The sequence below is a fragment of the Mesobacillus sp. AQ2 genome, from assembly GCF_030122805.1.
GTDB lineage: Bacteria > Bacillota > Bacilli > Bacillales > Cytobacillaceae > Mesobacillus > Mesobacillus oceanisediminis_A.
The window spans coordinates 4,247,212-4,304,882 of the sequence record NZ_CP126080.1 but is presented as its reverse complement, the minus strand read 5'-3'; the positions used below and the strand labels follow the sequence as shown (position 1 = coordinate 4,304,882).

Genomic DNA, 57,671 nt, shown 5'->3' with positions numbered 1-57,671 from the left:
CATTACAGATTTAAAAACGCAGGAAAGTGTACACCGAGCAGCTTTGGGAGTTGGTGCCCGAATTCTTCAGCCAACACTTTTAGACTTTTTAAGATAAGCTATTCTCACTGGGAATAGCTTTTTTTACTAGGAGGAAGGTAGAGAAAATGCAAGTCCCGCAAATTCGTATCCAGTCAACACCTGGGAAAATTGAAATCAACACGATTAAGGCCAATTTAAAGATGGAGCAGCCAAAGGCGGAATTGAGCATTGAGCAGCCAAAAGCAGAACTTACAATCAACAGTACTCCCTCCAGGCTAACAATCGACCAATCAAAAGCCCGCGAGGACATGGATTTAAAGAGTATATCAAAAAGAATTGAAGATGCAGCGGCACAGGGCTATCAGGATTTATTGGCGGGTATTGGCCGCGTCTCCCAGGATGGCGATGAGCTCATGATGATTGAGAACGGGGGGAATGCAATCGCTGCACAGGCTAAGCGGAACAGCGAGTCTCCAATGCTTGACTTTAATATTGGCTGGATACCATCAGCTGGCTCAGTGAAAATTAATTATGACCCCGGGAAAGTAGATATTAACTGGAAGGTAAATAAGCCTGTTATCAATAGCCAGACGAATAAACCAATCATCAACTATACCCCTGGGAAAGCGGAAATTACAATGAAACAATATCCTTCGTTAAAAATCGACTTTGAAGGGTAAAGGATTCTAGCTAAAGGAATGGTGAGATATGAAAATTGGAACAAAATATCATGGCGATGTAGAAATAAATAATAATGAAGTGCTTGCCTTTGACAAGGGAATACCGGGCTTTTTGGATGAAAAGCAGTTTGTGCTGCTTCCTTTATCCGAAGACAATATTTTTTATGTGTTGCAGTCGGTTGCTACTCCTGCGCTTGCGTTTATTTTATCCAATCCTTTTAATTTCTTTAAAGACTATGATTTTAAATTAGAAGATACTGTAGTAGAGGAACTCGGTATAGAAACAGAACAGGACGTTCAGGTGTACTCTATCTTAACTGTCCACGATCCTTTTGAGAAAACAACATCGAACCTTCAGGCTCCAATCATTCTTAATGTTAAAAATTATAAAGCGAAACAAGTAATCCTGCATGAAGAGCAGTATTCTACAAAGCACCCAATTTTCGAAAAAACAAAAGCGAGAGGGTGATGAGAAATGTTAGTACTGACAAGGAAAAATGGAGAGACGATAAAAATTGGCGATGACATAGAAATCACAGTGATCTCCTCGAAGAATGATCAAGTCAAAATTGGTATAAATGCACCAAAGAATATTGAAATATTCCGGAAAGAAGTACTGGATCAAATCCAGAGTGAAAATGAAGAAGCAGCAAAGGATATTTCCTCTGTACTCGACTTTATGAAAAAGAAATAAAAAAGAAAAAATTATAAAAAACTATTAAACAATTTTTCCTCCAGACGATAAAACTATTGTAAGAGAAATAAGGGCGGCCGACCTTATCACTCGGACAAAATAAAATCTTGTTCACATGGATGTGAACACCAAATTCAAGGAGGAAAAAACACAATGAGAATCAATCACAATATCGCGGCTCTTAACACTTACCGCCAATTGAACACTGCAAACGGTGCTCAAGGAAAATCAATGGAAAAATTATCTTCAGGTCTTCGCATCAACCGTGCTGGAGATGACGCAGCTGGTCTTGCTATTTCTGAAAAAATGCGTGGACAAATTCGCGGTTTGGATCAAGGTTCAAGAAATGCCCAAGACGGTATCTCAATGCTACAAACAGCTGAAGGAGCACTTAACGAGACTCACTCTATCCTTCAACGTATGCGTGAACTTTCAGTTCAAGCTTCAAGTGACACTAACGTTGTGGAAGACAGAGCTGCAATTGATGAAGAATACCAGGCATTAGTTACAGAAATCGACCGTATTTCTGATGAAACTGAGTTTAATACTCAAAAACTTTGGGATGGATCTACTGGACAAGTTGACTTTCAGGTAGGAGCTAATGTTGGTCAGATTATCTCTTATACTTTCTCTAATGCTGATTCAACAACGCTAATGGTTGCCGTTGGAGATTTAACAACTAAAGCTAATGCCCAAACTGAACTTGCTGCAATCGATACTGCAATTGAAACAGTATCAACTGAGCGAGCAAAATTAGGTGCGACTCAAAACCGTTTAGAACATACAATCAACAACCTGAACACTTCTTCTGAAAACTTAACTGCTGCAGAATCACGTGTACGTGACGTTGATTATGCTTTAGCTGCTTAAGAGCAGTGACAAGCACAGTCGTCCTGGCTGGTAACGGCCAGAGATCATGATCGGGTGAATTGCTGGAAACCCCTTATAGCTTTTCTTGCCACAACGTAGCCGGAAACGGCAGGCGTGATGGCTTGAAAAAAGAAAAGATTGGGCAATCAGCAGCCAAGCTCCTGGCTCGAAAGAGTGGAGAAGGTTCAACGACTAGGATAAACCATCTAAGGCGGTAGCTATGATGATGAAATCCATAGGTGAAGCAATGACCATCAGCATTGCGAATCCGAAGTGCCCGACCCCTACTAGTTTATTAGAGGGTGAAGATATAGTCTGGTCATTTGTGAAAGCAAATGTTCGCACGATGGCGAAAGAAATGATGGAACAAACTAAGAATTCAATTCTTTCTCAAGCAGCACAAGCTATGTTGGCTCAAGCAAACCAACAGCCACAAGGAGTTCTTCAACTTCTTCGTTAATTTTTACCTTAAGAGGTTTGTCCACTGGACAGGCCTTTTTTTCTTGCTTCAATGATTGAAATAGACAAAATCTCACTCATTGTAATTCCTGTTTCTCTTTGAATGGAAGAGATTTTTAATAGTTCTTCATTAGTTAAAGTTACTTGATGTGCAAATTGCCATTCTAAATGATTAGGGGTAATAAGCTGATAATCTTCGAACCATATTTTGATGAATATTTCTGGTGTTATAGAGTGGATCAGCTCTTTAATTTCCTTTGTGGGTTTCTGAAGTTTAATGGGAAGATATACTGATGTCCGTTTTTTATGTGGAAAAATTAAACCTGTTTCTGAACAAGTAGGTATCTGCTTTCTCATCATTGAAGGATGTAAGTAATCCTTTACAAGGTGAAAAAAATACATGATTTGCCGTTTGTCGTATATGCATAATCGATTTTGGCCATCAAGCGAGAATTGTAATTTGAATTTATCCTTCATCATTTCAATTAACAAATTATTTTCAGTAGGGGAAAAGTTATCTGTTGAGAGGATGATTTTTTTAACAATACCTCCCTTTTTCAAAAGGTAGCCGTCATCCTGAAACCACCATGCTAACGCTTCAGGAGTCAAGGTTAATTGGAGTATGTCTATCGGAATGACTTTAACCCGTCCTTTATACCATTTCTCTTTCAAATAATTAAAAACAACTGATGTTTTCGATTGAACATACACTGATTCCGAGAATCCTATGCTGACTCTTGAATCTTTATCTCTTTTATATTTTGGCTGCGTAAGGGGAACAAAATCTTTAAGGCTTCTGTAGCAATAGAAACACCAGTCTTTATCTTTGTATCGATGCTGGAACCGAAGACGAGGGCTTTTATTTATTTCGATTGTTAAGCTCCCATCTCCAAGTAACTTGCCATTAATCAATCCTAGCTGATAAACAGGGATGTATTTTAAAATATCGTGAAATTCATTCATTGTACACCTCTAATCAGGAACAGGTGTTCCGCTATATTTATATTATAATCTATTAACTTAAAAATTAATAGGTAAATGTACCTATTAATTAACAGGGTCTTTTGTATTAAAATTAAAGGTAAATATAAGTGAAAAAGGCAAATCATAGGAAACTATGAGACGCAAAGCCAAGGGCCTGTTCTACATTTCTAGTTATTTAGGTAGATGGCAGCCGGCTACCACGAGGATACATAGACTTTTTTACTATGGGCCTTGGGTAAGGTCTTTTTGTTTGCTCTTTTTTCGGAAAAGGAGAGAAAGATGATAGGGAAATTATTTAAAATCCAGACTTTAGTCGTAGTCATGGTTATGGTTGCTCAATTGATTTTACCTATAGGGACAGCCATGGCAAATGATGTTGGGAGTATGCTGCCTCCAAGCAATCTCGCCTATTCAAAACCATCCCCGGAGGACGTGAAGCTCAGTTGGGATGCTGTTTATGGAGCAACAGGATACAACGTTTATGAAATCCAGGAAGGGCAGATGACACTGATTGGTACTGCAAAGACAGTGAACTACAGCCTGAATGACCTTCGTGAAGGAAACTACAAATATACCGTTTCTACTTTGAACGGTGATGCTGAATCGGGTCCTTCAGCACCGATAACTGTCGACATTGTCTATCCTTCAATGGAAGCCCCAACGAATCTAAGCTATAAAATCCAAAATGGAAACGATTTGGTCCTTAGTTGGACAGCTTCAAAATATGCTGAAGAGTACTTTATTTATGAAGTGCTGGTGGATGGAAAGAAACAATTAATTACAAAGACAACCTCCAATAGCTATACGAAAACGAATGCTGAAGCGGGCAGCTATACATATGTTGTTTCTGCATCGAATAAGTTCTTTGGCGAATCTGCTGCATCGGAACCGATCACTGCAGAATTGATCCAGCCTGTTATGGAGAAGCCGGGGGATCTGTCATTTACTATCACTAACGGCACGGATGTCACATTGAAATGGAAGTCTTCGTATCTGGCAAATGGATATAAAATCTATCAAATGGTGAATGGGGAAAAGGTTCTTAAGGAAAGCGTTACTGGAACAAGTGTTAAATTTACTAACCAGCCAGAAGGAGACTATGAATATGTTGTCCATTCATTTAGTGACCGTTTTGGAGAATCTGCAGAGGGCAGTCGGATCTCTTTGACGGTCAGCACAGTTGTCATGCAGGCACCTGATGCTTCGGCAAGAGTCATTAATTTTAATGATATTATCCTGAGCTGGGGGCGCGTCGATTATGCGAACAGCTACAAGATCTATCAGGTTATTAATGGGGAAAAGGTTCTGAAAAATACTGTGACAGGAACTTCAGTGACTTTTTCAGGACAGCCTGCCGGTGAATATCAATTCGAAATCTATTCATACAGCGATCGCTTTGGCGAGTCTGAAAACGGGTCTAAACTGACTGTTACAGTGGACAGCTATGAACTTGCGGCACCGGAAAATGGCAGTCATAAGATTTTAAACGGAAACGACTTGAACATATCCTGGGATGCTGTCGAAAATGCGAGTGAATATAAGATTTATCAGATCGTGGATGGCCAGCGTGTGTTGAAGGATACTTTGACAGGCACTAGTAAGACCTATTCAAACCTTGCTGAAGGAACATATGATTTTGAAATCTTTTCGTCGAATCCAAGAATTGGGGAATCTAAAGACGGATTGAAAATCAGTGTTGACATTGTTCATCCGAAAATGGGGGCACCGGGCAATGTAGAATATTCTACTAGCTCCCCGACAAGCTTCTCTTTAAGCTGGGATAAGGCTGAATACGCAACGAATTATAATATTTATCAAATACTTGATGGCGAAAAGGTACTTAAGAGGACGGTAACTGGTACGAGCATATCCTACAGCAATATGGAAGCTGGTGAATATGAATATGAAGTGTATTCCTATTCTTCAAGGTTTGGCGAATCAGCAACAGGCAGCCGCGTGAAAGTCACTCTTGATGGCTATGTCATGCAGGCTCCTGGAAACCTGAAATACTCAATCCTTAATGGCAATGATATTAAACTTGAATGGGAGCCAGTTGAGTACGCTGCCAGTTATAAGGTCTATCAGGTTATTGATGGGGAAAAGGTCCTTAAGACAACCGTAAGAGGGACGTATGCTACGCTGACCAACCAGCCGGCTGGGGATTATGAGTTTGTCGTCCATTCCTTCTCTTACTTTTCAAGCCAGTCACCTGAGGGGACAGCTATTAAACTATCGCTTGTTCATCCTGTAATGGAAAAGCCGGAAAATGTAACAGCATCTATCCTAAATGGAAATGATGTAGCACTTGCATGGACCTCAGTTCCTTATGCTAATAGTTATAATGTTTATGAGTTAATAGATAATGAGGAGCTGCTGATCGGCTCCGTTTCGTCAACATCTTCTCCTAAAAAGACGTTTACAAATACATCAGAAGGTGAGCATCAATACATCATCCGTTCCGTCAGCAGCCGCTTCGGAGAATCAGCCCAAGGCGGGAAAGTAGATGTTTCGGTTGTATTCCCTGAAATGCAAAAGCCGGAAAACCTGACATACAGCATTGCAAATGGAAATGACATTGTTTTAAAGTGGAATTCATCCTCTTTTGCAAAATCATACAATGTTTATAAAGTCGTGGACGAAGAAAGAGAGTTATTAAGAACTGTTACCAGCACATCAACTACGTTAGTGAATATGCCGGAAGGGGATTATATCCTGCAAGTAACTTCAGTAAGCGATCGTTTTGGTGAATCAGCTGAGTCAACTTTAGTAGAATTCAAGCTTGTTTTTCCAATCATGCAGTTACCAGCGAATTTTAAGTACAGCATTGCTAACGGAAATGACATCGCCCTGAGATGGAATGCCTCTGTCTATGCAAACTCTTATAACATTTATCAGGTTACTGATGGAAAAAAAGAGCTGGTGAGGACGGTTAAATCCACGTCTTCGACTTTCACCAACATGCCGGAAGGGGACTACTCCTATGAGGTTCATTCATTTAGCGACCGCTTTGGTGAATCCCCTGAGTCAGCAAAAATTGAATTACAGTTGAAATGGCCTGAAATGCAGCCTGCAGTATTAACAGGATCAGTATTTAATGCCAATAATATTACCCTATCCTGGCCAAAAGTAACCTGGGCAAATGGCTACCAGGTCTATAAAGTGAATGGTGAGAACCGTGAATTGCTTTATAAGGGTACTGCTTTGTCTTACAAAGTTTACAACCTGAAAGAGGAAGAGCATTCGTTTGAAGTTGTAGCTTACAGCGATCGATTCGGGGTGTCGCCAGCTTCTAATAGATATACTGAAACAATTGTCTACCCTGAAATGGGAGTGCCGAAAGCGACTCTGAAGCTACTCAGCGAAACAAGTGCCAGAATCTCGTGGGATTTCGTCACATTTGCCAACGGCTATAACATTTATGAACTGATTAATGGCAAACCGGTTCTCGTAGCGGAAAAGGTGAATAACTTATCCTATACACTCTCAAATCTGACTTACGCAAACCATCTTTATTACGTAACATCATACAGCAACTCCTTCGGGGAATCTAATCCTTCTGAAACCGTGCTGGCCAAACTGATCATCGATGAAGAAGCTCCGGTAACAACATCTGATGCTAAGACGGATTGGACAAATAAAACGGCAAAGGTGAATTTGTCCGCCACTGACAATGAAACAGGTGTGGCAGCGACATACTATTCACTGAACGGCAATGATTATACAGAAGGTACTTCTTTTACGGTCGAGAATGAAGGCGTTCATGAAATATCCTTCTATTCAATCGATAAAGTTGGAAATAAGGAAGAAGTCCAAACAGTAGAAGTGAAGATCGATCAGACAAAGCCTCAAACTGAATCAGATTTAACAGGCGAGTGGACCAATGAAAATGTTGCTGTAAAACTAACAGCAGAAGACAATCTGAGCGGTATTGCTAAAACCTTCTATTCAGTGGATGGCTCTGAATACGCAGAAGGCACAGAATTCATTGTTATTGGCGATGGAATTCACGAGATCAAGTATTACAGTATCGACCATGCCGGCAATGAGGAAGAAGCCCGGGCCGAGACAGTGAAAATTGATACTAAGCCTCCGGAAACAGATTCGAACATTGAAGATAAATGGTACCAGGATGCTTTTAAAGTCGAATTGTCTGCAAACGACAATCTTAGCGGTGTGACAGCGACGTTCTATTCCCTGGATGGCATCCGCTTTTTTGAAGGCACAGAGTTGCTGCTTGAGAAGGATGGAATATACACAGTTGCGTACTACAGTGTGGATGCGGCCGGCAACATCGAAGCAGCCAAAACAAAAACAGTGAAAATTGACCGCGAGGCTCCAGAGACTTCCGCCAATTACCCTGAAGAATGGTACAAGGAAAACGCTGAGATTGTTCTGGCAGCGGAGGATAACCTCAGCGGAATTGCAAAAACATTTTATTCAGTTAACGGTTCAGAATTCACAGAGGGTAAAAGCTTTACAGTTTCTGAAGAAGGATTGAATGAAGTTTCATACTACAGCGTTGATAATGCAGGAAATATTGAATCACAAAAAACAATCATAGTTAAGGTTGATAAAACAGCTCCAGCAGTCTATGCAGAAGTGAACGAAGAATACGAGCTTGGTTCTGAATTTATGGTTTCATATACTGCTGAAGACCAGCACTCTGGAGTAGCGGTTGAAACAGCAGTAATCAATGGAGTTAGGTACAATAATGGCGATTCAATTGTTCTTGACCAGCCAGGTGGATACACACTTGAAATAACAGTGGAGGATCATGCAGGATGGACAACGACGTTCGAAAAGGAATTCGTCGTCTACATCCCGGTCAGTCTTGAAGTACTTCCGAAAGTAATTAAAGGAAACAAAGGCATTTTTACCGTTAAGGCCATTCTGCCTGAGGGATTCGGGGAATCTTCGTTTAAGATTTCAACGGTTACTTTAAATGGAGTTGCTCCAGTCCTGTCCAACAACGGCCTGAAAAAGCAGGCTGAGAAAGGACACTTTAAATTCGAACGTGAAGATTTCGACTGGCAACAGGGGAAGGAAAATCTTGAATTGCGCGCTTACCTTGAAAATGGATATTTAGTGAAAGGATCAGAAATCGTTAATGTAAAGTAAGAAAAGGCTCCTCAAAGAGGGGCCTTTTTCTGCTTTTATTTTTATAAAAGAGTAAAGAGTTAACAATGCATAGCCGATATAATCAATATAATATGCGCTCTAGAGGAGGCAATAGCATGATTAACCGTCTCTCTTCAGATACACCAAGTACATTCATCTATGAAACGATTAAGACGAAAATTGACACCATTGAAGGTGGTACGGCGGGTGAAAAGGAAAAGAGCCCGGCTGCCACTTCAGCACAGAATGGGATTGAAAGGGTTCCGAAAGAAAAGCTGCAGAGCACGATGGAGGAACTGAATAAATTTTTAAGCCCGAGCCATACAGCACTGAAATTCCAATATCACGAGAAGCTGCAGGAATATTATGTCACTCTCATTGATGAAAAAACAAAGGAAGTTGTCAGGGAAATCCCACCAAAGAAAATGTTGGATTTTTATGCGGCTATGACTGAATTTCTAGGCTTGATTGTAGACAAAAAAATTTAGCAGGCAGGTGAAGAAAAGTGGTAAGAATAGGCGGGTTGGCAAGCGGAATGGACATCGATTCACTTGTCGGAGATTTAATGAAAGCGGAAAGGATTCCTTTGAACAAGCTCCACCAAAAAAAACAGCTGTTCGAATGGCAGCGTGATGATTACAGGTCAATGAACAAATTGCTTGCTGACCTTGATAAGTTTGTGTTTGATGGCATCTTCCGCCAGTCAACTTTCACAAAAAAGACGGTGACAACGTCAAATGAGAGTGCGGTTTCTGTCCGGAACATTAATGCGACTTCAAATTTAAATTCAAACATCCAGGTACATAGTCTCGCAGAAGCGGCTAATATGAAGAGTTCTATTGAAATTGCCGCAGCAGATTTTGATCCGAATGCAACTCTTGAATCTCAAAATGGAAAATTGGCTAGTCCTGTACCAATTGCCCAAACAACTATTTCCGTTGAAGCGATTCAAAAAGATGGCAGCATGCCAACAGCACCAGTAGATATCACCTTTGATCCGACGAAGGATTCGTTAAATGATGTACTTAACAGAATTAATAATTCAGACGCTGGTGTAGTAGCGTTTTATGATTCCGTTACTAGGAAAGTGTCAATTACAGCAAAAAATACTGGCGATGCCACTGGGGCTGAAATTAAGCTGTCTCCTGGCTTTTTTACCGATACTTTGAAATTGGATGCCGACAGTGATTTGGCAGTTTCAGGGTCAAGGGGGAAAGCTGGTGCTAATGCCGATTTCACAATCAATGGCCTCCGTACACAACGTTCAACAAATACCTTTGTCATAAACGGGTTTGAATACACATTAAAGCAACCGACAGGAACTGCAACGGTTACAGTTAACTCTGCAACGGATGAAGAGGCAATATTCAAATCTGTTAAAGACTTTGTAGATAAATACAATGAAACAATAGATGGTATTTCGTCTAAGATAAATGAGGAGAGATACCGCAAGTATCAGCCCCTTTCCGACGAGGAGAGGGAAGCAATGACTGAGAAGCAAGCGGAAATGTGGGACGAAAAAGCAAAAAGCGGCATGCTTCGTAACGATTCTATTCTTTCCGGAGCATTAAATAAAATGAGAATAGACCTATACAGTAGTGTAGGGAATAGTACCGATAGTATAAATGATAATTATGACCAGCTTTCCGAAATTGGGATTAAAACATCAAGTAACTATCGGGAAGGTGGCAAACTTGTCATCGATGAAGCTAAGTTACGGGAAGCAATCAAGAATGACCCGAATGCAATTTATAAGCTTTTTACGCATGACAGTGCCATTGATGGTGAAGATGGGTTAGCGAGGAAGCTAAGGTCAACAATAAAGGATACAATAACCGTCATTGAAGGCCGTGCCGGAAACGCACTTAAAACGAGTGCGCAGTTCACTCTAGGAAGGAACCTGACATCAATTGACAGTCAGATCAACCGCTTTGAAGACCGTCTGATTAAAGTCGAAGACCGTTACTGGAGACAATTTACGGCAATGGAAAAAGCAATCCAAAAAGCAAATAGTCAGTCAGCATATTTAATGCAACAGTTTAGCTATTAAAAGCCCTTTTACAAAAAGGAGAGTAAACCATGGCACTAACTAATCCATATCAGTCTTACCAGCAAAACTCAGTCAATACGGCTTCACCAGGCGAGTTGACGTTGATGCTATATAACGGATGCCTCAAGTTTATCAATCTGGCAAAGCATGCGATTGAGAAGAAGGATATCCAGGAGAAAAATATAAACATTCAAAAGGCACAGAAGATCGTACAAGAATTAATGGTTACACTTAATATGGAACTTGAAATATCGAAAAATATGATGTCTTTGTATGATTATATTAATCGTCGATTAATCGATGCCAATATTAAGAATGACAAGGTGATTTTGGAGGAAGTGGAAGCACTTGTCACAGACTTCCGCGATACGTGGAAGCAGGTCATCCAGTTGAATCGCCAAAAGCAGCACAATCAAGGTGGCATGGCGTAGTGAGTTCTATAAAACAATTTTACAAGTTAACAACTGAACTTATTCAGTTTCTCGAAAAGTCGGAGGAGGAACGAGATGAAAAAATCACGCATGTTGAGGATCTTTTGAATCAGCGTGAGTACATTATGAAGGATATTAATCCTCCTTATACGACTGAAGAGACGGAGCTTGGCAAGGAAATCGTGAAATTAAACACTAAGCTTGCCAGGCTGCTCCAAGATGAAAAAGCTTCAGTTCAAAAGGACATCAAAGATCTGCAGATTAAGAAAAACTCAAACACAAGATATGTCAACCCATACCAAAGCCTTTCAACAGACGGCATGTTTTACGATAAGAGAAAATAAGTTAATGGGTTTAACGTGTTAAGTGAAGAGAATATATTGTAGCTAAGCAATGCATGGCCTAATTGAAAACTGAGGAAGAAGCGATGTCGTAGAGAGTTTTAATAACTTCTCGTTCACTGAAGGTGACAGGCTTTTAAACGTAAAATTCCATGCCTTTTCTCAAATCATTAATATGAATTTTGTCTTGGCAGAACACTTTTATGAACAACCTGCCGTTTTAAAAAGTGCAGCTTTATACTGTCGTTGAAAAGGCGAATGCTCGATGGGAAGTTTACTGACCAGAACGCAAAGCAAAAAATCATTCTAGAGGATATATATCCTGCATACTCTTCCTGGAAGCTGATTGTGGAACAACAATTAAACCCATTTTTACAAGTATAACCGCCTTTAATCGGGCGGTTTTTTCATATTAGGACAACCCTCAACAAACTATCCACTATTCCGACAGTAAAAACAGACATAAAAATGTCAAATCTTCTGACTGTTTTTGCAGGAGTTCTTTGGGGTAAAATAGAATTAGTAATACATAGTCATATCCCAAAGGAGGAGTCCACTATGAACTACAACATTCGTGGAGAAAACATTGAGGTAACGCCAGCAATCAGAGAGTATGTTGAGAAGAAGATTGCGAAGCTTGACCGGTATTTCACCGAGTCACCCAATGCCAATGTGAACGTGAACCTGAAAGTTTATCAAGATAAGAAATCAAAAGTTGAAATTACGATTCCGATGAAGGATCTTGTGCTTCGCGCAGAGGAAATCCATGAAGATATGTATGCTGCCATCGATCTGATCACTGATAAGCTTGAGCGCCAGATCCGCAAGCATAAAACGAAGGTCAACCGCAAGTTCCGTGAAAAGGAAAGCCTGAAGGATTACGCTCCGATTTTCACAGATGTTGAGCAGGTTGAGGAAGACGAAGACCTTGAAGTTGTCCGCACAAAGAGCTTCGATCTGAAGCCAATGGACAGCGAAGAGGCGATCCTGCAAATGAACATGCTTGGCCACAGCTTCTACGTGTTCACAAACGCAGAAACAAATCAAACAAACGTTGTTTACAAGCGTAACGACGGCCGTTATGGTTTGATTGAAGCTCAATAATCATCTAACAATCAACCCACAGTCAGAAATTGGCTGTGGGTTTTAATTTGTTCTTTTGAAGGGAAAATTATGCCGAGTGCCGAAATAATTTTACAGGAGGCGATCCATATGACATTTTCAATTGTAGGTTATGACCCCCAGGAAAAAGAATGGGGAATTGCGGTACAATCTAAATTTCTTGGCGTCGGGGCTGTTGTTCCGTTTGCGAAAGCGGGAGTGGGCGCTGTGGCGACTCAGTCATACGCTAATACGGCGTATGGGCCACAGGCGCTTGAATTGATGGCACATGGAAAATCGGCTGAAGAGGCCATGGAATTAATTACAAAGGACGACCCTGACAAGGAAATGCGCCAGGTCGGCTTGCTTGATGCCGAGGGCAATCCAGCAACTTTTACGGGTACATACTGTTATGACTGGGCAGGCGGGATAACAGGCAAGCACTTTGCAGCACAGGGAAATATTTTAGTGGACGAAAATACTGTAAAAGCAATGGCCGAAACGTTTGAAACAACAGAAGGCTCGCTTGCACAGCGGTTGCTTCAGGCGCTCAATGCCGGCCAGCAAGCTGGTGGCGACAGCAGGGGCCAGCAGTCGGCGGCATTATTAGTTGTTAAAGAGAAGGGTGGATACGGCGGATACAATGACCGCTATATCGATCTTAGAGTAGATGACCATCCGGACCCAATCACGGAGTTGATCCGCATCTATGGTCTGCAGCAGCTTTATTTTGCCAAAGCAAAACCTGAGAACGTTGTAGCAGTCGAGGGAGAGGTCAGGGAAACAGTCGTGCACCATCTAAAGCGTCTTGATTACCTAAAGTCAGACCCTGCAGATGATGCTGAACTCCACAAAGCGCTTACAGCCTACATCCACACCGAAAACTTCGAAGAACGGGAGCAGGAGAAAGGCAAGATCGATCTGGAAGTTTTGGAGTATATGAAAAATCAATAATCCTTGAGTGCCCCTGTCAGCTGGCAGGGGACTTTTCACATTTCCCCTTTGGTTGTCACTCCTTGTCCTAAGTGGTAAAATAGTAAGAAGCAATAAATCGAATTTTTCTAAAAGGGATTCGGTGCATTCAGGGCGAATCTTTTTTCTTTGGGATTATTTTTTACGATTCGAATTCAACGAGATTCAATAGATAAAAGGAGCGTCTGTATGGGGATTTTAACGAAAATTTTCGACCAGAATAAACGCGATATTAAAAAATTGACAAAAATGGCGGATCAAATCGATGCGCTTGCAGTTGATATGGAAAAGCTGTCTGATGACCAGCTGAGGGAGAAAACGGAAGAGTTCAAGAATCGCTACCAGAACGGTGAATCTACAGATGATCTGCTTGTTGAAGCATTCGCGGTTGTCCGTGAAGGCGCCAAGCGTGTTCTTGGCCTGTACCCTTATAAAGTCCAACTGATGGGTGGTATCGCTCTTCATGAGGGGAATATCTCTGAGATGAAGACTGGTGAAGGTAAAACCCTTACAGCGACAATGCCGGTTTATCTGAACGCAATCACAGGCCGCGGGGTGCACGTTATCACGGTCAACGAATACCTCGCAAGCCGTGACGCCGTCGAAATGGGCCAGCTGTATGAATTCCTTGGCCTTACTGTCGGACTCAACCTGAACAGCATGACGAAGGAAGAGAAGCAAGAAGCCTACCGTGCCGATATCACTTATGGTACGAACAACGAGTTTGGCTTCGACTATCTTCGCGATAACATGGTGCTTTATTCAGACCAGAAGGTTCAGCGCCCGCTGCACTTCTGCGTCATCGATGAAGTTGACTCCATCTTGATCGATGAAGCGCGTACGCCGTTGATCATTTCCGGTTCTGCACAAAAATCGGCTGCGCTTTACATCCAGGCGAATGCATTCGTTCGCACATTGAAGCGTGAAGAAGATTACACATACGATGAAAAAACGAAGGGTGTCCAGCTGACAGAGGAAGGGATTACGAAGTCAGAGAAGGCTTTCGGAATCGATAACCTTTTTGACATTAAGCATGTGACATTGCTTCACCATATCAACCAGGCGATGAAAGCACAGGCGAGTATGCACAAGGATGTCGATTACGTCGTCCAGGATGGCGAGATTGTCATCGTTGACCAGTTTACTGGCCGTCTGATGAAGGGCCGCCGCTACAGCGAAGGTTTGCACCAGGCAATCGAGGCGAAGGAAGGCCTTGATATCCAGAATGAGAGCATGACGCTTGCGACGATCACATTCCAGAACTACTTCCGTATGTATGAAAAGCTGTCCGGTATGACCGGTACAGCGAAGACAGAGGAAGAGGAATTCCGCAATATCTATAACATGAACGTTGTCGTCATCCCGACGAACCGTCCGATCGCCCGTGACGACCGTCCGGATTTGATTTACGCATCGATGCAGGGCAAATTCAAGGCAGTTGCCGATGACATCGCAGAGCGCCATCAGGCAGGACAACCAGTCCTTGTTGGTACGGTTGCGATTGAAACGTCTGAAATCATTTCTGCGTTTTTATCGAAAAAAGGAATCAAGCATAATGTCCTGAACGCGAAAAACCATGAGCGTGAAGCGGAAATCATCGCTGAAGCCGGTCATCAGGGCTCGGTTACAATTGCTACAAACATGGCGGGCCGTGGTACGGACATCAAGCTTGGCGAGGGCGTAAAAGAGCTTGGCGGTCTTGCGGTCATCGGTACCGAGCGACATGAGAGCCGTCGTATCGATAACCAGCTCCGCGGACGTTCCGGACGTCAGGGAGACCCTGGTGTGACGCAGTTCTATCTTTCAATGGAAGATGAACTGATGCGCCGTTTCGGTTCTGACAATATGAAAACAATGATGGAACGACTTGGCATGGATGATACCCAGCCAATTCAGAGCAAGATGGTATCCAGAGCCGTTGAATCTGCGCAAAAACGTGTTGAGGGCAACAACTTCGATGCCCGTAAGCAACTGCTTCAATACGACGATGTTCTGCGCCAGCAGCGTGAGATCATCTACAAGCAGCGTGATGAGGTTCTTGAATCTGAAAACCTTCGCAGCATCGTTGAAAATATGATCAGATCTTCATTGGAGCGCAATGTTTCCGCCCATACGCCAGCAGGCGAAGATATGGAAAGATGGGATCTGAACAGCATCATCGATTACGTGAACGGCAGCCTGCTTCATGAAGGTGACATCACTGTTGAAGACCTTCGCGGCAAAGAGCAGGATGAAATCATTGAAGCGATCATGGCGAAGGTGAAAGAGCGCTATGATGAAAAAGAAGAAATGTTGACTGACGAACAGATGCGTGAGTTTGAAAAAGTCATCGTGCTTCGTTCGGTTGACTCGAAGTGGATGGACCATATCGACCAGATGGACCAGCTGCGCCAGGGCATCCACCTTCGTGCGTACGGTCAGATCGATCCACTGCGTGAATACCAGCATGAAGGTTTCGCAATGTTCGAGAGCATGGTTCTTTCCATCGAAGACGATGTTGCGAAATACATCATGAAGGCTGAAATCCGCAGCAACCTTGAGCGCCAGGAAGTAGCAAAAGGCCAGGCGGTGAATCCAAAGGAAGACGAAGGCGGAAAAGTGAAGAAGAAGCCAGTTGTCAAAACAATGGATGTAGGCCGTAATGATCCATGTATTTGCGGCAGTGGCAAGAAATACAAGAACTGCTGCGGGAAAGCTGAATAAACTGATACAAGAAGCCGGCGGGCAACCCGCTGGTTTCTTTTTGTAGATCAGATGTGAAATTCATTTAGCAAGACGCTATAATATACTATGAGGTGAATGATATGGAATTAGCAGATATCAGGAATGAGCTTGAGAAAACAGCTAAGAAATTAGCGGACTTCAGGGGGTCTCTTTGACCTCGAAAATAAAGAAGCGCGGATCGCTGAACTAGAAGACGGCATGCTTGCGCCCGACTTCTGGGATGACCAGCAGAAGGCACAGGTCGTGATCAATGAGTCAAATGCGCTTAAAGAACAGGTAAATGTTTTTAATGAGCTTAGCGAGACATACGAAAATCTCGATTTGACTTATGAGCTTGTAAAAGAAGAAAACGATGCAGATCTCCGTGAAGAACTGGAGAAGGAGCTTGTCGAGTTCAAAGAGCGCATGAGTGAGTTCGAGCTTCAATTGTTGTTGAGTGAAGAGTACGATAAAAATAATGCAATCCTTGAGTTGCATCCAGGTGCCGGCGGAACGGAGTCGCAGGACTGGGGTTCGATGCTGTTGCGTATGTACACACGCTGGGCGGAGAAGCGCGGCTTCAAGGTTGAGACTTTGGATTACCTTCCTGGTGACGAAGCGGGCATCAAGAGTGTCACTTTAGCGATCAAAGGTCATAATGCTTATGGATATTTAAAGGCGGAAAAAGGCGTACATCGATTGGTTCGTATTTCGCCGTTTGACTCTTCAGGGCGACGCCATACTTCATTTGTTTCCTGCGAAGTTATGCCGGAATTCAACAATGAGATCGAGATCGATATCCGTACTGAAGACCTGAAGATTGATACGTACCGTGCAAGCGGCGCCGGCGGTCAGCATATCAACACAACTGACTCAGCCGTCCGGATTACGCACTTGCCGACTGGTGTCGTTGTATCATCCCAGGCAGAACGTTCACAGATCAAGAACCGCGAAACATCGATGAAAATGCTGAAAGCAAAGCTTTACCAGCGCGAAATCGAACAGCAGCAAGCCGAACTCGACGAAATCCGCGGCGAGCAAAAAGAAATCGGCTGGGGCAGCCAGATCCGATCTTATGTTTTCCATCCATACTCCATGGTTAAAGACCACCGCACCAGCGCCGAATCCGGCAACGTGCAGGCCGTCATGGACGGGGATATTGATATGTTTATTGATGCTTATTTGAGGTCTAAGTTGAGTTTGGGTGAGTAAAAACCTATTTTGGTGTCCCCCGCCAGGTTGGCGGGGGATTTTTGTGTTAATTGGGCTGCAGTTTTTATTAATTGCACGGTCAAACGTCATAATTGCACCCTATTTGAAGCTAATTGCACCATCAACTAGAATAATTGCACGTTCATTCAAGATTATTGCACTGTAAGCTGCTAGAATTGCACCGTCATCCTAATAATGGAAAAACCTCCTCGGCCACATGGAAGAGGAGGTTATAATCATGCTTGAAAATACACTCTATTTTTTGTACTACCTGTATGCTGTAAACTCATATTCCTCAATAAGTTGGTAGAAGTACTTCGTGACGGCAAGCAGAGGAAATTCCTCAATTGCTTATTTGTCATCGTTGGCCCAATTAGCAAAAAGTAATCAAGAATAGCTTGTTCATGCGCATGAGATGAAGTAATTCCGCAATGGGAGCAGTACCATTTCCTTGAGATTCTTTCCATGTGGAAGTGCTCACAGGTTGGACATTGAATACCAGGAATGATGTCAGAAGGAGCTAAATTATACTTGTTAATGTCGGCTTTCTCTGGTTCATGGCTTTTAATCAAAAGTTTCGTTAATTTTTTTATATCTTTGAGCGAAAGGACTTCTCTTTGGTGACGATTTTGAAATTCGTCAACTTTAAAGACCAAATGTCCTCCTTTACAAACTCGATGATAAATTTCTTGATTTTTACTGGGATTTTGAAGGATGGAGCCGTGATTACTATAGGTGACGAGGAATTCTAAAGGAGGTGGGGTGATGTTGTGTTTCTTCAGCCAACTTCTGAATTGATTCACTTGTCTTTTTACCTGGTCAACCGGGCAGTCGTATACTTCCGTTGTGTCATTATATCTTCGGAAAACTTGTTTGAAGGCAGGGTCAAATTCGATGCTTCCAGGCATATTCTTATTTTCGATCAGCAATGCGAATTTGGTTGATAAAAGTAGGAAATCAATTTGGAAGTAATTAGTGCCATGTGGAATACGGAGATCCTGGAGGATATGAAAATCGTTTTCGTTCAAAAGGCTGAGATAATAATCCATCTCCTGTTCGCCTTTAAATCCTGCTCTTTTAATCAGTAAATCTTTCAAGATATCTTGCCTCTTTGGGTGGGTTGGAGAAGTTCTTCTAAGCAGCGCTTCATTAACGAGGATTCTGCGGGGGACCGTTCTGTGTTTCGCTATCAAACATTGTCACTCCTTTAGGTTGATGAGTGTATTATTCGACATTAATCGGTAAAAACCCTGTTAAAGAGGGAGAATTATTTACTCGGTTGTTGTTATTTAAAAAAGGACATTTTACTGCCCCAACCCTCAATTACCTATTTACAACAACCACAGGCTCGAGGTGAGGAGAATATTCCAGATGAGGAGCTTAATTCAGTAAGCAAGCACGAAACAAGTAAGAAGTAAAAAAGGTAACTTTCAATTAAACATCGGAAAACCCCTCAATTACCTATTTACAACAACCCCAGGCGCGAGGTGAGAGAATAATCCAGGTGAGGAGTATTCCAGTAAGCAAGCACGAAGCAAGTAAGCAGTTAAAAAAGGTAACTTTCAATTAACCATCGGAAAACCCCTCAATTACCTATTTACAACAACCCCAGGCGCGAGGTGAGGAGAATATTCCGGATGAGGAGCTTAATTCAGTAAGCAAGCACAAAACAAGTAAACAGTTAAAAAAGGTAACTTTCAATTAAACATCGGAAAACCCCTCAATTACCTATTTACAACAACCCCAAGCTCGAGGTTTGGAGAATATTCCAGATGAGGAGCTTAATTCAGTAAGCAAGCACGAAACAAGTAAGGAGTAAAAAAGGTAACTTGCAATTAAAATCTAGATTTACGCTAATATATTGCGCAAATCTGCTTAGCACAGTACGCAAGTCGTTTTTGTGGAGGGGCGAAGGTAGAAAAAGGTCAAAAAGTAGACTTTTTATCGAATATAGCTGTTCACTTTTGCTACTGGAAAAATTATTCTGTTAGTAAAAAGAGATAATTGCACCGTTGTTTAAGGTTATTGCACCATGTTTTGCAATAATTGCACGGTCCTCCTAATTAATTGCGCCAATAATCGAGATAATTGCACCGTCTTCCTAAATAAGGAAAAAATCAGAAAAAAGCAGCCCTCCTAAGAAGGCCGCTCCCAATACTATATAAACAAATTCAATCCAGAATCCTCAGCATCTCCAAGATATGCTGCAACTCCGCCGATTTCGACTCCGTCGATTAACTCTTCTTTGGAAATCCCCATGAGGTCCATGCTCATGCCGCAGGCGACAAGCTTAACACCGGCGTCCATAGCGTTTTTCATTAAGGTTTCGAGGCTGTCGACATTTTTGTTGGCCATGACGGTCTTGATCATCTTGGCGCCCATGCCGCCCATGTTCATCTTGGATAATGGCAGGTCGTTCGCGCCTTTCGGCATCATCATGCTGAACATTTTTGCCATCATATCCTTCTCGGTGGCCGGTGCGTCGTTGCGCTTCAAGATGTTCAGTCCCCAGAAGGTGAAGAACAAAGTTACCTCTTTACCCATCGCCGCGGCTCCGGATGCGATGATGAAGGTTGCGATGGCCTTGTCGAGGTCACCGCTGAATACGACCATGGTCGCACCGTTTTTAGCAGGGGCAGCAGCTGGTACGCCAGTAGGAACTTCCACCGGTGCAGCCATCGTATTCAAAGTCACCACAACGTTTCCTTTCATGATTTGCGCCTTGAATTTCTTATCTTCAAACTTGTTGCTGACCAGCTTGTTGCCGGTCTTTTCGCACCATGCCTTGATGTCCTTCGCGAAGCCTGGGTCAGTTGCATGGACTTCCATCACCTCGCCGTCCTTCATGTCACCGATTGTTTTGTACACCTTCATGATTGGGCCAGGACAGGATAAGCCGCAGGCATCAAGGGTGGTTTTTACAGTCGGTGGAGCAACTGGAGCTGCCGGTGCAACTGGAGCCGCCTCAACGGCCAATCCAACACTGCTCTGGGCCGCACCCGCAGCAATCTCTTCCATCGCAAGATTGCGCTGAGCCACACCATTATCGCTAATTGGTGTACCACAGTTTTCACTCGCATCTGGCTCGAACACGCAAGAGTAAGTCTTGTATCCGCCATCCAGGTTGCGAACATTGAACCTAGCCTGCTTCAGGATACGAGAAGCAAGGTACCCGCGCAGGCCGACCTGGCAGTATACATACACTTCTTTCGTCGGAATCTCGTCTAGGCGGTCGCGCAGCTCGCCAAGCGGGATGTTGACAGAACCCTCAATCAGGCCCATGTCGCGCTCGATTGGCTCGCGGACGTCAATCAGGTAGCCGCCGTTTGCAAGGATGTCATTGATTTCATGCCATTGAACGGTTTCCACAAGACCTTCAGCGATATTCTTCGCTGCATAGCCCGCCATGTTGACCGGATCTTTTGCAGAAGAGTATGGCGGCGCGTATGCCAGCTCAAGATCCGGAAGGTCAAAAATCGTCATGCCGCCTTTGATGGCAGTTGCTAAAACATCGATTCGTTTGTCGGCGCCATCATAAGACACCGCCTGAGCTCCAAAGATTTTTCCTGTCTCGCGGTCAAAGATCAATTTAAGTGCGATAGGGAAGGCGCCTGGATAGTAGCCAGCGTGAGAGCTTGGGTGAACGTGAACGACATCGTAAGAAATGCCAAGGCGCTTCAATGTCTTTTCGTTATTGCCTGTTGCGGCAACTGTCATGTTAAACACCTTCGCAATGGATGTTCCGAGTGTTCCCTGGTACTTGGAGTCGATGCCGTTGATATGGTCAGCGACGATGCGTCCCTGGCGGTTGGCCGGCCATGCGAGCGGAATGTGAGTCGCCTGGCCGTTGATATAATCTTTTACTTCAATCGCATCACCGATAGCGTAGATGCTTTCATCGGCTGTCTGCAATCTTTCATTAACACGGATTGCACCGCGAAGTCCAAGCTCCAGGCCTGCTTCCTTAGCCAATTTATTTTCAGGAGTAACGCCAATCGCAAGTATTACCAGATCAGTATCGATTTGTTTGCCGCTATTCAGGTTGATCAGTTTACCGTTGTTTTCAAAAGATTTCACACCATCTTCTAGGATCAGGTTCACGCCTTTTTCCCGTAGATGTTGGTGTAAAATAGAAGCCATCTCAAAGTCGATCGGCGCCATGATCTGGTCAGCCATCTCGACAAGTGTCACTTCGACGCCGCGTTCCCAAAGGTTTTCGGCCATTTCGACACCGATGAAACCGCCGCCGATGACTGTTGCTTTCATCGGCTTCCGCTCATCGACATATGCCTTGATTTTATCAGTGTCCGGAATATTGCGAAGTGTGAACAATGCTTCAGCTTCATCGATACCCGGAATCGGAGGTTTAATAGGACTCGCTCCAGGTGATAGAACCAGTACATCATAATTTTCTTCATATGTTTTACCTGTTTTTAAATCATGGATTTCCACTACCTTGCGTTCACGGTCAATTCGCGTCACTTCGCTTAGGTTGCGGATGTCCATATTGAACTTTTTAGACATGCCTTCAACTGTCTGCACAAGCAATGCATCGCGCTCCTGGATGGCACCGCCGATATAATAAGGAAGGCCGCAGTTGGCAAAAGAAATGTATTCACCGCGTTCGATCATCACGATTTCTGTTTGTTCATCCAATCTTCTCAACCGGGCAGCTGTTGTAGCTCCGCCAGCAACTCCACCTACGATTACCACTTTTTTAGCCATCTATATTACCCTCTTTCTGGAGAATTTTATTGTGTAGCGTTGAGCAATCCTTGTTAAAAAAATAATTTCATCTTATTACAGGAAAGACTAATCAATATGACCGCCTCCTTATACGTGAAATATATCACAAAGTACGACTAGGGGTAAGGGTATTTAAAGAAACGTCAAAAATTGTTCATAATTTCACAAACTCACCCAGAGAAGTCAAAAAAATTAGCTTTAAAATCTTTCTTTTCCTAATTGACCCGGGGCAGCCTATTAAAAGACGGCGTACCTCTTCATATATAATCGAAGTCTTTCTTTCATCCTTTAATACGGCGCACTGCTAGCGTTTACAGAAAATTCGACACATGCTATACTCACTGACGGCATTAATGGGAAAAGGGGATAGGACAGTGAAAAAACGGCGGAATCAAAAGATGAATCCAGCTTTGGACAAGCTGATTGAATATGTATATGTGTTGATAGGTTCAGGGATTGTGGCTATATCGTTTAATGTGTTCCTGCTGCCAAACCGTGTTGCTTCAGGAGGAGTGAGCGGGATCAGTACAATTTTGGATGCGACGCTTGGCTGGGAGCCAGCGTATGTGCAGTGGGCATTTAATATTCCGTTGTTTATTGCCGGGGTTGTTTTACTTGGAAGGCAATATGGGTATAAAACTCTTGCAGGGACCATTTTTCTTCCATTTGTTGTGTTCCTGACGAATGATGTGAAGCCTTGGACTCTCGATCCTTTGCTTGGGTCATTGTTCGGCGGTATTGGTGTCGGTCTGGGCCTTGGGATTGTATTCAGAGGAAATGCATCAACTGGCGGTACGGATTTGGCCGCGCAAATCATCCATAAGTACACGGGACTTTCACTTGGAACCTGCGTGGCGTTGATTGATGGGCTGATTGTATTGTCTGCAGCGATTGTCTTTGATATTGAACGAGGTCTTTATGCTTTGATCGGGCTTTATGTGACTAGTAAAACCATCGACCTTGTGCAGGTTGGTATCGGTCGCTCGAAGATGGCGATGGTCATCACGAACCGCCAGGATGAAGTTCGTGAAGCGATTTTGAATAAAATTGACCGTGGAGTGACAAAACTATCAGCATACGGCGGCTATACCGATCAAGAACGGCCAATCATCATGTGTGTAGTGGACCAGACGGAGTTCACAAAATTGAAACAATTGGTTCAATCCATTGACCCTGCTGCATTTGTGATTGTAATGGATGCTTCAGAGGTATTGGGTGAGGGTTTTAAAAGGGCTTAGTATTGGTATAAAATAGTCATGTATGCAAAATTTTCTTAGGGGGAGTTAAGTTTGAAGAAGAAATTATTAGCTCTATTAATGGGAACCTCCTTGGCACTGGCAGCCTGCGGCGGTGGCGGCGATGAAGCTGGCGGCGACAAAGCTGGTGCAGATCCGGAAAAGCTTTTTAACCAAAAATGTTCAAGCTGCCATGGCGGAAATCTTGAAGGCGGCGTAGGGCCAAAATTAAGTGATGTAGGTTCACGTCTATCCCAGGATGAGATTGAAAGTACAATCGCCAATGGTAAAGGGTCAATGCCTCCAAAATTACTTGAAGGTGACGATGCATCTGCAGTTGCTGAATGGCTGGCAAACAAAAAATAACATTTAAAAGGAAACGTTCTGATCATCATCAGGGCGTTTTTTTTTGCGCTTATTTTTCCAGTCTGCTGTCAGGTAAAATGCTGTCCTTATGCATTTTAGAAAAATCGCCAAATTATTTAGCAATTCAGCAAGCTTCACAATTTGTACATACAAGTTTTGACAAAATCTCGTAACACACGTGTAATAAAACTAAAAATTCGACAAATACACACTTGCTGCAAATAGTGCATTTTACTTGGTAAATAGCTAGATTGGCAAGTGAAATGCTTTGTGAATTAGTAGATATATTACCCTTCAGAGGAATATAATGGGACTTTTTGTTCAATTTGAAAAGAAACTGTAATATATAAAAGGGTTTATTTGATAGAGCTAGATGCTATAATAGGTTTGTTACAAATTGTCGAAGAAAAGCCGAGTGATAAGACTAACTATCTAAGGTGATACAAAAAATGATTGATATGCAGGATGTTTACAAGACTTATTCCAACGGTATCATGGCCGCAAACGGAATTAATGTTCATATAGATGCTGGTGAATTTTTATACGTGGTAGGACCCAGCGGTGCTGGGAAATCTACTTTTATAAAAATGATGTATCGTGAAGTGAAGCCTTCCAAGGGTTCCATCATTATAAATGGTGTTAATCTCGCAAAGCTTAAGGACAGCAAAGTACCATTGCTGCGCCGAAATATTGGCGTCGTATTCCAGGACTTCAAATTGCTCAATACTCTTTCAGTCTATGAAAATGTCGCGTTCGCGATGGAGGTTATTGAGGAATCGCCGCAATATATCAAAAAGCGAGTAATGGAAACTTTGGATCTAGTCGGGTTGAAGCATAAAGCTAGATCGCTTCCGACTGAGCTTTCAGGCGGGGAGCAGCAGCGTGTTGCCATCGCTCGTTCAATAGTGAACGCACCAAAAGTGGTAATCGCCGATGAGCCAACTGGTAACCTTGACCCGGACACTTCATGGGAAATTATGAACATATTCGAAGAAATTAATATGAGGGGAACCACGATTGTCATGGCCACCCACAACAAAGAAATCGTCAACACAATCAAGCATCGCGTCATCGCGATAGAGAACGGCCGGATTGCGCGTGATGAAATGAAAGGTGATTACGGATATGAAAGCTAGAACATTCCGCCGCCACATTCGTGAAAGCTTTAAAAGCTTAGGCCGGAATGGCTGGATGACGTTCGCATCCGTAAGTGCCGTAACGGTTACCTTGCTTTTGGTCGGTGTCTTTTTCGTCATTATGATGAACTTAAATAAAGTCGCAACCACAATCGAGGAGGATGTAGAAATCCGAGTCCATGTGGATGTAGCTGCGAACGACAAAGATAAAAAGGTATTGGAACAGCGGATCAACCAGGTATCTGGAATTAAAAAAGTGACCTATTCTCCGAAGGAAAAAGAACTCGAAAGCCTGATTAACAGTCTCGGAGATGAAGGGGAAGCCTTCCAGTTATTTGAGCAGGACAATCCTTTAAACGATGTGTTCGTCGTAAAGACGAAAAATCCTACTGACACAATGAAAGTCGCGAAGCAAATAGAGAAGCTGGAGTATGTAGCAACTGTAAAATATGGTCAGGGCAAGGTGGAGAAACTTTTCGGTTTTATAAAAGTAAGCCGTAATGTCGGACTCGTCTTGATTGTCGGACTTCTTTTTACTGCAATGTTCCTGATTTCTAATACGATTAAGATTACAATCATGGCGCGTAAACGAGAGATTGAGATTATGAGACTCGTTGGGGCCACAAATGGTTTTATCAGATGGCCGTTCTTCCTTGAAGGCCTATGGCTGGGTATCCTTGGAGCAGTGGTGCCGATTGCCGTCGTATCAGCAGCGTATTATTACGCTTACGACTTCTTGAACGAAAAGCTAAAAGATCATTTCATAAGATTGCTAGAATTCAACCCGTTTGTGTACCAGCTGTCTGCGATCCTGATTATCATGGGTGCGGCAATTGGAATCTGGGGAAGTCTCATGTCCGTCCGCAAGTTCTTGAAGGTGTAAAGGATCAAATTTCCGGTATCGCCGGAAATTTCTCCTAAACACTACATAACCAATAGACGATAGATAGAAAGACAAAGTTACGAAACTATCATGAGTAAGAGAGGGGAAAAGATCTAGTGAAAAAGCAGATACTCTCACTAGCAGTAGTCAGTACTTTAAGCCTGGGTTCTTTAGTAAGCCCATTATCAGTAAATGAAGCAAAAGCAGCAAGCATCTCGGAAATGCAAAAAGAAAAGAATGCATTGCAAAATAAACGTTCAGGCATCAATTCTGAAATCAATAAAAATAAATCTAAGATCGGTGAGCTGCAAACTGAACAGCAAAGTCTGAATGACCAGATCAAAAAACTTGATTTAGGTGTTGAAGACGCAGAAAAGAAAATTGAAGTAAAAAATGCGGAAATCGCACAGACTACCGCTGAAATCGAGCAATTAAAAGTAGAAATCGCTGAATTGATCAAGCGTATCGAAAAACGCAATGAATTGCTTAAGGACAAGGCACGTTCTTTCCAGGAAAATGGCGGTACTGTAAACTATATCGATGTCCTTCTTGGAGCACAAAGTTTCAGTGATTTCGTTGACCGTGTAAGTGCGGTAACAACAATCGTACAGGCTGATAAAGATATCCTTGAACAGCACAGATTGGATAAGGAAGAGCTTGAAAAGAAGCAGAATGAAGTAGAAACAAAGCTTAATAACCTTCAGGGAATGAAGAAGGAACTAGAAGCATTAAAAGTGAAGCTGAACGCTCAAATTAAAGAAAAGAACAAGCTTATGAGCACTCTTAAGCATGAAGAAGAGCAGATGCATGCGGAGAATCTAGAAATGTCAGAAGCCGCGGATGTTTTGGCGGCACAGGAAGCTGCAATGGCTCAGGCAATTCAACTAGAAAAGAAACGCCAGGCTGAGATCGCAGCCGAAAGAGCGAGACAAGCTGAGCTTGCAAGACAAAGGGCTGCGGCTGCTGCAAAAGCGAAAAGCAGCGGTGGCGGAAGCACTTCAACTCCAGCTCCAGACCCAGAACCAGTAGCGGCAGCACCATCATCAGGCGGCATGATCATCATGCCGGCAAGCGGACGCATCTCATCTGGACTTGGCAGCCGTTGGGGTTCATACCATGCAGGAATTGATATTGCCAACCGTGGATCGAACGTACCAATTCATGCTGCGGCAGATGGTGTTGTCATTCGCTCTTATTATTCCTCAAGCTATGGGAATGTTATTTTTGTAGCACACTCAATTAATGGACAAACATGGACAACTGTTTATGCACATATGAGTGCGCGTATGGCCAGCAATGGTCAAGTGGTTTCCAGAGGACAAAGAATTGGCACAATGGGCAATACTGGACAATCTTATGGACAGCACTTGCACTTTGAACTGCACAGAGGATCGTGGAACGCTTCTAAATCAAACGCTGTAAACCCAGCTGCATATTGGTAATAAATTCAGGAAGAGACCTCAAATCTCTTCCTTTTTTATTTTCCCGTTTAATAGTCTTAGAAACTTGTAAAATAAATCCAAACGGGACCTTCCTGCAAAATTAAACCTTCATACCCTGTCCCTCTTCGTCATATAATGGGAATCATATAAATTTTTACGGCAGAGGAGCAGTTGATGCGGTAAACAGGGAGGAGTTTGGCAATGGAGCGTAAGTGGATTGCCATTTTGATGGCGGGCTCGCTGCTGACTGGGGCGGGGAGTACATACGCCGGGATGCAATGGTACGAGAGTAAGGCTGGGGTGCTGGACCGTCAGATTGTCCCTTTTAAGGATAGTGCGAGGGCAGAATCAGGCGAGCAGGGCAGTATTGAAAAAGTTGAGCAGGCCTACAGTTTGATTTTTAATAGTTATGTGGAAAAAGTAGAGGGAAAAAAGCTGGTTGAGGGTGCCATCAAGGGCATGCTGTCGACTTTGGAGGATCCTTATTCGGTCTATATGGACAAGGAAACTGCTAAGCAATTCAATCAGACACTGGAGTCATCATTTGAGGGGATTGGCGCTGAAGTCAGTTCAGTTGATGGAAAGATCGTGATTGTTTCGCCTTTTAAAAATTCGCCTGCAGAAAAAGCGGGTTTGAAGCCGAACGACCAGATTCTGAAGGTTGATGGTGAAAGTATCGATGGGCTGGACTTGTTTGAAGCGACAACGAAAATCCGCGGGAAAAAGGGGACCCCTGTGGTACTCGAGATTGGGCGGAAAGGCTTGAAGGATCCGCTTCAGGTAAAAGTGATCCGTGATGAAATCCCACAGATTACGGTTTATAGTGATATGAAAAAGGTAAATGGCGAAAAAATCGGATACCTGGAGATAACCTCATTTTCTGAGGAAACATCCAAGGAATTCAATAAAGAACTGAAGATACTGGAAAAAGAGGGATTGGATGCGCTGCTGATTGATGTTCGCGGAAATCCTGGCGGGCTGCTATCGAGTGTCGAAGAGGTTTTGCGAGAGCTGATTCCTAAAGATAAGCCGCTTTATCAGATAGAGGAACGCAGCGGAGATAAGACACGTTATTTTTCAAATTTGGCTAAAGCGAAAGACTACCCGATTGGCGTGCTGACAAATGACGGAAGTGCATCCGCAGCGGAAATCCTGGCCGGGGCATTGAAGGAAGCGGGCGGCTATCCTGTTATCGGCGAAAAGACCTTCGGAAAGGGAACAGTCCAGCAGGCTGTGCCGATGGGCGATGGCAGCAATATCAAGCTGACGCTGTTCAAATGGCTGACGCCGGATGGCAAATGGATCCATAAGAAAGGTATCGAGCCAACCGTCGAAGTCAACCAGCCGGCTTTGTATCACACCCATCCGATTCAGGCTGAAAAACCGCTGAAGCTGGATATGAATAACGAGCAGGTCAAGAACGCCCAAGAGATTCTTGCAGGCCTTGGATTCGAGCCGGGGCGCACGGACGGCTACTTTAGCGATAAGACCGAAATCGCTGTCAAGGCATTCCAGCGTAACAAGAGTATGAACGTAACAGGTGTAATCAACGCCAAAACGGCCAGTGCTCTTGAGGAAGCTGCCAGGGAAGCGATGAAGCAGGAAGAGAACGATTTGCAGCTGCAGACTGCGTTGAGGCTGCTGGCAAGGTAATCAACTACAACTCCATTTTTAGAAGACGCTGTACCTTAGTCAGGGGTGCAGCGTTTTTTTGTTAGTTTATGGTAAACGTAGAGAATATGCTTCATTTCGTAGAGATTATAGCCTCTTCCGTAGAGAATAAGCAGCATTCCGTAGAGATTCCAGACCAAACCGTAGAGAATAACCCGGATTCCATAGAGATTAGTTGCTATCGACAGAAATAAACCTCCACAAGAAAAAAATCCCATCCCATTTCCGCAAGTATTAATAGGTTTTACCCCCTAGATTTGATAGAATAAGCTTAATAATAAGTAATTTTACGGGGATGGTGACATAGGGGTGGCACAGGATTGGTTCATTGAGCTTTTGAAGGGGACGGGCAGGCTTCTGCTTCACCCTGTGTTCTATTATTCTTTTATTATAGCTGCGGTCCTTGGGGTTGCGCGCGTGAAGCGGGAGCGGAAAAACTTCACGGTCCGGTCGGAAGATGCTTATTTTGAGCTAAGGCAGCTGTTTCCGCTTGGGCTGCTTGTCGGTCTGCTGATTTCCGCAATCACTATTGGAGCAGGGCTTACGATACCATTCGCGGCGATTGTTTTAATTGCGGCGGCGACATTGCTATTGAGCTTTACCGCGAGAGTGAGGCTGCTGGCTCCTGCCTATACGGTTGGCGCTGCTTTTTTTGCTCTAGCTTTTCTGTCGGGCAAAAACATCGAGCTTCCGCTGGCCGGCGATTTATTTTCAAATTTGGATGAAAAAATATATCCTTCCATCGCGATTTTGCTGGCACTGCTGACAATCGGTGAAGGATTCCTTATTTTAAAGAATGGCAAAAAGGGAACTTCTCCAAAATTAGTTAAAAGCAAGCGCGGCCAGACGGTCGGTGTTCATGAGGTGAAACGGCTGTGGCTGGTTCCGGCATTCATGCTCATTCCAGGAAACATCCTGACCATGCCGTTCGAGTGGTGGCCGGTGTTCACGCTTGGCGACAATACATATTCATTGCTTCTCGTTCCATTCGCGATCGGCATGCATCAGCAAATCCAGGGCATGCTGCCGAGGGAGGCCATTCAGCAGCAGGGCAGCCGGGTGATTGGACTTGGCATCCTGGCCGCACTGATTGCTGCAGCCGGGTACTGGTACCCAATCGCGTCCATCGCAGCAGTGTCAATCGCCATCATCGGCCGCGAAGCTTTGACTTATACCCAGCGGATGCAGGAAGAAAGCCGTCCGTTCTATTTTTCCAAAAAGAATCATGGCGTAATGATTCTCGGCATCCTGCCAGGATCGCCAGCCGATAAAATGGCCCTGGAAGTAGGGGAGCTTGTCACAAAAGTCAATGGCACGAACGTCAATGACGAAAAAACATTTTACGAGGCTCTTTCGCGAAATAGGGCACATTGCAAGCTGGAAGTGCTTGATACGAATGCGCAAATCCGTTTTGTGCAACGGGCGTTATATGAAGGCGATCATCACGAACTTGGTATCCTTTTTGTTCAGGATGAGAAAAAGTGGGACAGTGAAGTTGGATAAGAAACCAAAGCGGGAGCCATCACACGAGGCTCCCGCTTTTTTCGTATTATTCCACAACCCCTGTCCGCAGAATCTCGAAGTCCACCTTTACATTAACCTTGCTATCCGGATACATTTTGTGCCATTTCGATGCAGTCAGGTTTGTGCCTCTGACGCTTTTACGGTAAATTTCGCCAAACCCGAATGGATCTGCTCCGGCCACGCGCGCCTTTTCAACCAGGTTCTCAATTTCGGAGGTGATTTTTTCACTAAGTCTGTCTTCCAGTTTTTTTAGTAGTACTGGGTTCTTAATGTCCATTACTTGATTGACCTCAAGCAATCTTGTTGTTAATTTGATTTTCATTTCGAACTGGAGGTTGTCTTTGTTGAGCAGGTTGATATCACTTTTGCTTGTGATCGTATCCAGGACCACGGACATTTGGTCAGGAGCTTCAATTGACTCCGGAATACCAAAACCGCCTTTTGGGATGGTTATTTCTATTGCTCCTGTTTTATATCGGTCATTGACCAATTTCAGAAAAAATGCTTCATCGGGATTGGCCTTGCTGACCATTTTATCATTCTTGAACAACGCCATGCCGGTAATGATAATTTCTCCGTTTTCCCCCCTTATAGTGGGCAAAACCGGGTCAGTTCCTGCAGCATAATAATCTTGCATGACTTCCTGCAGAGTTGACGAGGGGATTTTTTCCCCTTTTATATTTTGATCTAGTTCCTTATAAATGAGCTGGCTGATATCGGAAAACCCCGCGTTTTTCTGTTTGAGCAGTTTATGTGTACTGCCTTCAACGACTGCAAGATAGGTGAGATTGCTGATAGCCGGATCCCGTGCCAGGGTGTCTACGAGATTGATGATACCTAGCTGTGCGAACTCTTCGCTGACTAGTGCTACCCGGAGTTGACCTGATTGCAGCTTTTTAGGGCTTTTTAAATCAGCTTTGTTTTTCGCCCCTTTGCTAGTCTCTGATTTTGCGGAAAGGATAATGGAATTCTGAGCTGCCTCTGGATCAATTTGCAACAGTACCATTGTTACAAGAACATTTTTATCTTCTGTCGTATCATATCCGATTGTTGTGACCAAACCCATTCGCTCCAATGTTTTCGGATCAGCACAGCCGGAAATGATGATGGCAAGGATCGCAATGATGATTTTATTCATTTTTCTGTACATTGGCCTCATCCTTTTTTCGGAAAAATTTCTTTTTGACTAGAACTGCACCGAATAGCAGGAATGGATAGATAAACACGATATAGAAGGCACCTTTTGCGAAATAATCGTTCATCATATTGATTTGTACCCTGGTGAGTGGATAAAGCAGGGTCAAGAATAAAAATATCAGCAACTTCCAACTGACTTTCTGTTCCTTTTTACCAAAAACCCTTGAAATACCTCGGGTAGCCGCCCACATATAGAGCATCAAGTTCGGCATGATCAGCAACACCCAGAAGGTAATAGCCACGTATTCAAATCTTTCTATGAAAGGAAAGCGGACGATTGTTAAGAGAGAGAGAGTTCCCCAAATCGTCCGTTCCAACTGTCCTCCGCTAAAATAGGCCAGGGAGACCACCATAATCGTGAGGTAAAGGATGGTGGTAAAAAAAAGGCCTACTTGCATATATTTGTGGACCTTGTCTTTTTCTTTTAAAAAAGGATAGATTACATAGATGATCTCAAAGCCGACGACAGTGAATGTCATTTGTTTTGTACCCCTTAAAATTTCCGGAATGCTCGCTTCGAACATCGGAAATAAGTAATCCAAATTGGCGAACTGGAAGGGATAGGCAAGCAGGAGAATTAGCCAGAAGGACAGACCTACACTAAAGAAGCATACTCCTACCACTGTCCTCAGTCCTCCATTTAGTCCGTAGTAGACAAGGTAGAGAAGAGTAAGGGAAATCAGCCAGTCCGGTACTTCAGGGAAAATCCACGCCTGGATAACTTCAATATAATTTCGGACAATGATGTGGAATCCTCCAAGAAAATAAATGACAAATAAGATATTGAGCAAGTTCCCGAACCATTTTCCAAGTACATCATATTGAATTCCATAGAGGTCCGTATTCTCATAGGCTTTCAAAGTCTTGACCATGATGAACCCAACGATTGCAGTTGCAACACCACTCAAAATAACGGAAATCCAGGCATCATGCTTTGCTTCCATATAAATGACCCTCTGGAATCCCTGGATGCCTACGCCTACCTGCATGGAAAAAATCACGAATACGAGCAGCATGGTATTGACCATACTCTGCGGTTTTACCTCGATCAGGATTTTCATTCATAACACCACATCTTTATTCTTTGGTTTTTTGGGCTCTGAATTTCATTTTGTCATCTGGTCTTGCCTGTTTTGGACGTCTATTGGTCCAGCCAATCGGGAGACGGATGATGCTGTCCCGCCAGTCTGCAAATCTCGGCGGGTAAAAAGGAGCCAGAAATGGGCTTCCAAGACTGGATTGGCGGATCAGGTGGATCAGCAGGAAACAAAAGCCGAACATCAGCCCGTAAAAACCCCAAAAACCAGCTAAAATAATTAAGGGGAAGCGCAGGATCCGTATGACATTGCCCATCGTATAGTTTGGTGTTGTAAAAGAGGCAAGGGCGCTAACGGCAATGATGATGATCAGGATGTTGCTTGTGAATCCGGCATCTACTGCAGCTGTACCAACTACAATACCGCCTACGATACCCATTGTCTGGCCGACTTTCGTTGGCAGCCGGGCTCCTGCTTCCCGGAGGAGCTCAATCATTGTTTCGAGCAATAATGCCTCAATAATGGGCGGAAAAGGAACACGCGATCTTGATTCACCGAGCGGGACCAGCAATGTCTGTGGAATGATTTCGTAATGGAATGTCAAAGACGCAACATAAATGGCGGTGAAAAAAATCGAGACTATCATGGAAAAAACGCGCAGGATCCTGATAAAAGTGGCAATCTGCCATCTGACACTTTCATCCTCCATGCTCTGAAAAAATTCGATGAAGGTTTGCGGTGCTCCGATGACCTGGACACTGCCATCCACCAGTACCACTACTTTTCCGTTCAAAAGCCATGCACAGGCACGATCTGGTCTTTCCGTCAGCAGCATTTGCGGGAAAATTGCCAGTGAATTGTCTTCGATAAGCTGGATCAAGAAAGAGCTATCAAGAACTGAATCGATGTCGATGCTCTGAATCCGTTCACGCATTCTGTCAACCATCTCTTCATCGGCAATATCTTTTAAATAAAGCAGCGCAACCGCAGAATTCGTTTGTTTTCCTACTTTAAAACTTTCATTGCATAGATTGGCATTTGTAAGAAAACGGCGAAGCAGTGATATATTCGTTGCCAGACTCTCATTGAAGGCGATTTGCGGTCCCATCACCTGGGATTCATTTTCTGGCCTGGTCAATGAGCGGTTTTCCTGGGTAGCCACAACTGCGCTGATAATGACAGGATATCCAGTAGAATGGACCAGTACGGCACCTTTCAGTATCGAATCGACACCATCTTCAACGTACTTATGCTTCGAAGTGCTCGAAACCGTTATGCTCTTTAAAGCTTCATCCGGTGTAGCAGAGGTGCCAGCCAAACGCGATAAAATATCCTCATTCAACATTTTCTTATCAGTCAAAGTGTCGAGGAAAACAAGGGTGAAACCATTGGCCAATTCTTTTGTGTTTAGGTCGGCACTATGATGAAGACGCTCTTTCATAATGTTGATGAATTCATCTTTGGATACGGGGATTAACTCCTTGTCGTCGAGATTTTTTTCATTCATGGTGTCAGGAGCTTCACGTTTCTGTTTCTTGAAGAACATAAAAAATCCCTCCGATGCCAGTCATCTACACAAAAGGTTTTGCATTATAGGGAAAAATTATACTGATGATAGATTTTGTGATTGTATGTATCAACTAAAAAAAGAAGCTGGCGTAATGCCAGCTTCCTTTTATATGAGGCCTAGTGAATCAAGGAATACAATGATGATGACGATTGGAACGATGAACCTCATGACATTGTACCAGAGATTAAAAAGCCAGCTGCCTGTTTTGGAATGTTGGAGAAGCTCCTGCCTTAAAACTTCTTTCCTGATTTTCAGCGGAACGAAAATCGAAATCAGCAGGACTCCAAGCGGCATCAGGATATTGCTTACCAGGAAGTCGGCTGTGTCAAAGATGTTTTTTCCGAAAACCGTTGCCTCCGCCAGAATTCCAAAAGCCAGGGCGGATGGGATGCCGAGAAGGAAGATCAATCCGCCGGCAATCCATGCGAATCTGGCGCGCTTTTTACGATCGCCTTTTGCAAGAGTGGCGACGACAATTTCAAGCATCGAGAATGCCGATGTCAGTGTCGCGAACAGGAATAACGCTAAAAACAGCAGCAGGAACAGCTCGCCGAAAACCATTTTTTCAAAAACCGCTGGCAGGACGACAAATAGCAGTCCCGGACCTTCAGCAGCTTCAAATCCGAGTGAGAAGACCGCCGGAAAGATCGCCAGTCCGGCAAGCAATGCGATGAACAGGTTCATCCCGACAACCGACAGGGCCGGCTGTACAAGGCTGCCTTTTTTCGGCAGGTACGAACTGTATGTCACCATCACCGAGACCCCGATGCTCAGGGAGAAAAAGGATTGTCCCATCGCGAATAAGATGCTTTCGGAGGTGATGCTTGAAAAATCCGGAGCGAGGAAAAACTTTACTCCAGTTAACGCGTTATCGAGCGTGAGTGAACGGACGATCAAGATGATAAAAAGCAGGAACAGGGCTGGCATTAGGATTTTACTCGCTTTTTCAATGCCAGACTGGACGCCTTTGGCGACTACCACGATGGTCATCAGCAAGAACGCAGCCTGCGCGGCGAGTACACTCCACGGATCGCTGATCGTCGTCCCGAACAGCTCACCATAATCGGCGCCTTCCTGGATCACTCCGCCAGCAAGCCCCTTTACAAAATAAACACTGATCCAGCCGCCAACCACACTGTAAAAGCTAAGCAGCACGAAGCTGGTAACGACACCGAGTATCCCGATCAAATACCATTTGCTTTTAGGCGCGATTTCTAGATAAGCACGGATCGCTTCTTTTCCAGTACTGCGGCCGATCACGAATTCCGCAAGCAGCAGCGGCAGGCCGATGAACAGCGAAAATAAAATGAACATGAGGAAAAACGCTCCGCCGCCGCTGACCCCCGTCACATAAGGAAGCTTCCAGATTGCCCCGATTCCGATTGCCGAACCGGCTGCGGCAAGGATAAATCCAATCTTTGATGACCATTGCTCTTTCTCCATGTTGATTCTCCCTTTTCTCTCTATTTCAGCTGAGCCGCTGGACGTCCGGGCAAAATAAAAAGCCACGCCGCTATCCAACGATCTGGATAGGGACGTGGCTGAACACGCGGTACCACCCTATTTGGAAGCAAAAATACGCTTCCCGCTCAAGTTAATTGGATAACGGCCAAGTCCGTTCCTTTTTTACAATGTGTATTAAAGGAAAAGCTCCAAGAACGAAATTCACCAGGACTTTGTATCAGTTTTCACCAACCACTGATTCTCTAGTAACAGGGAGACCGGCTTAATAAACTCTCTTCAATGCTTCAACTTATTAAAATGTAATACTCGAAATTATAGTATGATAAGAATATACTGTCAAGCTTCTTTTTCAGAGAATTGAAACAAGCTATAATTGAGGAAACAGCAGGAAGTTGGAGGAGAGTGCATGCTGACACTTATTAAGAATGGCGAGATTTACGCACCAGATCACATTGGTAAAAAAGATATTTTAATTGTCGATCGGAAAATCGGATTCATCCAGGATGAAATCGAAGTTCCAGAAAAGTTCGTCGATGTGAAAGTTATTGATGCTGAGGGCAAGACGGTTGTACCAGGCTTCATCGATTCACATGTCCACCTGATTGGCGGCGGCGGAGAAGGCGGGTTCCGTACCAGGACACCGGAAATCCAGCTGACCCAGGCGACAACTGCCGGCATCACGACGCTGGTCGGTGTTCTCGGCACTGACGGCACGACACGAACGATGCCGAGCTTGATTGCCAAGGCAAGAGCGTTAGAAGAAGAAGGCATCACTACCTATGTGCAAACGGGCTCCTATCAGGTCCCTGTCAAAACGCTTACCGGCAAAATTGAGGACGACATCATTTTGATTGATAAAGTAATCGGAGCGGGCGAGATTGCGATCGCCGATCATCGTTCATCCCAGCCGACTGCCGAGGAGCTGGCCAAAATCGCTTCGGCAGCGAGGATTGGCGGGATGCTCGCTGGAAAAAGCGGCATCGTCAATGTCCATGTCGGCGACAGCCTAGACCATCTGAAGCTGATCGAGGAGGTCGTCGAGAATACCGACATCCCGATCCGGCAATTTTATCCGACCCATATCAACCGCAATCCCCACCTGTTTGAAGCAGGCATTGAGTACGCGAAAAAAGGCGGCTGGGTTGATTTCACTACCAGTTCCATCCCGAAGTTTTTGGAGGAAGGGGAGGTCAAATGCAGTGTCGGTCTCAAGCGGATGCTTGAAGCGGGCGTCGACATCAGCCAGATTACCTTCACTTCCGATGGACAGGCGAGCCTGCCTGATTTTGATCAAAATGGTGAACTGATTGGTTTGCAGATTGGCCAGGTTTCGTCTTTGTACGATGCTGTTAAGGAAGCCGTAGTTTCGGAGGGGATTCCGCTTGAGGTCGCCATCCGAGTGATCACGGCGAACCCGGCAGCCGTTTTAAAGCTTTCACAAAAAGGCCGGATCGAAACAGGACGTGATGCAGACCTGGTGCTGCTGGATAAGGACCTTGAGATTGATACGGTCATCGCAATGGGAAAAGTAATGGTAGAAAACAAAGTTCCGCTAGTGAGAGGGACATTTGAATGATTAGAAGAACCTTGACCATAAGCGGTCAAGGTTCTTTTTGACTTGGTCGATATATCTGTAAATGTGGTCGATATATTCGGAAAAGTGGTCGATATATTTGAAAATCCGCCGAAATAATCAAAAATGTGGTCGATAAAATCAGATTTTTCGCCAATAAACCCATTTTACCGGAATTCGGAAGCAGGAATATGGGTGCGAAATCAATGAAACCTTACCCAAACAGCAAAAAAACGGGCAAAAACCCGCATTTTTTAAAAAATCATCGACAAAATCATTCCGCCAACCGCACCAGTAACAACGACAATCCACGGTGCGAGCTTCCAATACACTAGCATGCTGAACAAAACTGCTGCAAACACGAAATCAACAGGCACGAGAATGGAACTTGTCCAGATAGGATGATAGAACGCCGCAATCAGGATGCCGACAACAGCGGCATTAACGCCCATAAGCGCTCTGCTGATCTTGCTGTTCCGTCTCAATGCATCCCAGAAAGGCAGTGTCCCAAGGATCAGCAGGAATGCCGGAAGAAAAATTGCCGCTGTCGCGAGCAGTCCGCCCTTCCAGCCGCTGATGACTGCTCCGATATAGGCAGCGAAGGTAAACAAGGGTCCGGGTACTGCCTGGGCAGCGCCATATCCAGCGAGGAAGGCTTCCTCACTCAGCCAGCCTGTCGGCACGAATTCGCGTTCAAGCAGAGGCAAAACTACATGTCCTCCGCCAAAAACAAGTGAACCTGATCGATAAAAGCTATCGAACATCGCAATCCAGTTTAGTGAAGTGGCTTCCCGTAAAATCGGCAGGAGGATGAGCAAACCGAAAAAGAGTCCCAAGCTGACATACCCAACACCTTTGGAAATCGGGAAAGTCATCCGATCGTCTGCAGATGCAGTATGGGACTTGAATAAAACATATCCTAAAATTCCAGCGATGATAATCACGCCAATTTGCGTGAACGCTGTTTGCCACAGCAGAGTTGCAGCGAGCGCAAATAAAGCAATCGTCTTCCGCGGCAGATCGGGAGTGAGCTTCTGTGCCATTCCGAGGATAGCATGTGCCACCACCGCGACAGCGACGATTTTCAAACCATGAATCCAGCCTGCGTCTCCAATATCGAATCCCTGTAAAATCAAAGCGAAGACGATAAGTGCCAGAACAGAAGGCAGGGTGAATCCAAGGAATGCGAACAATCCTCCGAGTAATCCGCCGCGCATCAGCCCCACGCCGATCCCGACCTGGCTGCTTGCCGGGCCAGGCAGGAACTGGCATAATGCCACGAGATCCGCATAGCTTTTTTCGTCCATCCACTTCCTGCGGCGGACATATTCTTCATGGAAATAGCCTAGATGGGCGACAGGCCCGCCGAAAGATGTCAGGCCGAGCCTGGTCGAAACCATCAAGATTTCCAGCAGCGACTGGAAAGTTACACTTTTTTTCTCTGTCATTTCTTATTCTCCTTCATAACTAATTGAAAACGCTCATTGAAAAAAGATTTATAGGCCATCTGCAAATACAAAATCACCGTCAGTGACACACTTCCGACAATCCCAAGCATGATGGCGATCTGGTATTCCACGGCAACGATGGGGGAGGTGCCGGAAAGAATTTGACCCGTCATCATTCCCGGCAGGAATATGATTCCCATCCCGACCATTGAGTTTATGGTTGGCAGCATCGCAGAATCGAAAGCTTCGTTGACGACCTTCCTGGCGGCGTCCTTCGGTGTGGCCCCAAGCATCAGGGCGCCCTCGATCTCATCCTTGTGCGATGTAAATCCCGAAATTAAATTATTCACCCCGAGCGAAACACCGGTCATCGAATTTCCGATGATCATCCCGGCAATCGGGATGAAATAACGCGGTTCGTACCATGGAGTAACATCCAGGACAACGAGAATGAAAAAGAACAAACTCGATAGGATTCCGATTGCCATAGCATAAGCAATATACTTTTTCATCCCGCTTCCAAGAGGGTGCTTTGTACGTTTGTACACATTATAAATAGCAAAAATCTGCATGATGGCAATGATTAGCAAGGTAGACCAGGGGTTCGGATTATCAAACAGATAGACGAGAAGGTACCCGACCAGTACAAGCTGGATGGACATTCGCACAGTAGCCAGCAGGATTTCTTTTTCCCGCCGGATCCCGCGAACCCTGACAATGATGATTAATATCAGGATGAAGATATAGGCAGCAGCAAGCTGCAGTAACGATAGATCCATTACACCATCCATCAGAGCCCCTCGCTTCCAAGGGAGTATTGGGACAAGTCAATCGTATTCTCGGCTGCGAGCTCTGCCAGTTCCTTTGAATGAGTGATCATAATGACTGTTTTCGAACGCTTTTTAGCATACTCGTAAAATCTTGTTAGCACAGTACGGGCTGTTTCTTCATCCAGCGCGGAGGTCGGCTCGTCCAGCAAAAACACCTCGGGATCCAGCAGCATCGCCCTGGCCCAGGAAAGACGCTGTTTTTCGCCGCCAGACAGGTTCTCCGCTTCATCGCCCAGCTTTTTATCAAGCATGAATAATTCGAGCATTGTCTCCATTTCCTTAACACTTGCTGCTTCTTTTCCGGAAAAAGAAAGGCCAATCTGCAAATTATCTTCAATACTGCCCTGAAAAATGACCGGCGCCTGCGACACCATAACAACCGTTCTTCGGAGCTGAAGCGGATCGAATTCGTTGATTGGTTTGTTTTTATAAAGAATCTTCCCATCATCAGGGCTGGACAGATCATTCAAAAGCCTCAATAGCGTCGACTTCCCGCTTCCGCTCGGTCCAAGGATGCAGGTGAATTGATTTTCCGGAATCGTCAGCTGATCGATTTGTAAAATACCGTTCACAGTCACATTCTGAAGTTCAAACAAACTGCTTCACTCCCTTCATCCACTGAATTCTGGTACACATATATCTTCGAGCCTCTGATCAATCCTTGATTTCCTTGAAGAGTTCGTACGCTTTCTTTTGGGCTTCCTCAAGCACCCTGTTTCCTTTGTCTGTTGTCCGATAGTATTTGCGTATTTTTCCCTCGACCTTTCTTTCTTCTTTTATCAGCAATCCATCTGATTCCATACTGTGCAAAATCGGATATAGAGTCCCGGCGCTCAAACTGTAGCCGTGTTCTTTAAGCTCTTCCAGCATCCACAACCCAAAAATCTCTTGCTCTTTTGCATGATGCAAAATATGGATCTGGATGAACCCGAGAAAAAGTTTCCTGAGAACTTTATCCTCCATGTAAAATTCCTTCTTTCCCTGATATCGAAATCCAATAACGAAACTCGATATCATTTTAACTTATCAAGAAAATAAATCAATTATTTTGCTACTATCCTTCCCTAATGAAAACAAATAGTAAATTCTACTCCGGAAATTTGCAGATTTTATCAATTTCAAAAAGCTGTAAAATTTCTCAGCTTTATATTTTGGTTTGTGATGAACTTAACATTTTCGCAGGAATGGGCGGGATTATCATGGTGGTAGATTTCCGAAAAGGAGGGCTCAAAATGAGTCGTTTAAATGTAAAAATGATTAGCCTGTTTGCTTCTGTTGGACTTGTTCTTGCAGGGTGTGGGACGGGTGCTGCTACTAAGGTTGAAAAGAAACCTGAAGTGAAAGCGGCCAAACAAGAACAAGTTTCAGAAAAATATTATTTCACCGCCAATGAGGGCGGGACCATCAGCAAGGTCTATGTCAAAGATAATAAGGTGGCCGATACCATCAAGGCAGATGGAGTTGTTCATAATATCCAGCTTTCGCCTGATGGAAAAGTGGTTGCCGCAACACTAATTCCTGAATCTGGGCACGGGCATGGCAGTCACGAAGGAGGAACTTCTGGAAAAGTAGTATTCTATGATGCCTTTACAAATGAACTGTTAAAAGAAGTGGAAGTTGGGAATCATCCGGCGCATATTGTGTATTCAGGGGATGGCAAATACGTATTGGCAACAAACAACGAGGATGACACCGTTTCAGTCATTGACGCGGCAACCTATAAAGTGATCAAAACCGTTCCGACAGGCGATGGCCCACATGGTTTCAGGATTTCTCCAGACAGCCAATTAGCCTATATCGCCAATATGGGTGAGGACACAGTAAGTGTAATCAATCTGGAAACATTCCAGGAAGAAAGAATGAATATAGGAAGTACACCTGTGACAACAGGAGTGACCAAGGACGGAAAGACCCTGGCAGTAACCCTTTTCTCGGAAAACTCACTGGCCATAGTCGATCTTGAAACGAAGCAAGTGGCCAAGGTGGAAGTTGGTACAGGCCCGGCACAGGTCTATATTGGTCCTGACAGCAAGTATGCGTATGTCGCGAACCAGGGCACCGAGGAATCCCCTTCAAGTTCCATGTCAATAGTCGATTTAGAAGCAAAAACAGTTGTCGATGAGATCAAGACAGGAAATGGCGCCCATGGTGTAACGGTAAGCAGTGACGGAAAGTTCGCTTATGTAACTAATATGTTCGATAACACAGTCAGCATCATTGACCTGGCTAGCAAACAAGCAGAAACTATCGAGGTCGGGGAAATACCTAACGGAATCACGATCATGAATTGATTCGAAAAATCCACACATTCTCCACTTTTTCTCGGTATGATGGAAATAAATTCATTCTAAACAAGCGTGAAGGAGGATGGAGATTTATTGGAAACGACTGAGAAAACCATAAAGCTGGCTGTTAATGGCGGCATTGATTTTGGCTCCAAGCTGAATGCCAGGCAGCTTCTGGTCCTGGCGAAATATCTGGGAGAGGACCAGGAACTGGAGCTGACGACGTTTCAGCAGCTGTATATCGAAATACCGGAAAGCCGAAAAGAAGAGGCAATTGCAGAGTTTGAACAGGCTGGCCTCAGCTGTTATCCAGTTGGAAGCTTTGTGAAAAGTCTCCGCACATGTAATTTTTGCAAAGGAGCGGAGGAGGAAGGGATGCCCATTGCCATTGAACTGAACAAAAGGATCGCCGGCAAAGCAGTCCCTTTTACCCTGAAGCCAGCGTACACCGGCTGCCCGGTCGGCTGCGGTGAACCGCTCATCAACGATATCGGCATCATGAAAGTGAAAGACGGCTACAATCTTTATGCCGGGGGAAAATCAAAGGGGCAGGATGCTGCACCGGGAAGCCTGTTATATGAACAGCTTACTCCGAATGAGCTTTATCAAAGAGTTGAGAGTCTCATAGACATATATAATGAGAATGGGAAAAAGCGCGAGCCGGTCCATAAATTCATTGCCCGGTTTGGAAAAGACGAGCTGTTGGAAATGATCAATACAGCATGTAAAAAGTAAAAATAAGATGATTTCATATTCCGTTATGCAAGGCTTGAGAGCATATGGGCAAATCCAATTTTCTGGATTGTCCATATGCTTTTATATTTTATAAAAATAATTTTGACACTTTCCCCACACTTACATATAATAAAAAACAAAAGTTGCACTAAGGAAACTTTTTAAGGTGGAGGAAATATTAATGAGTGAATCAAAAAAAGTCCGTTTATCCGATGGTGAAAAAGGAAACGTCATTAAGCTGACGTGCATATCAGTTGAAGGAGTCATGCGGAGAAGGCTGCTTGATTTAGGATTTGTGCCTGGGGCGATAGTAGAAGTGGTCAGGAAAAGTCCTTTGGGTGATCCAATTGCCTTTCGCGTAAGCAATACTACGATTGCATTAAGGAAAGATGAAAGCATAAAAATCGAAGGGGAGCTGATGGACTGATGAGCAGGCAATTTCGTGTGGCGCTGGCTGGAAACCCTAATACGGGGAAAAGCACATTGTTCAATGTATTGACGGGATTGAAACAGCATACGGGAAACTGGGCGGGAAAGACGGTTGAATTAAAGGAAGGTTCCTTTCAATACAAAGGCAATACTTTTAAACTAGTGGATTTGCCTGGTACTTATTCGCTTTACTCCAATTCTCTTGATGAAGAAGTGGCCCGCAATTATATTGTGTTCGAAAAACCTGATCTCACCCTCGTCGTATTGGACGCTACTGCACTGGAACGGAATTTTAACCTGGCTTTACAGGTTCTTGAGATGACCGGCCAGGTAATCATTTGCGTTAATTTGATAGATGAGGCTGAGAAGATGGGGATTAAAATCAATGAAAAGATCTTAATGAGACGGCTTGGGGTACCGGTCATCAAAATCTCTGCAAGGAATAAATCGGGCATTTCTGCGCTGCTCGATGCCATGGATCGGCTGATGAGCGGTGAGATCACATGTAATCCTGTACCGGTCACCTATGATGAAGAAACCGAAGAAAAAATCGCAGTCCTCATGCCATTGGTCAAACAGCTTCGGAATAGCCGAATTCCATCCAGATGGCTTGCTTTGCGCTTGCTTGATGGAGATAAAGCGCTGCTTGAGGAAATCAGCAAGCGGCAGCAGTATGAGGAGGTGTTGCAGTAATGGAATCCAAATCATTGGATCAAAATCAGCTTTTGGACGAAATTCTTCATCAAGCTGAAAAACTATCAACCTCGGATTCTCGTGACCGAATCGTCGAGAAGCTCTATCAGAATAGCAGTAAATTGGTTCAGGCCGGAGTTACTTACACGAAAAATAAGCACTCTCAGCGGACTGAAAAATTAGATGCGATTTTCACCTCGCCCATCCTTGGTTTCCCGATCATGCTGGTGATGCTCGGGGTGGTCTTTTATTTAACGATTGCCGGCGCAAATGTTCCATCTGCCATGCTGGCTGAATTTTTTGGCTGGATTGAAGGATACCTCACTTTGTTTTTTGAAATGATCCATGCTCCTGAATGGCTTCATGGTGTACTTGTTCTAGGTTTCTATCGTGGCACAACATGGGTGATCAGTGTCATGCTCCCGCCGATGGCGATTTTCTTCCCGACATTTGCCCTCCTTGAAAACTATGGCTACCTCCCGCGTGTTGCCTTTAATATGGACCGACTTTTTAAATCTGTTGGGGCACATGGAAAGCAGTCACTGACAATGGCGATGGGTTTTGGGTGCAATGCGGCGGCGATGATGTCAACGAGAATCATCGAGTCGCCGCGGGAAAGAATGCTGGCGATCCTTACGAATAACTTTGTACCTTGCAACGGAAGATGGGGAACACTGATTGTCCTTGCTTCACTATTCATGGCTTCAGGTTTTACGGGCGGAATGGCAATGGTCGTGACGACGTCGGTCATCGTGGGGATTGTATTGTTTGGCATCATCGTGACATTCTTTGTATCATGGATTCTTTCAAAAACAATGCTTAAAGGAGTTCCGACACATTATACATTGGAGCTGCCTCCATATCGCAAACCGAAAATATTCGATACTGTGATCAGGGCTTCTCTGACAAAATCGCTATCCGTTCTTAACAGGGCGGTTAAAGTCGCGGCGCCCGCAGCCGTCCTGACATGGGTTTTCGCCAACATCGATATAGGCGGAACCAGCATCCTCCTGCATATTGTGCAATTTTTAGATCCTCTTGGGCAATCGCTGGGGCTGGATGGATATATCCTGATGGCTTTCTTGATTGGCCTGCCGGCAAATGAAATTGTATTGCCGGTACTGTTGATGGGTTATTTATCCACAGGGGAACTGATCGATGTGGAAGGAATCGGGGATTTGAAGCAAATTTTCCTGGATCAGGGCTGGACCTGGCTGACAGCTCTCAACATGATGTTGTTTTCACTCCTTCATTATCCTTGCGGAACCACATTGATCAATATTTATAAGGAGACAAAGAGCAAGAAATGGACTTTTATGGCATTCATGATCCCGACTGTCATCGCCTTACTTGTAACATTTGTGATCGCCCAACTGGCAAAGTTATTAGGCTGGGTGTGAAAATAAGCATAAGGGCCAAATAAGTGGGTTGGTCCTTATGCTTTTTGTTTTATCCAAGGCCCGACCAGCAAGCGACACCGTTATTTTTAAGTTGGCAGCGTTTGTTGTTGGCCTGAACGAGATGCTTGCGAATTTGTTCTTTGCCTAATATAGAATGGGTTTCAGGGTATAGGATAGAATAATTAGACAAGGAGTGAAGCGTATGTCCCAAGATGCTTTGTCAAAATGGATTAAGCTGGGTGGCTACATAGTTACTGCTGCATTTGCTGGTATGTTTATCCTCGGTTTCTTCACTGGTGAAACTGATTTGTTGAGCGATCTTTACGAGAAGGTCGGAACAGCAGCCGAAATAGGAGCGATCGCAGCCTTTGCACTATGGCTGGCCAGACTTCTATTCCTGCAATTAAAAAAACGAAAAGTTGGATTTTTGAAGTGGGCCCAGATAGCATACAAGCTTTTGAGGGAGCATCATACACTGATTGGCTGGGCTGCTTTTTCAGGAGCGATTGCGCATGGCTCTTATTTTTTCCTGCAGACTAATGAAGAATGGGAAAGCATCTACAGCGGATTAGCGACATTGATAGGATTTGCTTTTCTTGTAACCTTTGGCTTGATCCTGGACAAGTGGGCAAAGGGGAAGAAGTATCTCGCGTATAAAAAAATCCACCGGGCAATCGCGATTGTTTTTGGGATTGCCTTAGGGGTCCATCTCCTGATCGGTTAATGCCACAAAAAAAGGACTCCGCTGATGTCCGGAGTCTTACTCTTCTACTGTGAATTGTCCCATCATCCCGGCGTCCTCGTGCTCGAGGATGTGGCAGTGGTACATGAACAAACCTTTATGGTCGAATGTCGCAATTGCACGCACTTTTTCTCCAGGTGCGACCAAAATCGTATCTTTCCAGCCACGTTCGTTTGCAGGTGGAGGATTTCCATCCCGGTCCAAAATCAGGAACTGAGTGCCATGGCCATGGAATGGGTGAGCCATTCCCATATTATTGCCCATCATGCCCATGCCCTCGTTCGAAATTTCCCATATCTCTGTATCATGAAGTTTGAGCTGCTCGTCAATCCGATCCATGTCCATCTGTTTGCCGTTGATCGTAACATTGCTTCCCATTCCTGACATGACAAACTCTCTTGTCCTGGAAGCCATGGATTCATCGACTTGCGGAATGTCAGCCAATTGGGAGGGAAGTTCTTTTGGCCCTTTTTCCTCGCCAGTTACGACGAATTTCATGAATGAGGTGCCCTGGTCTGTCAACTCGACTGTCTGGCCCTCTTCATATTCGGAAAAATCCACAATCAGCTCTGCCCGCTCGGCGGAGCTTAAAATGAGGCTGTCCAGCTTCACAGGCTTTTCCATCAGACCGCCATCCGTACCTATCTGGAAAAATTCCTGTCCATTGCTCAATGCGAATTGATAGATCCGCGCATTCGACCCATTGAGCAGCCGGAAACGAACCTTTCCTTTCGGAACCTCAACATACGGATTGATGGCTCCGTTGACCATAATGGTGTCACCCTGGAGACCCATCATCACGTCGTGCATGCTCAAATCATAATCAAACTGGCCATTTTCATCCAGCTGTTTGTCCTGGACAATCAATGGTATATCATTCACACCATATTCATCTGGCAGGTCCAGTTTTTCACTTTCTTCATCATCGATTAAAAATAACCCGGCAAGCCCTTTATAAACATGTTCTCCTGTTTCATGGAGCAGGTGCGGATGGTACCATAATGTTGCCGCGTTTTGTTCGATTTTAAATTGCGGATTCCAGGTAGTCCCTGGCTGGATTCCGTTGTGAGGACCGCCATCATCCTCACCATCCACTTCGAGACCATGCCAGTGTAGAGTGGTTGCTTCACCAATCTCATTTTTCACTTTGACAGAAACGTCATCGCCCTTTTTGACGCGAATGACTGGGCCAAGGTAATCGCCATTATACCCGAATGTATCTGTAGCTTTTCCTTCTAAAAACTCCATCGAACCTTTTTGGGCAACAAGAGTGAATTCTGCTTTGCCCGGGTCGGGATTCTCGTCTTCAAGGATTGGCGGAATCGGCAGGGGCTTTTCTTTCTCTGAAAAAGAGTCATTTTTCATATCTTCAACAGCGCCAGAACTGCCCCCCATCATGCCGCCATTGCTCATTCCGCCGCCGTTCATCATGCTGCCCCCCTGGCCAGGCATATTTCCGCCTGCACCACCGCTCATCATCCTCATGAAAAACCATCCACTTCCGATGATTAAAACAATAATGATGATCGCTGCAATGGCTGTCTTTTTCATTTTTGCGCCTCCCTTGATGTATGCTTAATTTTTTTTATTGTATTTATAATACCTCATCCTGTATTTTAAAAGCGTCATATAGAACCTATCAGCAAAATGTGCATTTTTCATGGATTATGATCTTTTTCTTTAGAAAGGATAGTATCCCATCAGACTGGGCACTGCTAAGAAGTAAATTCATTCAAAGAGGATGTCATTATGGCTTTATCGATTTATCTAACGATATCTATTCTGATCCTGCATTTTACGTACCATTTGCGCAAGCCGCTCAGTTTTCTGGAGAATGGAATCATTTTCATGGTGGTTGCGATCATTACGCGCCAATGTTTGACGCTGTTGGCACTGGAGTGGGGCCTGTACAGAATGACAGAGGATTCCTGGCTTTTCATTTGTTTACTTTTGTGCCGGGATTTATTGACTCCGTTAATGACCATTATTTTTATCAATTTTTATGTCCGTGCTGTTGCGTGGGGTTCAAAAATGACTGCTTTTTTTATCGCTCTTGGGGTCTTGCTTGCTCTCCATAAGCTAGCGGTTGATTTTGACCTTATCACCTATATAAAATGGAACTTTTTCTATACCACTTTGTTGAATGCCGGTTTCCTGCTCAGTGGGATTGCCGTTTTTAAGATCATTTCAATTTTTAAACCAATGGAGAATGTTGATAATGAAAGTTTATGATAGGGCGTTTAATGAAAATGAGTGGTTTGTCATCATCAGCATCATTGTCATGAATGCTGCGATTTGGTTCGCACCGAAAGTCTTCAGCAAGCTGGAGGTGATGGGTTACTATATTTTCGGCATATACATCGGCCTGTTCTACGACCACACAATCAGCATAAAACCCTGGGACTTCTATGATGTAAACGATACGTCTTCGTATCAGTTCATCGACTTCCTCAGTTACATCATGTATGGTCCGTATAGTTACTTTTTTATCTATTTTTATCAAAAATGGAATATCAGGCGTATGAAAATCATTCCTTACCTCCTTGTCTGGTCTGCTGTTTCGATTGTATTGGAATGGATTGGCCTAAAGGTCGGCCTGTTCCATTTTGATAAAGGCTATAAAATGCACTGGTCATTCCCGATTTATCTGTTTTCGCAAAGCTTGATGATTATGTTTTACTATTTGAGCGTGAAAAAGAGAGGATCATGAAAAAACTGGAAATTAATACGGCAGTCCATTATAATTTAATGGGTAAGTTTGGAGATGAGGGGGTTGAAAATATGGTTAGAAAAGTGATATTGTGTCTTCTCCAAATTGTGGTGCAATACATATCGGGTGTGCTCATTTTCATCTTCATCGGCAGTCTGCCAGTCCTCCTGAGGGATTTGACCTTTGATACGGAAGGATATTTCAAAAGCATAAAGGACCTTGCCATCAAGATTTTCACATTGACTGGCCTGACATACAATGGCCAGCATGAGATGCTGCCGGCGGTGATGGGCCGCTTTTTCTATTCGATGACGACATTGGGCACGGCTCTTATCGCGGCCACAGCTGCGGCGTTCCTGCTGTCCTATTTGCTCGTTCTCTTTTTTGAAAAGCAAAAAGACTATATTCTAAGCTTCATAGAAATCATCCGGTCCGTTCCTGATGTGCTATGGATGTTCCTGCTGCAGGCGGTAGTGATCTGGGTTTTTAAGACCTTTGGCGTGAAATTCGTCCAGACGACTTCGCTTGGAACCGATCACCAGGCTTTCCTGCTGCCGCTGATCAGCCTGAGCCTGCCGCTTTTTCTGTTCCTGACGCAGATTATCGTCCTTAAAATCTTTGAAGAATTGGATCAGCAGTACATTTTGCTGGCAAAAGCAAAAGGCCTGTCGTATTTTTATATGCTGAATGTCCATGTGCTCCGCAATATCAGCCAGGATTTGCAGGGTCACTTCAAGACGATTGTCTGGATGATGCTTTCAACGCTTGTCATGGTTGAATACATATTTAACCTGGACGGTTTGATGCTGTTCAATATCAAGCATATATCCGTCGAACTATTCGTGTTTAGCTGCATTCTATTTTTCACGCCGTTTTTCCTGATTTACAGACTAATAGATTTTAGAAGGTTAACCTTATGAGCAAATTGCTGAAAACGAAGAAATTCATATTTGGAGTATCTTTTTTGACGATTCTTCTGGTCCTGAGCATTTTGAACACCGTTGTGAACGACGGGAAAATCAGGCAGGTTCCTTTCGTCTACAATGAAGATGGAAGCCTGGACAAGGCTCCGCCGTATCCGCCATTTGATGTTTTTGTTTTGGGGTCGGACATGTATGGCTATGATATGCTCCATACGGTCATTGAGGGAGCGAAATATTCAATCGGCATCGTCTTGATTGTCGCTTTTTTAAGGATGGTTTTATCGGTTGTGCTCAGTTATTTCCTTTTCAGGGTCCCGGAACGGATCTTCAAGCTGCTAAAAGCGATTGCCGAGCCTTTGTCATTTTTCCCACAGACGCTGATTGCCTACTTCCTGCTGGCCACGGTCGTCATGTATACGATCAACGGCTTCAATCACCCTTTATGGGTCAGGGTGGTCTATGAATTCATCATTTTGGTATTGATCGCGCTGCCGGCCTTGACTGTCCAGCTGATTGAGCAAAAGCGCCGCATTTGGAAGGAGGAATTCATCGAGTCAGCCATTACACTGGGAGGAAGCAAGCGCCATATCTATTTCAAGCACATCCTTCCGCAGCTTTATGAAGAATGGATATTGATGTTTGGCCAGCAATTCCTGCAGGTGCTTACGCTGCTTGTCCACCTTGGTGTCATGCTCGTCCTCTTCGGCGGGACGATCTTGGGCGAAGGGCCGCCTTCCTCGGTCACCCATGAATGGTCTGGATTGATCGGCCTGAACAAGCGCTTTATGCTTGCATATGAATGGATTGTCTATGTGCCAATCCTGTTTTTCGCCATGACCGCCCTGAGTGTGGCAATGATTAACAAGGCCCTGAGCGACTTTTTCAGCCATAAGGATATGGTAAGGAAGAACAAGGGGACATAACACTTTTGTACTATAAAAATACCCCGTTTGATGAATAGTCATTTTCCAAAGCTTTTGTCATAATAGTGTTCAACGAAACTCTATATGAGTTTGGCCCATTCATTGGCTAGTGGCACCCCCATTCGGCCAGTGAATGGGTTTTATTTGTAATATAGAACCTGTCGTTATAAAATTAATTAACTGAAAATTCTAAACGCGATAGGGGTGAAACAAGTGAAACAAAAAAGGGAGTGGTATGCGAAGCTGTTCATGAATTCAGTTACACTGCTTGGCTGGGTACTCATCCTTTATTCATTTGTAAAAATAGAATTGCCTGCTGAAGCGGTTGTTTTTGCACTTCTGTTCTTATTCCTGCTTATTAGCGAGTACTACCCAATGCCGGTGTGGAGGGGCCATACAGCCATCACATTTCCCGTGGTCTACGTGTTGTTCTTGCTGTATGGATTTTCGTATACTGCGATTGCTTATGCAGCTGCCGTCCTGATCGTGAACATCATCCATAGAAGACCGCTTCGGACGGTTTTGTTCAACCCCGCCCAGCTGGTGCTGAGCTTTTACTCTGCCGCCATGCTTTTGCCTGTAATGGAGCCTTTGCTTGCGATAATTGCACCCGCACCGATTTTCCAGGGAATGCTGGGTTATCTTTTCCTGTTGGCAGTCTATGTACTGGTAAACAATGTGATTGTCGACCTCGTCCTTTTCATCAGGCCGCAGCATTATTCGTTTAAAGTTTGGAAGCAAAAAACGATCACAGAAATGAATAGTGCGGCAATTTCATTGATTTACGGCATTACCCTTTATGTCGTCGGCAGCCAAAACCGCGGTGAAATCGATGTCTTTGCCTACTTCTTCTTTTTCTCGCCGCTTGTCGGGATTTCCCTTTTGAGCGCGACGGTTGCCAGGCTGAAAAGGGAGAAGAACCGATTGAAGCTGCTTTTTTCAATCACCTCCGAGTTGAACCAGATGCTTCCTTCACAAGACTGGCTGTCGGCATTAAGCGGCAGCTTCAACGAATTGATTGGAGCAGAGGCAAGTTCATTATGGATTAAACGGGATGGCGAATGGGAGCTTAGCTTCAAAGATGGGAGGACCATATTGAATTGCGAGCTGCCATCAGAGGCGTTTGCTGAATTTGACGGCATGCGCAGTCCTGTTGTCTATAATGACCGCAAAAAAGATGGCGGTGTGGCAGCTGCGTGTTTTGAAGATGACGTGAAGGCGTTCGTCTACTCACCGCTTGTCATCGAGAATGAAACAATCGGGATGTTCATCGTCGCGAGGAGCCGGACGAAAAGCTTTGAGGACCATGATGTCCAATCAATTGCGACACTGGCCAACCAGCTTGCTGTCATTATCAAAACAAGGATGCTTTTTACTGAAAAGGAAAAGCGGATTGTCCTTGAAGAACGGAACCGGATTGCCCGCGATATCCATGACGGTGTGGCTCAGACTCTTGCCGGGGCGGTCATGAAGCTTGAGACCGCGGGTAAGAAGTTCACGAAAAACCCAGAAGAAACAAGGAAGCTTGTGGACGAAAGTGTCAGCGGCCTCAGGGAAAGCCTGAAGGAGGTCCGCGAGTCGATTTATGCATTGCGTCCATATCCGACGCAGAAAGCGACCCTGGCAGAAGCGATTTTGCGGAAAATCGAAGCTGTCCAGAAGGAATACAAGATGGATATCGAATTCGAGATCAGAGGCAAGGAGCAGGAGCTTAGCCCGATGGTCGAAAAGGTTCTGTTCGACACCTTCCAGGAGAGCCTGCACAATGCCATCAAGCACTCACAGGCAATGAAGGCAGAGGTTCTCTTAAGCTATCAAACGGAGCATATCCTTTTAAAAATCAAGGATGAAGGAAAAGGGTTCTCTCTGTTCCAGGCAATGCTCAAGGCGAGGAACCAGCCGCATTTCGGCATCCTGCAGATGAACGATGCTGCTGAAAAAATCAACGCTTCCCTGCAGATCGACAGCAAGGAAGGCTCGGGAACGGAAGTGAGCATCACCGTTCCTAGAATGGGAATCGAGGGGGAAAACATACATGATCAGGCTCATGCTAGTGGATGACCATGCTGTACTGCGCGATGGGCTGCGAAACATCCTGTCCGTTGAAGAAGATATCGAAGTCGTCGGTGAAGCTGTTTCCGGGGATGATGCCCTTTTGAAGGTGGAAAATTGTCAGCCGGATATGATTTTGATGGATATCAACATGCCGATGAAAAATGGTGTCGAAGTCACTGGCATTTTAAAAAAGAAATACCCGAATATCAAAATTCTTGTGCTGACGATGCATAGCCACGAGGAATACTTCATGTCCGCAATCCGCGAAGGAGCGGATGGATATTTATTGAAGGACGCGCCATCCGACCAGGTCGTCGAAGCGATCAGGACCGTCGCCCGCGGCGAATCGGTCATTCATCCCTCGATGACCAGGAAACTGCTCGCCTTTCACCAGCAAAAACAAACAGAGCAGGAGGACACGACCCTGACTGAGCGCGAAAAAGAGGTGCTTCTATGTCTGGTCGAAGGCCTCAGCAACAAAGAAATTGCCGACCGCCTGTTCATCAGCGACAAAACGGTGAAAATCCACGTCAGCAAAATTTTCAAAAAGCTGAACGTCAAGAGCCGTTCACAGGTTGTCATCCATGCTGTCCAGCATCAGCTCGTACCAATCCCGCCGACATCAAGCGGAGTATAAAGAGAGTCCTCATGACGAGGGCTCTTTTTCTTTGTATAGGAAATTATAAAAGCATTTTTGTGTGGATAACTGCATATGGGTGTTTTAATCCAGCTCCAGCGCCTAGCCCCTCGAGACGCTTCGGTCCTGCCAATGAAGTCAAAGAACGACTTCACTGTCAGGCCCTCCAGCGCTTGTCGGGGCTGAACAAGGCGCTTGCGCTTTTTGTTCTTTAGATACTACTTTGGTAGTATCGAAGATTAGTACAGAAGATATCATTTTTTAAACCCAATGCAGAATGGTTTTCGTGTAAATATTATGGGAATATTAAGAAAAAAATAAGGGGCTGAAAAATTAATGAAGTTAAAAGCTGCATTTTTATCATTTATTCTCACGGCCGCGACAGTCTTTGCTGCGATGGTTCCAGGGACAGCGACTAAGGCAGTTGAGCCTGGTACAGCAGTTGTGGACTCTGAACTGACAGAAACCCTGCTGAAGAGCATCACGCCGGTCGAAGCAATCGTCACTTTTAATAGTGATGAAGGGGTCATGCCGGAGCAGGTAAATCTTTTGGAGAAGCTTGGCATCACGAAGGGCCTGACGCTGAACAAATTGCCAATCGCGGGAATTCTCGCGACAAAATCGCAGATTGATCAGCTTGCTCAAAGTGACCAGGTGGTTTCAATCTATTTGAACAAAAAGCTGGAGTACGAAAACGCCGAAGCTACGGATCTCACCGGCGTTGACCAGGTTCGAACAGATGACACAATGAGAAAGCTGAACGGCGGCTTGCCGGTCACTGGCAAGGGGATTGGCGTCGTCATCAATGACAGCGGGGTCGACGGAACGCATCAGGATCTGGAATTCGGCAGCCATCTCGTCCAGAATGTGCTGGGATCCACCAACCTGAATGCACTAAGCACGCTTTTGCCTATTTCATATATTGAAAATGTCCCAAACACTGATTCAAGTTCCGGCCATGGCACACATGTAGCTGGTATTGTAGGCGGAACTGGCGAAATGTCTGGAGGAAAATATGAAGGGGTTGCTCCTGGCGCGAACCTGATTGGCTATGGATCAGGCGCAGCGGTTGCAATGCTTGATACTCTTGGCGGATTTGATTATGCGCTGACCCATCAGCAGCAGTACAATATCCGCGTCATCACGAATTCCTGGGGAGACACGGGTGACGCCGGAACTGACTTTGATCCATACAATCCTATTAATATCGCAACAAAAAAACTGTACGACCGCGGAATCGTGACAGTATTCTCCGCCGGGAATTCTGGTCCGGAATCAAAAACGATTTCCGGGAATTACAAAAAGGCACCATGGGCAGTGACCGTTGCAGCCGGGGATAAATCAGGAAAGCTCGCCGACTTTTCATCACGCGGCGAAGAGGGCCGGGGAGGAACCGTCACTGTCGACGGCCAGACATGGAAATGGATCGATCAGCCGACAGTGACATCACCAGGAGTCGACATCATTTCAACCAGAGTCATCAGCCCCCTCGTGGCGCTTGGAGCAACCTCTGACGCTGAATATATAGAGCCGGCATACCTGCCTTATTACACAACGATGAGCGGAACATCGATGGCCGCACCGCACGTCGCCGGCATCATTGCTCTTATGCTGGAGGCAAACCCGTTGCTGTCACCTTCCGAGGTAAAATCAATCCTTGAAAACACCGCCACAGCAATGCCGGATTACGCTGAGTGGGAAGTCGGCGCCGGTTATGTGAACGCTTATAAAGCGGTAGATGCAGCTTTTAAAATGAAAAAGTGATGATTAGTTGATCTCCCTTGCCGTTGCGAGGGAGATTTTTGCAATGCTGAAGTGAGAAAAAAACTAGCGAATGACGCGCATCTTACGTCTGCACTACTCCATCTACAACTTTTGTACGATGCCAAAATAGACATTCCGGAAATAAAGTTTATAACCTTAGAAGAATAGTTTTGCAGCAGGGATTTCATGATAATTAAGTTAGGAATATTCAAAATTTTAATATAGTGAGAGGAGAATATGATGAAACGTTTTATGTATCTGTTGCTGGCATTCCTGCTGTTTATGCCGTTTTTTGCCGTTCCACAGGGGAAGGCGAGCAGTCTTGCGGTAATTGACCCGCTTGTCACCAAGGCGTTTGACATGGCAAGTTCACTGCAAGTCATTGTCACTTTCAAGGGGGACAGCGCACCAACAAGCTCCCAGCTATCTCTGTTAAAAACGCTCGGAATTGAAACGGGAGTAAGCATGAAGTCCCTGCCGATTGCCGGGGTCATCGCGACAAAGGATCAGATTGAGCAGCTGGCGGCAAATCCGGAAGTTCAATCAATCTATATGAACAAGAAGCTCTCTTACTTCAACGCAGATGCCACAGCGATCACCGGCGTCGATAAAGCAAGGACAGACGACAGCTTCCGGAAAGCAAATGGAGGACTGCCGGTTTCAGGAAAAGGAGTAGGTGTCGTCGTGAACGACAGTGGCATTGACGGAACGCATAAGGACCACGAATTGGGTAAAAATCTGGTCCAGAATGTAATGGCCCAGACAAATCTGAATGCACTGGCTCCGGGATTGCTGCCAATCAGCTACCAGGAAAATGTCCCCAACACTGACTCGAACTCAGGACATGGTACACATGTTGCCGGAACGGTTGGCGGAACGGGGGCGATGTCAGGCGGCAAATATGAAGGTGCAGCACCTGGCGCTGACTTGATTGGCTATGGCTCAGGAGCGGCATTATTCGTCCTTGATGGAATCGGCGGTTTTGACTACGCGATCACTCATCAATCACAGTACAATATCCGTGTCATCACGAATTCATGGGGTTCATCAGGTGACTTCGATCCAAATGATCCGATCAATATTGCCAGCAAAAAAGCGCACGACCGCGGCATCACAGTTCTCTTTGCGGCAGGAAATGAAGGTCCCGGGGAGAACACTCATAATCCGTACGCTAAAGCTCCATGGGTCATTTCCGTTGCGGCCGGAGTCAAAGATGGCACACTGGCTGATTTTTCTTCAAGGGGAACAAAGGGTGTCGGCGGTACTTTTACAATGAATGGCAAGGAATGGACATGGAAGGATGAACCGACAGTGACGGCTCCGGGGGTAGATATCGTTTCAACCCGTGTCCTCGCGCCGGTATCAAGCCTGTCAGCCGACCAGGATGCGCAAACAATCGAGACTGCTTACCTGCCTTATTACACAACCATGAGCGGGACCTCAATGGCGACGCCACATGTTGCCGGGATCGTCGCTTTGATGCTCGATGCGAATCCACAGTTGTCACCGGATGAAATCAAATCCATCCTTGAACAGACCGCTACGAATATGCCAGGCTATGAAACATGGGAGGTCGGTGCAGGTTATGTGAATGCCTATGCAGCCATCGATCAGGCATTCAATGATACTGCCTATGGATCAACCCTGAACTCAACCCAGACATTCTATAGCAATGTTGATTCATCAACGGAGCGAAAGGAATTTTCAGTTGATTATAATCCGCTCACATTTATTTCGGATAACAAATATGAATTCACTGTCGAAGAAGGCATGTCCAGCATTGTGGCAAAAGTAGACGGAGCGGGTCTGATGGAGCAAACGGGCAATCCAATCAACCTGGTGCTGATTGCTCCGGACGGCAAGGAATACAGCTCAGGTGTAAGCCTGCTGTTCCCGCTCTACTATGACCGCACCGTATCGGTCACATCACCTGTACCTGGTGCATGGAAGGCTGAAATCCGCGGGCTTCGCGGGGCAGATGCCAATCCGCTAGGCCTGGCTCTTCCAGAAACGGTAAAAGGAGAGATGGCGTTCACGAAGGTCAGCGGTTTCTCCGGATTGAATGATATTGCCGGACACCCAGCAGCTGAAGCAATTAAAATGGGGGTGGGCGAGCGTTTATTTGATGGCTTCTCGAATGGCGCCTTCAAACCTGATGCACTTTTAACAAGAGCTGAGCTGGCAAAATACCTGGTAATGGGAGCAGAAATCAAGCAATCACTCCCAGCAGCCCCAAGTTTCACGGATGTTTCAAGCTCAGACATTCCATTCATTGAAGCAGCAACTGCCAAAGGAGCCTCCTTCCGGGATCAGCAGCATATCCAGAACGGAGTCATTCTTCCTAAAGCAACAGGCAAATTTGCGCCAAAGGATGGCGTGACTCGCGCAGAATTGGCATACTCACTCGTCCAGGCATTGGGCATGCAAAAAGAGGCGGAAGAATTCGATGGCCAGCTGACCGTACAGTATAATGATGAGAGAATTGCCATTTCAGATGCAGCAGAAGTTCCGGAACATCTGAAAGGCTATGTTCAGATGGCGCTGGACCTGAACATCCTAAATGCGAACTTCGCTGTAACACAGGGTCCATACGATTTAAAACCAAAAGTAACAGCAA

At 44.8% G+C, this 57,671-nt stretch carries 49 protein-coding genes, 1 riboswitch and 1 other annotated feature (2 of these 51 only partly in view); of the genes, 37 read left to right on the top strand and 12 right to left on the bottom strand.

The annotated features are described in order from the left end of the window. The 6 genes from flgL to QNH36_RS24015 form a co-directional block, all read left to right on the top strand. A protein-coding gene (gene flgL, locus QNH36_RS21680; protein WP_283904188.1) for a flagellar hook-associated protein FlgL crosses the window boundary here: on the top strand, positions 1 to 97 show its 3' end. 794 nt of this gene lie to the left of the window's left edge; the window shows 97 of its 891 coding nt (coding positions 795-891); its start codon lies off the left edge, out of view; the stop codon is at positions 95 to 97. 49 nt (positions 98 to 146) lie between these two features. Further along, positions 147 to 701, top strand: coding sequence for a DUF6470 family protein (locus QNH36_RS21675; RefSeq protein ID WP_283904187.1), 555 nt, complete (start codon positions 147 to 149; stop codon positions 699 to 701). A 28-nt stretch (positions 702 to 729) separates the two neighbouring features. Continuing rightward, positions 730 to 1,170 (top strand): flagellar assembly protein FliW, encoded by a 441-nt coding sequence (gene fliW / locus QNH36_RS21670; RefSeq protein ID WP_283904186.1) that lies wholly within the window; start codon positions 730 to 732, stop codon positions 1,168 to 1,170. Between the two features lie 6 nt (positions 1,171 to 1,176). Beyond that, a complete protein-coding gene (gene csrA, locus QNH36_RS21665; RefSeq protein WP_283904185.1) occupies positions 1,177 to 1,395 on the top strand; it encodes a carbon storage regulator CsrA in 219 nt (72 codons plus the stop codon). A gap of 153 nt (positions 1,396 to 1,548) precedes the next feature. Next, positions 1,549 to 2,265: a flagellin N-terminal helical domain-containing protein gene (locus QNH36_RS21660; protein WP_283904184.1), complete on the top strand. Its 717-nt coding sequence runs from the start codon at positions 1,549 to 1,551 to the stop codon at positions 2,263 to 2,265. 220 nt (positions 2,266 to 2,485) lie between these two features. After that, positions 2,486 to 2,725, top strand: a complete 240-nt coding sequence (locus tag QNH36_RS24015; RefSeq protein WP_481825290.1) for a flagellin — start codon at positions 2,486 to 2,488, stop codon at positions 2,723 to 2,725. 8 nt (positions 2,726 to 2,733) lie between these two features. On the opposite strand, the gene QNH36_RS21650 is transcribed toward QNH36_RS24015, so the two are convergent. Beyond that, positions 2,734 to 3,687: an endonuclease gene (locus QNH36_RS21650; protein ID WP_283904183.1), complete on the bottom strand. Its 954-nt coding sequence runs from the start codon at positions 3,685 to 3,687 to the stop codon at positions 2,734 to 2,736. A 126-nt stretch (positions 3,688 to 3,813) separates the two neighbouring features. After that, a riboswitch (cyclic di-GMP riboswitch) is annotated at positions 3,814 to 3,910 on the top strand. Between the two features lie 77 nt (positions 3,911 to 3,987). Between QNH36_RS21650 and QNH36_RS21645 the strand changes: the two genes are divergently transcribed. From QNH36_RS21645 to prfB, 9 genes are all read left to right on the top strand, one after another. Then, positions 3,988 to 8,826 carry an OmpL47-type beta-barrel domain-containing protein gene (locus tag QNH36_RS21645; RefSeq protein ID WP_283904182.1) on the top strand — a complete coding sequence of 1,613 codons (4,839 nt, stop codon included), beginning with the start codon at positions 3,988 to 3,990 and terminating at the stop codon, positions 8,824 to 8,826. 116 nt (positions 8,827 to 8,942) lie between these two features. Next, on the top strand, positions 8,943 to 9,314 hold the full coding sequence (gene flaG, locus QNH36_RS21640) for a flagellar protein FlaG (RefSeq protein ID WP_283904181.1): 372 nt from the start codon (positions 8,943 to 8,945) through the stop codon (positions 9,312 to 9,314). A 17-nt stretch (positions 9,315 to 9,331) separates the two neighbouring features. Then, positions 9,332 to 10,876 (top strand): flagellar hook-associated protein 2, encoded by a 1,545-nt coding sequence (locus tag QNH36_RS21635; protein ID WP_283904180.1) that lies wholly within the window; start codon positions 9,332 to 9,334, stop codon positions 10,874 to 10,876. Positions 10,877 to 10,905: 29 nt separating this feature from the next. Beyond that, positions 10,906 to 11,307, top strand: a complete 402-nt coding sequence (gene fliS, locus QNH36_RS21630) for a flagellar export chaperone FliS (protein ID WP_283904179.1) — start codon at positions 10,906 to 10,908, stop codon at positions 11,305 to 11,307. Continuing rightward, positions 11,307 to 11,651 carry a flagellar protein FliT gene (fliT, locus tag QNH36_RS21625; protein WP_283904178.1) on the top strand — a complete coding sequence of 115 codons (345 nt, stop codon included), beginning with the start codon at positions 11,307 to 11,309 and terminating at the stop codon, positions 11,649 to 11,651. The genes fliS and fliT overlap by 1 nt, the downstream gene beginning before the upstream one ends. Before the next feature lie 555 nt (positions 11,652 to 12,206). Next, positions 12,207 to 12,752, top strand: a complete 546-nt coding sequence (gene hpf, locus QNH36_RS21620; protein WP_283904177.1) for a ribosome hibernation-promoting factor, HPF/YfiA family — start codon at positions 12,207 to 12,209, stop codon at positions 12,750 to 12,752. 108 nt (positions 12,753 to 12,860) lie between these two features. After that, on the top strand, positions 12,861 to 13,703 hold the full coding sequence (locus QNH36_RS21615) for a DUF1028 domain-containing protein (protein WP_283904176.1): 843 nt from the start codon (positions 12,861 to 12,863) through the stop codon (positions 13,701 to 13,703). 207 nt (positions 13,704 to 13,910) lie between these two features. Continuing rightward, a complete protein-coding gene (gene secA / locus QNH36_RS21610) occupies positions 13,911 to 16,424 on the top strand; it encodes a preprotein translocase subunit SecA (RefSeq protein WP_144478026.1) in 2,514 nt (837 codons plus the stop codon). Positions 16,425 to 16,525: 101 nt separating this feature from the next. After that, positions 16,526 to 17,636 (top strand): peptide chain release factor 2 gene (prfB, locus tag QNH36_RS21605; protein ID WP_283904175.1). Its coding sequence is split into 2 segments (ribosomal slippage): positions 16,526 to 16,597 and positions 16,599 to 17,636, totalling 1,110 coding nucleotides; the frame shifts between segments, so codons are not numbered across the junction. A gap of 236 nt (positions 17,637 to 17,872) precedes the next feature. Here prfB and QNH36_RS21600 read toward each other — a convergent pair. Next, complete coding sequence (locus QNH36_RS21600; RefSeq protein WP_283904174.1) at positions 17,873 to 18,733, bottom strand: nuclease-related domain-containing protein; 861 nt, start codon at positions 18,731 to 18,733, stop codon at positions 17,873 to 17,875. Between the two features lie 1,060 nt (positions 18,734 to 19,793). After that, positions 19,794 to 22,361 (bottom strand): CoA-disulfide reductase, encoded by a 2,568-nt coding sequence (locus QNH36_RS21595; protein ID WP_283904173.1) that lies wholly within the window; start codon positions 22,359 to 22,361, stop codon positions 19,794 to 19,796. A 419-nt stretch (positions 22,362 to 22,780) separates the two neighbouring features. On the opposite strand from QNH36_RS21595, the gene QNH36_RS21590 reads away from it, so the two are divergent. From QNH36_RS21590 to QNH36_RS21560, 7 genes are all read left to right on the top strand, one after another. Further along, on the top strand, positions 22,781 to 23,620 hold the full coding sequence (locus QNH36_RS21590; RefSeq protein ID WP_251543288.1) for a YitT family protein: 840 nt from the start codon (positions 22,781 to 22,783) through the stop codon (positions 23,618 to 23,620). Positions 23,621 to 23,671: 51 nt separating this feature from the next. After that, a complete protein-coding gene (gene cccB / locus QNH36_RS21585; protein ID WP_144478017.1) occupies positions 23,672 to 23,983 on the top strand; it encodes a cytochrome c551 in 312 nt (103 codons plus the stop codon). A gap of 449 nt (positions 23,984 to 24,432) precedes the next feature. Next, a complete protein-coding gene (ftsE, locus tag QNH36_RS21580) occupies positions 24,433 to 25,119 on the top strand; it encodes a cell division ATP-binding protein FtsE (RefSeq protein WP_144478015.1) in 687 nt (228 codons plus the stop codon). Next, the gene (gene ftsX / locus QNH36_RS21575) at positions 25,109 to 26,002 is read left to right on the top strand and encodes a permease-like cell division protein FtsX (RefSeq protein WP_144478013.1); all 894 of its coding nucleotides are present in this window, start codon (positions 25,109 to 25,111) and stop codon (positions 26,000 to 26,002) included. The genes ftsE and ftsX overlap by 11 nt, the downstream gene beginning before the upstream one ends. Before the next feature lie 116 nt (positions 26,003 to 26,118). After that, a complete protein-coding gene (locus tag QNH36_RS21570; RefSeq protein ID WP_283904172.1) occupies positions 26,119 to 27,444 on the top strand; it encodes a murein hydrolase activator EnvC family protein in 1,326 nt (441 codons plus the stop codon). 201 nt (positions 27,445 to 27,645) lie between these two features. Continuing rightward, positions 27,646 to 29,097, top strand: a complete 1,452-nt coding sequence (locus QNH36_RS21565; protein WP_283904171.1) for a S41 family peptidase — start codon at positions 27,646 to 27,648, stop codon at positions 29,095 to 29,097. A gap of 327 nt (positions 29,098 to 29,424) precedes the next feature. Next, the gene (locus QNH36_RS21560) at positions 29,425 to 30,618 is read left to right on the top strand and encodes a PDZ domain-containing protein (RefSeq protein WP_283904170.1); all 1,194 of its coding nucleotides are present in this window, start codon (positions 29,425 to 29,427) and stop codon (positions 30,616 to 30,618) included. A 46-nt stretch (positions 30,619 to 30,664) separates the two neighbouring features. Here the strand turns inward: QNH36_RS21560 and QNH36_RS21555 are convergent, their stop codons facing one another. From QNH36_RS21555 to QNH36_RS21540, 4 genes are all read right to left on the bottom strand, one after another. Next, positions 30,665 to 31,789: a Ger(x)C family spore germination protein gene (locus QNH36_RS21555; protein ID WP_251543042.1), complete on the bottom strand. Its 1,125-nt coding sequence runs from the start codon at positions 31,787 to 31,789 to the stop codon at positions 30,665 to 30,667. Further along, positions 31,770 to 32,897: a GerAB/ArcD/ProY family transporter gene (locus QNH36_RS21550; RefSeq protein ID WP_283904169.1), complete on the bottom strand. Its 1,128-nt coding sequence runs from the start codon at positions 32,895 to 32,897 to the stop codon at positions 31,770 to 31,772. The genes QNH36_RS21555 and QNH36_RS21550 overlap by 20 nt, the downstream gene beginning before the upstream one ends. Before the next feature lie 16 nt (positions 32,898 to 32,913). Further along, the gene (locus QNH36_RS21545; protein WP_283904168.1) at positions 32,914 to 34,419 is read right to left on the bottom strand and encodes a spore germination protein; all 1,506 of its coding nucleotides are present in this window, start codon (positions 34,417 to 34,419) and stop codon (positions 32,914 to 32,916) included. Positions 34,420 to 34,548: 129 nt separating this feature from the next. After that, complete coding sequence (locus tag QNH36_RS21540; RefSeq protein ID WP_283904167.1) at positions 34,549 to 35,886, bottom strand: sodium-dependent transporter; 1,338 nt, start codon at positions 35,884 to 35,886, stop codon at positions 34,549 to 34,551. 85 nt (positions 35,887 to 35,971) lie between these two features. After that, positions 35,972 to 36,196 (bottom strand) — a binding site (T-box leader). A 117-nt stretch (positions 36,197 to 36,313) separates the two neighbouring features. Here QNH36_RS21540 and iadA point away from each other — a divergent pair. Next, positions 36,314 to 37,483 carry a beta-aspartyl-peptidase gene (gene iadA, locus QNH36_RS21535; RefSeq protein WP_283904166.1) on the top strand — a complete coding sequence of 390 codons (1,170 nt, stop codon included), beginning with the start codon at positions 36,314 to 36,316 and terminating at the stop codon, positions 37,481 to 37,483. Between the two features lie 251 nt (positions 37,484 to 37,734). On the opposite strand, the gene chrA is transcribed toward iadA, so the two are convergent. Genes chrA through QNH36_RS21515 form a run of 4 tightly spaced genes read right to left on the bottom strand, consistent with a single transcriptional unit; the run spans position 37,735 to position 40,721 of the window. Beyond that, on the bottom strand, positions 37,735 to 38,928 hold the full coding sequence (gene chrA / locus QNH36_RS21530) for a chromate efflux transporter (RefSeq protein ID WP_251543032.1): 1,194 nt from the start codon (positions 38,926 to 38,928) through the stop codon (positions 37,735 to 37,737). Then, entirely contained in the window at positions 38,925 to 39,719 is a 795-nt protein-coding gene (locus QNH36_RS21525) for an ABC transporter permease (RefSeq protein ID WP_283904165.1), read from the bottom strand. The genes chrA and QNH36_RS21525 overlap by 4 nt, the downstream gene beginning before the upstream one ends. After that, positions 39,719 to 40,354, bottom strand: coding sequence for an ABC transporter ATP-binding protein (locus QNH36_RS21520; protein WP_283904164.1), 636 nt, complete (start codon positions 40,352 to 40,354; stop codon positions 39,719 to 39,721). The genes QNH36_RS21525 and QNH36_RS21520 overlap by 1 nt, the downstream gene beginning before the upstream one ends. A gap of 58 nt (positions 40,355 to 40,412) precedes the next feature. Further along, entirely contained in the window at positions 40,413 to 40,721 is a 309-nt protein-coding gene (locus QNH36_RS21515; RefSeq protein WP_144477991.1) for a PadR family transcriptional regulator, read from the bottom strand. 269 nt (positions 40,722 to 40,990) lie between these two features. Between QNH36_RS21515 and QNH36_RS21510 the strand changes: the two genes are divergently transcribed. The 6 genes from QNH36_RS21510 (at position 40,991) to QNH36_RS21485 (ending at position 46,024) form a co-directional block, all read left to right on the top strand. Then, positions 40,991 to 42,049 carry a YncE family protein gene (locus tag QNH36_RS21510; RefSeq protein ID WP_283904163.1) on the top strand — a complete coding sequence of 353 codons (1,059 nt, stop codon included), beginning with the start codon at positions 40,991 to 40,993 and terminating at the stop codon, positions 42,047 to 42,049. Between the two features lie 87 nt (positions 42,050 to 42,136). Then, a complete protein-coding gene (locus tag QNH36_RS21505; protein ID WP_283904162.1) occupies positions 42,137 to 42,778 on the top strand; it encodes an NAD(P)/FAD-dependent oxidoreductase in 642 nt (213 codons plus the stop codon). Between the two features lie 181 nt (positions 42,779 to 42,959). Beyond that, positions 42,960 to 43,205 (top strand): FeoA family protein, encoded by a 246-nt coding sequence (locus QNH36_RS21500; RefSeq protein ID WP_283904161.1) that lies wholly within the window; start codon positions 42,960 to 42,962, stop codon positions 43,203 to 43,205. Next, positions 43,205 to 43,900 carry a FeoB small GTPase domain-containing protein gene (locus QNH36_RS21495; RefSeq protein WP_283904160.1) on the top strand — a complete coding sequence of 232 codons (696 nt, stop codon included), beginning with the start codon at positions 43,205 to 43,207 and terminating at the stop codon, positions 43,898 to 43,900. The genes QNH36_RS21500 and QNH36_RS21495 overlap by 1 nt, the downstream gene beginning before the upstream one ends. Then, positions 43,900 to 45,300, top strand: a complete 1,401-nt coding sequence (locus QNH36_RS21490; RefSeq protein WP_283904159.1) for a nucleoside recognition domain-containing protein — start codon at positions 43,900 to 43,902, stop codon at positions 45,298 to 45,300. Before QNH36_RS21495 ends, QNH36_RS21490 begins: the two co-directional genes overlap by 1 nt. 202 nt (positions 45,301 to 45,502) lie before the next feature. Then, positions 45,503 to 46,024: a hypothetical protein gene (locus QNH36_RS21485; protein ID WP_283904158.1), complete on the top strand. Its 522-nt coding sequence runs from the start codon at positions 45,503 to 45,505 to the stop codon at positions 46,022 to 46,024. A 36-nt stretch (positions 46,025 to 46,060) separates the two neighbouring features. Here QNH36_RS21485 and QNH36_RS21480 read toward each other — a convergent pair whose 3' ends face one another. Beyond that, a complete protein-coding gene (locus QNH36_RS21480) occupies positions 46,061 to 47,593 on the bottom strand; it encodes a multicopper oxidase family protein (RefSeq protein ID WP_283904157.1) in 1,533 nt (510 codons plus the stop codon). A gap of 198 nt (positions 47,594 to 47,791) precedes the next feature. Between QNH36_RS21480 and QNH36_RS21475 the strand changes: the two genes are divergently transcribed. From QNH36_RS21475 to QNH36_RS21440, 8 genes are all read left to right on the top strand, one after another. After that, positions 47,792 to 48,274, top strand: coding sequence for a hypothetical protein (locus QNH36_RS21475; RefSeq protein ID WP_283904156.1), 483 nt, complete (start codon positions 47,792 to 47,794; stop codon positions 48,272 to 48,274). After that, positions 48,261 to 48,752 carry a hypothetical protein gene (locus QNH36_RS21470; RefSeq protein ID WP_283904155.1) on the top strand — a complete coding sequence of 164 codons (492 nt, stop codon included), beginning with the start codon at positions 48,261 to 48,263 and terminating at the stop codon, positions 48,750 to 48,752. Before QNH36_RS21475 ends, QNH36_RS21470 begins: the two co-directional genes overlap by 14 nt. Then, entirely contained in the window at positions 48,749 to 49,672 is a 924-nt protein-coding gene (locus tag QNH36_RS21465) for an ABC transporter permease subunit (protein ID WP_283904154.1), read from the top strand. Before QNH36_RS21470 ends, QNH36_RS21465 begins: the two co-directional genes overlap by 4 nt. Next, a complete protein-coding gene (locus tag QNH36_RS21460; protein ID WP_283904153.1) occupies positions 49,669 to 50,598 on the top strand; it encodes a peptide ABC transporter permease in 930 nt (309 codons plus the stop codon). The genes QNH36_RS21465 and QNH36_RS21460 overlap by 4 nt, the downstream gene beginning before the upstream one ends. 213 nt (positions 50,599 to 50,811) lie before the next feature. Further along, a complete protein-coding gene (locus QNH36_RS21455) occupies positions 50,812 to 52,659 on the top strand; it encodes a GAF domain-containing sensor histidine kinase (protein ID WP_283904152.1) in 1,848 nt (615 codons plus the stop codon). Further along, positions 52,634 to 53,290, top strand: coding sequence for a response regulator (locus QNH36_RS21450; protein ID WP_144477964.1), 657 nt, complete (start codon positions 52,634 to 52,636; stop codon positions 53,288 to 53,290). The genes QNH36_RS21455 and QNH36_RS21450 overlap by 26 nt, the downstream gene beginning before the upstream one ends. A 336-nt stretch (positions 53,291 to 53,626) precedes the next feature. Continuing rightward, positions 53,627 to 55,054, top strand: coding sequence for a S8 family serine peptidase (locus QNH36_RS21445; protein ID WP_283904151.1), 1,428 nt, complete (start codon positions 53,627 to 53,629; stop codon positions 55,052 to 55,054). A gap of 237 nt (positions 55,055 to 55,291) precedes the next feature. Continuing rightward, positions 55,292 to 57,671: the 5' portion of a S8 family serine peptidase gene (locus QNH36_RS21440; RefSeq protein ID WP_283904150.1), read on the top strand. Its footprint extends 80 nt past the window's final position; 2,380 of the gene's 2,460 nt are visible here — the first part of the coding sequence; its start codon is at positions 55,292 to 55,294; its stop codon lies beyond the right edge, outside the window.

Excerpts from the sequence above, each read along its gene's own strand:
- QNH36_RS21675 (WP_283904187.1), top strand. The coding sequence starts at position 147 with ATGCAAGTCCCGCAAATTCGTATCCAGTCAACACCTGGGAAAATTGAA.
- fliW (WP_283904186.1), top strand. The coding sequence starts at position 730 with ATGAAAATTGGAACAAAATATCATGGCGATGTAGAAATAAATAATAAT.
- csrA (WP_283904185.1), top strand. The coding sequence starts at position 1,177 with ATGTTAGTACTGACAAGGAAAAATGGAGAGACGATAAAAATTGGCGAT.
- QNH36_RS21660 (WP_283904184.1), top strand. The coding sequence starts at position 1,549 with ATGAGAATCAATCACAATATCGCGGCTCTTAACACTTACCGCCAATTG.
- QNH36_RS24015 (WP_481825290.1), top strand. The coding sequence starts at position 2,486 with ATGATGATGAAATCCATAGGTGAAGCAATGACCATCAGCATTGCGAAT.
- QNH36_RS21650 (WP_283904183.1), bottom strand. The coding sequence starts at position 3,687 with ATGAATGAATTTCACGATATTTTAAAATACATCCCTGTTTATCAGCTA.
- QNH36_RS21645 (WP_283904182.1), top strand. The coding sequence starts at position 3,988 with ATGATAGGGAAATTATTTAAAATCCAGACTTTAGTCGTAGTCATGGTT.
- flaG (WP_283904181.1), top strand. The coding sequence starts at position 8,943 with ATGATTAACCGTCTCTCTTCAGATACACCAAGTACATTCATCTATGAA.
- fliS (WP_283904179.1), top strand. The coding sequence starts at position 10,906 with ATGGCACTAACTAATCCATATCAGTCTTACCAGCAAAACTCAGTCAAT.
- hpf (WP_283904177.1), top strand. The coding sequence starts at position 12,207 with ATGAACTACAACATTCGTGGAGAAAACATTGAGGTAACGCCAGCAATC.
- QNH36_RS21615 (WP_283904176.1), top strand. The coding sequence starts at position 12,861 with ATGACATTTTCAATTGTAGGTTATGACCCCCAGGAAAAAGAATGGGGA.
- secA (WP_144478026.1), top strand. The coding sequence starts at position 13,911 with ATGGGGATTTTAACGAAAATTTTCGACCAGAATAAACGCGATATTAAA.
- QNH36_RS21595 (WP_283904173.1), bottom strand. The coding sequence starts at position 22,361 with ATGGCTAAAAAAGTGGTAATCGTAGGTGGAGTTGCTGGCGGAGCTACA.
- QNH36_RS21590 (WP_251543288.1), top strand. The coding sequence starts at position 22,781 with ATGAATCCAGCTTTGGACAAGCTGATTGAATATGTATATGTGTTGATA.
- ftsE (WP_144478015.1), top strand. The coding sequence starts at position 24,433 with ATGATTGATATGCAGGATGTTTACAAGACTTATTCCAACGGTATCATG.
- ftsX (WP_144478013.1), top strand. The coding sequence starts at position 25,109 with ATGAAAGCTAGAACATTCCGCCGCCACATTCGTGAAAGCTTTAAAAGC.
- QNH36_RS21565 (WP_283904171.1), top strand. The coding sequence starts at position 27,646 with ATGGAGCGTAAGTGGATTGCCATTTTGATGGCGGGCTCGCTGCTGACT.
- QNH36_RS21555 (WP_251543042.1), bottom strand. The coding sequence starts at position 31,789 with ATGTACAGAAAAATGAATAAAATCATCATTGCGATCCTTGCCATCATC.
- QNH36_RS21550 (WP_283904169.1), bottom strand. The coding sequence starts at position 32,897 with ATGAAAATCCTGATCGAGGTAAAACCGCAGAGTATGGTCAATACCATG.
- QNH36_RS21545 (WP_283904168.1), bottom strand. The coding sequence starts at position 34,419 with ATGTTCTTCAAGAAACAGAAACGTGAAGCTCCTGACACCATGAATGAA.
- QNH36_RS21540 (WP_283904167.1), bottom strand. The coding sequence starts at position 35,886 with ATGGAGAAAGAGCAATGGTCATCAAAGATTGGATTTATCCTTGCCGCA.
- iadA (WP_283904166.1), top strand. The coding sequence starts at position 36,314 with ATGCTGACACTTATTAAGAATGGCGAGATTTACGCACCAGATCACATT.
- chrA (WP_251543032.1), bottom strand. The coding sequence starts at position 38,928 with ATGACAGAGAAAAAAAGTGTAACTTTCCAGTCGCTGCTGGAAATCTTG.
- QNH36_RS21525 (WP_283904165.1), bottom strand. The coding sequence starts at position 39,719 with ATGGATGGTGTAATGGATCTATCGTTACTGCAGCTTGCTGCTGCCTAT.
- QNH36_RS21515 (WP_144477991.1), bottom strand. The coding sequence starts at position 40,721 with ATGGAGGATAAAGTTCTCAGGAAACTTTTTCTCGGGTTCATCCAGATC.
- QNH36_RS21510 (WP_283904163.1), top strand. The coding sequence starts at position 40,991 with ATGAGTCGTTTAAATGTAAAAATGATTAGCCTGTTTGCTTCTGTTGGA.
- QNH36_RS21500 (WP_283904161.1), top strand. The coding sequence starts at position 42,960 with ATGAGTGAATCAAAAAAAGTCCGTTTATCCGATGGTGAAAAAGGAAAC.
- QNH36_RS21495 (WP_283904160.1), top strand. The coding sequence starts at position 43,205 with ATGAGCAGGCAATTTCGTGTGGCGCTGGCTGGAAACCCTAATACGGGG.
- QNH36_RS21490 (WP_283904159.1), top strand. The coding sequence starts at position 43,900 with ATGGAATCCAAATCATTGGATCAAAATCAGCTTTTGGACGAAATTCTT.
- QNH36_RS21485 (WP_283904158.1), top strand. The coding sequence starts at position 45,503 with ATGTCCCAAGATGCTTTGTCAAAATGGATTAAGCTGGGTGGCTACATA.
- QNH36_RS21480 (WP_283904157.1), bottom strand. The coding sequence starts at position 47,593 with ATGAAAAAGACAGCCATTGCAGCGATCATCATTATTGTTTTAATCATC.
- QNH36_RS21475 (WP_283904156.1), top strand. The coding sequence starts at position 47,792 with ATGGCTTTATCGATTTATCTAACGATATCTATTCTGATCCTGCATTTT.
- QNH36_RS21470 (WP_283904155.1), top strand. The coding sequence starts at position 48,261 with ATGAAAGTTTATGATAGGGCGTTTAATGAAAATGAGTGGTTTGTCATC.
- QNH36_RS21465 (WP_283904154.1), top strand. The coding sequence starts at position 48,749 with ATGAAAAAACTGGAAATTAATACGGCAGTCCATTATAATTTAATGGGT.
- QNH36_RS21460 (WP_283904153.1), top strand. The coding sequence starts at position 49,669 with ATGAGCAAATTGCTGAAAACGAAGAAATTCATATTTGGAGTATCTTTT.
- QNH36_RS21450 (WP_144477964.1), top strand. The coding sequence starts at position 52,634 with ATGATCAGGCTCATGCTAGTGGATGACCATGCTGTACTGCGCGATGGG.
- QNH36_RS21445 (WP_283904151.1), top strand. The coding sequence starts at position 53,627 with ATGAAGTTAAAAGCTGCATTTTTATCATTTATTCTCACGGCCGCGACA.